Raw genomic sequence first — 57,671 nt, 5'->3', positions numbered from 1 at the left:
TACTGAACAATTAGCGATTGCTTGTTAAAATAGTTCACTTTAAAGGCTGTCTTGATCAAAGTCACGCAGCCATGCAAGAGCTAATGCCTTGTCGCCTAAATGGGTTCCAATGGTTGGTCCAAAATAACTTTGCTCAATTTTCATATCGGGATAAAGTTCGTGAATTTTGGTAGCCCATTCATTTCCTGCCTTGGGGTCGTTACCGTTGATAACCAATGCCCTAAGTGGATAATCGACCTGTTCATGAACCTTGGAAAAGATTTCTTCAACCCGTTTCAAAGCTTTTTTCCGAGAACGAATCTTTTCAAATGCAACAATTTCATTACTTTTATCATCAAATGTGAGTAACGGCTTTATCTTCAACACACCGCCAATAAATGCCGAGGCATTGGAAAGACGTCCACCACGAACCAGGTTTTGAAGGTCATCGACAACAAACACTTCGTTGATCGTCTGGCGAAGCCCATCGAGATATGTAATGATCTGATCGGGTGTCCGGCCAAGTTTAGCCATTTTGCTGGCCTGAATGGCTAAATAGCCCATCAACTTAACCGTAATTTTTGAATCATAAGGAATCACCTTGATGTTTTCAATGGTTGGTGCAATTTGAACCAGTGAATTATAAAATCCAGAAATGGTACTGGCAAGATGAATGCTGATAACAGTATCATAACCCTGGTCTGCCAGTGAGTTGTACACTTCAATCATTTCACCAATTGGCGGTTGAGACGTGCTGGGAAACGCCTGAGAATTCTTCAGCTTGTCGTAAAAGGCTTCGGTTGTAAGATCGACACCTTCTTTATATTCCCGGCCATCGATAATAACAGGAATCGGCACTACCGTAATATGATATTTTTCTCGTTCTTCTTTAGTTAGATAAGCCGTGCTATCAGTCACGATCGCAATTTTCATTTAAATTCACCTGCTCGTTATATTCGATCCAAACTTTGTTCAAGTCGATTAATCAATATCTTCAATAAATTTTTTTCTTCATCTGTCCAATGATTGAATACCCGCTCGGTTAATTTCGCAATTTCTGCTTCAACGTATTCACTGGACTTGGTTCCCTTTTCGGTTACTGTATAAATAAGCTGCCGTTTATCACGTCCAACAGCGGTCTTTTCAATCATTTCTTTTTCCAAGAGTCTCTTTAATTGGCGTGACAAAGTGGAAATATCGAGCTTAGTCGTTTCAGATAACTTTTCTTGAGTTGTATTACCCGCAATCACTTGAGTCAACAATTTCCATTCAGAAATCGTTAATCCGGTTGCCTTGGTAATCGAAAATATTTGGGACCGATGATTTTTGGCGGCAGAATTAAGTGCCACAAGAATATCCTTCATGATGAAAAGACCTCCGAAAAATTAGTATACGCTATTTGATAATTACATACAAATAACATGTGTCTTCCTTAGCATCAGTAAGGAAAGTGCGCTATACTAGTACATGCTACTTATACGAAAGTGAGTGATAAGATGTCATTTGATGGTTCTTTTACCCATTCTATGAAAGAAGAATTAACCGACCTTCTTCAAACCGGAAGGATCAGTAAAATTAATCAACCCTATCCAAATGAGCTCATATTAACTATCCGAGCTCACGGGAAAAATCAGCAGCTTCTGTTATCGGCCAACCCAACGTATGCGCGGGTGCAAATAACGAAGGTGCCCTATGTTAATCCAAGCGTCCCAACAAACTTTACAATGATTATGCGAAAGCATTTGAGTGGTGGTATTCTGGTCGACGTTTCCCAACAAGAAAACGACCGGGTTTTGACTTTAACCTTTACCGCTCGAAATGAACTGGGTGATCAAACAAAACTAGACTTGATCGTTGAAATAATGGCGCGACATAGCAATATTATTTTAGTGGACCAGGCATCCGGCAAAATAATCGACGCAATTAAACACGTTGGCTCAGATGTGAACCGATATCGATTGCTTCTTCCTGGTGCCACTTATGTAAAGCCACCAAAGCAGGATTTGCAAAATCCATTTAAGATGACTGATTTCGACAAGATTAAGAAATTAATTACAGATTTCCCAAATGTCGATATGTTAGCAGACAATTTACGTAAGACTGTCCAAGGATTGGGTAATGACACATCTTTGGCACTTGCAAATAGTTTGCATAAGGATGAGAATGTTGAAAAGAACTTCCAAGATTTCTTCAAGAATTTCGGTTCTCCAAAGCCAACCTTTAGCCATGTTGCAGGTAACAAGATTAATTTTACCGCATTTCCTTACCCAGGTACAACCAAAAATCAATTTTTCCCAACTTTAAGTGAATTATTGGATGCGTTTTATGCCAGCAAAGCACAACGTGACCGCGTTCGGGAACAAGGTTCCGTTTTAATTCAAGTTGTCAAAAAACAATTAAAGAAAAATCGAAATAAGCTAAAAAAGCTCAAACGTGATATGAAAGAAACAGAAAATGCCGATGACTATCGGGTTAAAGGTGAGATTTTAACCACGTACTTGAACAAAGTCGATCGTGGAATGACCTCCATTGAATTGCCAAACTACTACGAGGAAGACAAGCCAATTAAAATCCAGCTGTCGAATCAACAGTCCCCTTCGCAAAATGCGCAGCGTTATTTTAAGAAATACCAAAAATTAAAGAATGCCGTTAAATTTGTCGGTGAACAAATCAAACTCACTCAACAAGAAATTGATTATTTTGAAAATATTCAGTCCCAGATTGAGTTGGCCGATCCGCAAGATCTTGTCGATATTCGTTATGAACTGGAACAAGGTCATTACTTACGTGACCATGAACAGAACAAAAAGAAGAAAAACAAACGTCAAAAGATTGCCAAGCCGGAAAAATTTGTTTCAACTGACGGAACCGAAATTCTGGTTGGAAAGAACAACTTGCAAAACGAAAAGCTGACCATGCACACTGCTGATAAGCGGGACACATGGTTGCATACGAAGAATATTCCAGGCTCCCACGTTATCATTCGAAGCTTTGACCCATCGGAACAAACGTTGGCTGAAGCCGCAAATTTGGCAGCCTACTTCTCAAAAGCACGGGAATCATCCAAGGTACAAGTTGACTATACAAAAGTGAAGAACATTCGTAAGCCAAACGGAACCAAACCAGGATATGTCATCTATGACAGCCAAACAACATTGTTTGTAACGCCGGATGAAGAACTGGTTGATAAATTAAGAAAATAAAAGCATTTCGACATTTTGTCGAAATGCTTTTTGATTATTCAAAATTTTTAAAGGAAAGCGAAGAGCCAACTTCCTGTTTCGTGGTCCCTTCCGAGCGACCAGATTGGAGCTCTCTAAACGGGAAATGAGCGGTCATGATTGCGGACCGCTGATGCTCTGTCGGCTTTAAATCATCCTTGAGAGAATCCAAATCGAGTTTCCCAAGATATTTACGAACCAAAACATTGATCCAGTTAATACCCGTGATTTTAGTCAGAAATGCCGTTTCAGTAATTCGAACTGGCCGAATACCCGTCATCTCATAATTAGAATCGCCAGTTGTATTATACAAGACCTGCACTAATCCTTGCCATTCATGCGTATCAATATTCTTCGAAGCATCAGCAATTAATTTAGCTTCATCCGTCTGCCAATTATCCATCGGCTCTTTATAATCGTTAATAAATCGAAGATCGGTCATTTGGTCTTTACCCACAAACGAAATTGTCGTTACTGGTAAGACTTCATCGCCCTCAATAAACAAGTCCACTGCCGTTGTCGCATGCTTTTGATTGTATGTGGCAACTTTTTGGTCTGGCGGCAAAACAAGAATATTCAAATTTTTAAATTGTTTTAACTGTTTAGACAGATAATGTCGATTACCAGGTAAAATAACCACATCAGGCTGTTCAAGGTCAATGATATTGAGGATGTTTCCAAGCTGAATCGGCTCAATATATTGTTTATCACTCAACTGTGGCGTGAGTGATACCGCATTGGGATTCGTGTTCATGATAATCGTCTTATAGCCGCACTTATGCAAAGATCTGAGGATCTGGGATGTATAGTAATCAGCAGCGGAATTGGGTCCCAGCTGATTACCTCCCCGACCAATGACCAATGCACTTTTTTCTGTAAACGGCCGACTTTCATTTTCCAGTTCGTAACTGCTGTAGAAAATGTTTGTACATTCCAAGAACTCGCCAGCACTGGGTTCAATTGCTTTGTAAGTTACCCGGTTATGGTAATTTTGATTCATTTGCTGAATTTTTGAGATGTTCACTTGCCACAATTCAGCAAGCATTCCGTCTCCAAAACCATACTTATGGCCAATTTCAATTGATTGTGGTGAAAGTGGATTGTTAACGACAAAGTCCTGCGCCCTCAGCAACTGGTTTAACTTGTAGAAATAAAACCGATCAATTTGCGTCAATTCTGAAAGTTCATCAATTGAGAATCCCCGTCGGAGTGCCTCCATCAAAATGAGAATTCGACTTGCCAAAGGATGAATCAACTGGTTGATCACATCATCGTCATCAACCGTTGAGACACTTGGTAAAACATCTCGCGGTGAAAATTGTGAACTATGCATTGATTTGATAATTGCCTCTTCAACCGTGCGGCCAATTCCGATGGTTGAACCAACCGATTTCATTAAAGTATTTAAATGTTGATCAACATCCGTAATGTCTCGGAACGGCCATAACGGAATTTTGACAACCACATGGTCCATGGTTGGCTCCATAAACGCCAAAAACTTGCTGTATTTGCTTGGTAACTTGATTTCCGTAAGATTACACCCCAACTCAAGAAAGCTTGAGACATAGGTTAATGGATAGCCTGTCGCCTTGGCTGCCAAAATGGTGTTCCGGGTGAAGAATGGACTGACCTTTGTGACAAAATAGTTGGAACTGGTTCTTGATTGGGCAAATTGAACGTGACAGGTACCGGTAATATTCAGTGCATCCATGATTCGGAATGTGGCTGTCCGGAGCGCTTGATATTCTTCGTTAATCAACGTTTGGGTGGGCGCAAAAATAATTGAATCCCCTGAATGAATCCCAATTGGATCCATGTCTTCCATTCCTGAAATCAAGATTTTATTACCGTTTGCGTCACGAATTCCAACCATTTCAATTTCTTTGTAACCAACGATACTTTGCTCAATTGAACAGCGCTTAATGTAAGTCCGCTTAAAACTGACATCAAGGGCATCTTCCAATTCATCTGTATTGTTACAAATGAATCGACTGGTATCGTGACTGGATGACATTGGCTTCACAATGACAGGAAATCCTACTTCACGAATAAAGTCCATGGCCTCGTCATCATTTGCAACGATTTTTGACGCGATCACTTTTTCGTTAATCTCGGTTAAGGTATCACGGAGCTTTTGATTATCCATGACCTTTCGTAAATCAGCCGGTTTGATTCCAAGCAAGGTGATATTATTAGACGACAAAATACCACTTTCAGCTAATTGCCAAGCAATTTGCATGCCATTTAAGCCACCAGTGGTTGCCATAACCGCATCCGGCTTTTCTTTTTCAATGATATTGACAGTATTTTGAAAGTTGACTTCTTGTACGTAAACGTTGGCAGGCTGAATCTCATCAGTCGTCACTGAAAAAGCGTTGTTATCGACGTAAATAATCTTGGCACCGGTTTTTTTCAACGCCATTAGTCGTTCAAACGCTGCTGCGTCCAACTCATTTTCATGACCGATATTTGTGGGACCACCGCCGAGTATCAAAACTTTTTTAATATCTATCGTCATTGTTGTCCCTTCTTCTTGCCATAATTTCCATAAAGTCATCAAACAAGCCGACGCTGTCTTTGGGACCTGGTGCGCCATCAGGTGAAAACTGAACGGAGAATGCGGGGTAATCACGATGTCTTAATCCCTGGACAGTTCCGTTGACCAAATCAACGTAAGTGATGAACAGTTGGGCGTGATCAATCGACTTGGGATCGACCGCGTACCCTTGCTCCTGGCCAGCAAAGAAGATTTCATTAGTAATAATTTCTCTGATCGGATGATTACTTCCATGGTGTTCAACATTTAACTGGGAAATTTTTGCACCATTGGCTAATGCGAACAACTCATGACCGAGTCCAATTGCAAACAGCGGTGCCCGTGATTGGACTTCGGTAATCATTTTTAATACGGATGTTGGTAAGTTGGCTGGTGAACCTGGTCCAGTGGATAATACGATTCCATCAGGATCAAGGTCTAAAATTTGAGCCGCTGAAAAGTCCCAGGGAACAACCGTTACGTTACAATCCCGGTGTGACAATTCACGCAAAATCCCACTCTTTAATCCAAAGTCCACCACAACAACATTTGCCCCTTCATCAGGGTTGGGAAATGGCTTGGGTGTGGCTACTTGAGCAACTTGTTGATTGGTTAACACGGTTGCGTGCAGCTGGTCAAAGGCATGGTCGTCAGCGACATCAACAATGCTGGCCTTCATGTTGCCACGTCTTTGTAAATGATGCCGAATCTCTCGGGTGTCCACATCATAAATCCCCGGAATTTTATGTTGTTTTAAATATTTATCCAAAGAAATCCGCTTAAAGTGGTCAGTTGCCAGGTTTTCATATTCCCGGACAATGACACCCTTTGCGGATGGCAAAATAGACTCGTACGCATTTTGGTCGAGCCCGGTATTTCCAATAGATGACTGAGTGAAAACGATGATTTGGTTATGGTAGATCTGATTGGAGATAATTTCTTGATAACCGTTCATTGTCGAATTGGCAACAATTTCACCAGTCGTAGTTGCAAGTGATCCAAATGCTTTTCCAGCATATGCGGATCCATCTTCTAAAATTAAATATCTTTCCGTCATGCTGACTCCTCGTTAATAAGAATTATTTGATGAGTTCAACAGCATCCTTGTCGTCAATCTCTGTTACATAAACCTTAATCTTTTCTTTTTGAGAACTTGGAATGTTTTTGCCGACAAAATCAGCTCTGATTGGTAATTCACGATGACCGCGATCTACCAAAACTGCCAAGTTGATGCTCTTGGGACGTCCGAGGTCCATAACTGCAGAAAGTGCAGCTCGAACAGTTCTTCCGGTATATAAAACATCATCAACCAAAATAACCCGTTTTCCTTCAATGGAAAAGTTAATTTTGTTGTTGGACATTTTGACATCGGTGCTGACTGCATCGTGTTCAATATCATCACGATAATTTGTGATATCTAATTCACCGACGGGAATTGAAACGTTTTCCAATTGTTGGAGCCGATCAGCAATTCGATTTGCTAAAAATATTCCTCGGGTCTTAATGCCGATTAAAACCAAATCTTCGACACCTTTGTTTTTCTCAACGATTTCATAAGTAATTCTTGTTAAGGCCCGCTGCATGGCCATTTTGTCTAATATTATCTTTCCCATTAGTTAAAGCTCCTTAATTGAGTAACATTTGTCCCTGATAATTGCATTAAAATGCTATACCTCTTCAGAATATGAAAACAACGCCGGATTGTCAAGATCCTAGAGCGTTGTTTAATCGTAAATTATTTAGTGTTTTTTCAAATATTGGTGGAATTGGTGCAGAAAAGACCATTAATTCATGAGTTTTCGGATGTTCAAATCCCAGCTCTTGGGCGTGAAGAAACTGCCCGTGGCCTTTGATTGTCTTTCGCGGACCATAAAGCGGATCACCAACAATTGGATGACCGATGTACTTCATGTGCACCCGAATCTGATGGGTTCGGCCGGTTTCCAGTCGGCAGGATACCAACGTGTAATCATCAAACCGTTCCAACACTTCAAAGTGCGTCACTGCACTTCTGCCATCGGCCACAACAGCTTGCTTCTTCCTGTCCTTTGGAGAACGGCCAATCGGCGCATTCACAACTCCAGAGTCCTCATTGATTCTTCCGTGAACCAAAGCAACGTATTTTCGTAAGCTTTTTTGAGCCTTCAGTTGTTGGGATAGGAACTTGTGAGCATCGTCGTTTTTGGCCACCATCAACAATCCTGAAGTGTCCTTATCAATTCGATGGACAATTCCGGGACGAAACTCGCCGTTAATCGTTGAAAGCGGGCTATGATACAGCAGTGCGTTTACCAAAGTGTGGTCGGGATGACCAGGCGATGGATGAACCACCATTCCCTGTGGCTTGTTTACAACGATGACGTCATCATCTTCATAAACAATGTCCAGTGGGATGTTTTCAGGTTCCAAACTAATTGGCTTGGGTTTGACCTCTTCAACAGTAATTTCATCGGCGTGACTGACTTTATACTTTGGCTTGACTGTTTGACCATTCACCAAAATGTGACCATCATCAATTAAATTCTTGGCTCTTGAACGGCTGACTGAAGGATCCAATTCAGAGACAATTTTATCCAATCGGCCAGTCTGTCCATCAATCGTAAATTTTTTCAACGTAGCGCTCAACCTCTTATCAACCTTCCCTGATAATAGCAATTGCTAAAATCAATATTCCAAACGTCAAATACATATCGGCGCAATTAAAAATGGGAAAATTAATAAAATCCAGTTGAAACATGTCAACCACGTGATTATTGACGACTCGATCAATGACATTTCCAAGGGTCCCTGCCAGCAATAAACCGAGTCCAATCCGATAAGGAATATTTGACCAGTATTTAACAATGAAATAAGAAACCAACACCGCAGCGAAAATGGCAATGATGACGAACACAAACTGATGGCCGGATAAGATGCTCCATGCCGCCCCAGTATTGTTAATCCGGGTAATCGAAAGCACCCCGTTAACAACTGAAAAAGATTCACCAAGTGCCAGACTAGCCACCACAAAGTGTTTGACTAATTGGTCAATGACAATTAGTACAATGATTCCTATCGCGTAAATAACTGGCAAATTAATCGCTCCTCTTAGAACAGACCGGTAATCCGTCCCTGCTCATCAATATCCATATCAAGGGCTGCCGGATGAGTTGGCAGACCAGGCATGGTCAAAATTCTTCCCGTCAGGGCAACAATAAATCCTGCTCCCAATTTTAATTGTAGATCTGAAACGTGAATCTTGAAGTTCTCAGGTGCGCCCAACTGTTTGGCATTATCTGTAAATGAATACTGGGTTTTAGCCATGCAGACAGGCAACTTGTCATAGCCAAGCTTTTTGATGCGTTTCAATGCTGTTTTGGCTTTTCCTGAGAATTCGATTCCATCACCACCGTAAATTGTGGTAACAATTTTGTTCATTTTTTCTTCCAAAGGATCATCATCTGAATATAACTCATGGAAATCAGCAGGTTGATCGCAGGCTGCAATAACGTCTTTTGCAAGATCAATTGCACCTTTGCCGCCTTCTGCCCAACTGTTAATAATGGTTCCGGTAACTTTTAATTCGTTTGTGACATAATCTTGAAGATAGCTCAATTCAGCTTCCGTATCGCTGGCAAACTTGTTAATTGCCACAACAACCGGCTTGCCATATTGCTGCATACCTTCAACGTGACGCTTCAAATTAACGATTCCCTTCTTGAGAGCATCCAAATTTTCGTCGTTTAATGCCTTCTTGTCAGCACCACCATTCAGTTTCAGTGCCCGAACAGTCGCAACAACAACGACACAATCAGGAGATTGCTTAAGTCGTGGTGTCACAATGTCCATAAATTTCTCAGCACCAAGGTCTGAACCGAATCCGGCTTCTGTAATGGCATAATCACCAAAATGAAGAGCTGCCTGAGTAGCCAAAATACTGTTACAGCCATGGGCAATGTTGGCAAATGGACCGCCATGAATAAAGGCTGGTGTATGTTCGATGGTTTGAACCAAATTTGGCTTGATTGCATCTTTCAATAATAATGTTAAAGCACCTTGGACGTGCAAATCAGCAACGGTTACCGGCTGACGGTCATAGGTATAGCCGATCAGCATTTTGCTGATGCGTTTCTTAAGATCGGTCAAACTGGTTGCCAAGCATAAGATTGCCATCAATTCACTTGCAACGGTGATATCAAAACCATCCTGACGTGGAACACCAGATGTTCGACCACCTAGGCCGACAACAACTTGACGTAATTCACGATCGTTCACATCCATTACCCGTTTCCAAGTAATTTGGCGAGGATCGATATTCAATTGGTTACCGTGTTGAATGTGGTTATCAATCAAAGCTGCCAATGTATTATTAGCTTCTGTTAATGCATCAAAATCACCGGTAAAGTGTAAATTAATGTCATCCATCGGAACAACTTGGGCGTAACCACCACCGGTAGCGCCGCCTTTCATTCCCATAACAGGGCCAAGTGATGGTTCACGGAGAGCCAAAACAACTTTTTTATGTAATTCGTTTAAGGCATCACCAAGACCAATCGTAACGGTTGTCTTACCTTCACCGGCAGCCGTTGGGTTAATGGAAGTGACCAAAATTAGTTTGCCATTTGACTTTTCAGTTGTTGGGTCGAAATTGATTTTGGCTTTATACTTACCATATTGTTCGATTTGATCATCAGTGATTCCGATTTTATCAGCAATCTTTGTAATTGGTTCCATAGCAGTTTCTTGGGAAATTTCAACATCGCTCTTCATAATGATTCATGACCCTCCTAAAATAACTATCGACAGACAACAACAGCAGAGATTATTCGTTGGAAATCAATTCTTTTATTTCAATGACAGAATTAGCAGGTAAAATGAAACTATAGATTTTCGTATTGGCAACGAATGCCAGCTGATATTTTGACGTGGTGACATGTGAAATTTGATCAAGATCGAGTGTCAGCCAATGAGGATTAGTAATCCGACTGACCACAAATTTATGATCATAAACATTGATGCTGCGAAAATGAATTTCCGCCCATGCAATCACAGCAAATAGTACGAAGAAAAATAAAGTAATCCATTGAAAATGGGTTATTTCAAGCCAAATAATGACACCAATAAAAAAGATGACTAACGTCCAGCTCCAACAAATAATACTGCTTAGTGGGCTTGGCTGATAAAAGAAGTGACGCTTTTGGGTTATCATAATAAAACTCCTTAAAGAAAGTGTAAATAAATGATTAAACTATATACAGACGCTGCCGTCAATCAACACACTGGTCATACCGCAATTGGAATATTAATTGTTCACAATGGCAAGCAGCTCCAATTAAATAAAGTCATTGAACCAACCAACAATCATGAAGCAGAGTTTATCGCCGCAATCGATGGCTTTAAAAAACTCATTGCCCTAAAAATTGATCCATCGGAAATTATCTTTTTTAATACCGACAGTAAAATTGTCTCGGACAGTTTAAATAAGCAATATGCTAAACACTTTGAAAAGTATGTTGATGAACTGTTGGATCTGCAAGGTAAATTTGATACGGTCGTCAATACATGGATTCCCGACAGCCAAAATATGGGTGCTCATACCCTGGCAATTCAGGCACTCCACTCAATTTAACCAATGTACGAACTAACTGGCTTCGTGTAACGGCTCCAATCATCAGAATGATTACCCAGAACTGCTTGAGCCAGAAAGTAACCGATGATTGGACCGGTTGTCAGGCCTGAAGATCCCAAGCCGCCGCCAACCAAAAATGATGACAAGTCCGGTAAGGCACCAAAGAATGGCGCAAAATCACCGGTATAGGCTCGAGTGCCAACCCGCATGTCGGTAATTTGTGATTCTGACAAAGTTGAAATAAACGCTTTTGCGTTTTCGAACAACTGATTGCGAGCGGCTGGCTTTGGTGTTAAGTCAAAGCCTTCGTCATTTTCATGAGTTGCGCCAATAACCAATTTACCACCATTGAAAGGAATAATATCACTCATGCTTTCCGGCATCATAACAGGCATATTGCGCCATTTTGATGGCATGGCCACAGTCAAATCAATCAGTTGACCTTTTTGTGGTCGGACCTTAACATTGAGCCCCAAAGGCGCCAGCGTTTCATGCATCCAGGCACCGGTAGCAACAATCACGTGATCAAACGTTTGAGTGCCTTCCGAGCTGCGAACGTCGCCGTTAGGCAATACTGAAACTCGTTCGTGTTTTACTTGAACATTATTAGCTTCAGCATGTTCCAACAACTCTTTAACAAAATCGGCTCCATCAATTCGTGCCCCACCGCTCACAAAAATTCCTTCTGGAGGATTTGTCAGCAGGGGCATTTTTTTCTGGACGGCATCTGCATCCAACAACTCAACGTGGCCCATTGCCGGCGTCTGCTGTTGCTTAATCTGGGCGTCATGATAGAGACTCAACAGATCTTCGTGATTCTTTCTGGTCACAATCGTTCCGGTCTGTTGATAGGCCTTATCGCTCAGCTGAGCAGCTTTAACCAAATCCGAATATAATTCCGCGCCACGTTTGGCCAACGCATACCAGCGCTTATTTCTGCGCTTTGAAAGCCATGGCGAGATGATCCCCGATGCCGCTTTGGTTGCTTGACCGTGATCGTCATCAAATAATGTCACTTGAACATTTTCGTTACCTTGCAAATAACTCAAATAAAAGGCAGCAGTAGCACCAATAATTCCACCGCCAATGATTGCGACTTGTTTAACCATTTACCCACTTCTTTTCACCAAGTTGTTCTTATTTTAGCATATTTTCGAACTTATTTCGCTTTAATTTGGTCCAAACTGCGCAAATCTCGAACTTTCTTGCCCCAAAATTGAAAATAGTCCGTCCTAATGGATCCGTTATATAATTTCCGGCGTTTTGTTGCTTTGGCACCGTAGTACTTTTCAAAGTCCAAATCTGACGTGAGGAAATACTTCGACCAACTGGTTAGTGGATTAAAGACCTTGCCCATTTGCTTATACAATACATGGGCATGCTCCTCATCACTCATTCGTTGTCCGTATGGTGGATTTCCAACGATTACACCGTTTACCTTATCGGTCTTAAAATCAGCCACTGCCAACTGTTTGAAATGAATATCAGCCAGTAAGCCGGCTTCTTCAGCGTTGCGTTTGGAAATTTCAATCATATTACCATCAATATCACTGGCAGAAATGTCTAATTCAATATCGTAATCAGCTTTTGAATCAGCTTCGTCACGAACTTTTTGAACCATGTCAGCATCAATCCATGGCCATTGTTCACAAATAAAGTCACGATTAAAACCGGGCGCAATATTTCTGCCAATCATCGCAGCTTCAATTGGAATGGTTCCTGAACCACAAAATGGATCCAAAAATGGCATTTCCGGGAACCAGCTGGTAAGCATAACCAATGCCGCAGCCATATTTTCTTTCAGTGGTGCAGAGCCCTTTTCAACCCGGTAGCCCCGTTTGAACAAACTGGAACCCGTGGTATCCAACGTCAACATGACGTGATCTTTGTTAATTGCCACTTCCAAAGGAAATTTGGCACCGGTTTCGGGTAATCTGGTGTGGCGATGATAAGCCATGCTCAATTCATTAACAATCGCCTTTTTAACAATCGCTTGAGAGTCAGGCACACTGTGGAGCTTCGAATTTCTGGAACGGCCTTCAACGGGAAAGGCAGCATCCATGGGCAGCATCTTATCCCAGGCAATTGCAGTTGTCTGTTCAAAGAGCTCATCAAAAGTTTTTGCATCAAATTCATCGACCACAATCTTGATTCGGTCAGCAGTCCGGAGCCAAAGATTAGTTTTAATAATATCCCGCTCATCACCGGTAAATCTTACCCGGCCATTTTCAACTTGAACATCATAGCCCAGGTCACGCATTTCTTTTCCAACGAGTGCCTCAATTCCGGCGGCACATGTAGCGATTAATTTAAATTTCATTTTAGCCATCTCATTTCATTTTCTGGGTAACAAAAAAGTGGGAGCAAGCTCCCACTCAACCTGTTTGGTGTAAATCCCTGTAAGCCATGTTTTGTGCTTCTTACATCCCAGGACGATGCAACAAGTAGTAATCATCTATCTGAGAAATACCGAAGTACTTCTCCCCCACACTTGGTTCATTTACCGTGTGTGAAGCTCCCCTACCAAAAGTTTGGGTTTCCCGCTCGAGGGGTTTACCGCGTTCCATCAGCATAGTTTCCTATGCCATTCGTCACTGTGGCACCTTAGGGAATTAAAGCATAGCAAAGCCTTAGCTTTAATATCCGCCGTAACTCACAAAGAGTCCCCCGGCTTATTTTTTCACCGAGCACGAACACTACGGGCATCTCAGCCCGTGCGAGAATGGACTTTCCTCAGCCGTAATAATACGACCGCAATTACTCAGGATTTACACCATTTAGTTATATGCAAGCTTTAAAGCCTGTGTGAATCATTGGTATTATTATCAAGCTGTGATCCGAAGACTCGTCTTTCAAGATTTGAAAGACGCTTCAAAATATCCATGTTGGTTGCACTTGACATCGGTTGACTTGGAGCAGTCCTGGTTGGGGCTGTGCCGGTTGGTGCCGATGGCATTGGTTGCGAACCTGAAACAGCAAGCTGTTTATTCAATTCGTCAACTTGGACTTTTAAACGTTCATTCTCATCGCTGAGAGACTGGAGTTCTTTGTTGAAGGTTTCATAATCTTTAATGATATCGTCTAAGAAACTGTCAACATCATTAGGATCATAGCCACGCATCTTTTGCTTGAACTCTTTTTGAAGAATGTCCTTCGGAGTATAATTAATGTTTTCCATTTATGGGTTACACCTCACTATTTGCAACAAACCACCTAAAATAATATCATAAATTAGTCATCTTGAACACTATTATTCAAGTTTTCCTGATATTCGTCCGCAGCGCTCTGTAAATCGTCGAAAGTAATTAGCTTATACGGATAGGGATGATTCTCTGCAAATTTTTTAATTTTGTCATAATCATATTGCGATTTGCCTGGATTATCTAAATCATATATCAATAATGCTTGATCTGTATGGCTAAGCATGAATTCTTGGTAATTTCTTAACTGTTGGGGAGATTGATACGGCTTTTGAGAAACTGATGCGGAAAAATCAACCTTGGCTTTTAGGGCCTGCAGCTTTGCCTGATTATTTTCATTCCAATTGCTGCCAAACTGGTCGAATGGTAACATCATGGACGTTTGAAACTCGCCTGGATAATCTTTTTTTAAATTCTGGCCCATTTCAAGTGCCCACTGTTCGATGCCCAATTGGCCACCGGAAATCAGCCAGTCCATCCCGTCGACAATTGCCTGAGTCAGTTCGCTTTTGAGAACTGAATCGATCACCTTTCGCTTTGGCTCATCATCTTTAAAAATTCCTAATTCATAGCTGCGATAGCCGGTTACCCACAAGCGGCTCATGATATCACCCTTACGATAAAATATTTTAAATAGGTTCTCTACTTGGTATAATAACATTATTGTAGTTATTATTAAGTTAAATGAAGTACAATATAACTATTCAGAATAAAGGAAGCCAGAGTTCAATGACGATTAGATACCCGAATGGAAATCAGTTCCACGAACAACCAGCCTCTTCAAATCTGCACAATGACTCGATTGATTTTTCCAATCGTGGAATGACTTTGGAAGATGAGATTAACAAAAGCAATCAGTATTACCTGCGTGAAGGAATTGCGGTTGTCCACAAAAAGCCGACCCCAATTCAAATTGTTTCCGTTGATTATCCCAAGCGAAGTGCTGCCAGAATCAAAGAGGCTTATTTTCGCAGGGCTTCAACGACTGACTACAATGGTGTTTACCGTGGAAAATATATTGACTTTGATGCCAAGGAAACTAAGAATAAGACTTCTTTCCCACTGAAGAACTTCCACAAACATCAGGTTGAACATATGCGTCAATGTCTTGAACAGCAGGGAATCTGTTTTGCAATTATCAAATTTATTTCTGACCAGTCAGTTTATGTATTAAAAGCGACCGACTTGATTAAGTATTGGGACAATCAGGACAAAGGCGGCCGTAAATCCATTCCTCGAAAAGTCATTGAGCAAGACGGCTTTTTAATCAAATATAGGATCAACCCATTACTACCCTATCTTCGTGCAGTTGATTCTATCATCGAATAAGTTACAAAGGAGAACTCTATGTCACAGAACAATCCTAAGAACTCACGTGCTGAAGTCCGGCGCGGACGACAGTTTAGTACTACCCATAAGAAAGGTCCATTTCGGAGAATTCTTAAATGGGCTTTAATCTTAGTTGGCGCCCTTTTTCTTTTTGGTGCCGGCCTGTTTACTTATTACGCTGCAGGTGCTCCTCGGATCACTCATTCCGCACTGACCAGTGATAATTCCACGAAATTTTATGATGCCAACGGAAAAGTTATTTCACGTCTGGGAAGTCAAAATCGTGATTACGTTAAGTCCAACAAAATTCCCAGAACATTGAAACGAGCGGTTGTATCAATTGAAGACCGACGTTTTTACAAACATCATGGTGTTGACCCGATCCGAATTGTCGGTGCCGCGGTTTCAAATTTAACCGGTTCATCGATGGGCCTTCAAGGTGGAAGTACGTTAACCCAACAACTGGTTAAGCTTTCAGTATTTTCAACCGCCGCAAGTGACCGAACTTTAAAGCGAAAAGCGCAGGAAGCCTGGCTGGCAATTAAAGTTGAAAATAAATATACCAAGAGTCAGATTTTGGAATTCTATATTAACAAGGTCTACATGGGTAACGGAGTTTATGGAATGCAAACCGCAGCGGAATTCTACTATAACAAGACACTTGAACATCTAACGCTGCCAGAGTTTGCCTTACTTGCCGGTATGCCGCAATCACCTACGCTCTACAATCCATATAAGTACCCACAATACGCGACAAAGCGCCGAAATGAAGTCCTGGATGCAATGGTCAAGACAAAGGCCATTACCCAACAACAGGCACAGAGCGCGAAGAATACCAGTGTTAAGAGTGGCCTTTCAAAGACCCATTCAAAGGCAACCACGTCGGTTAAGACATCCAGATACATTGATTCTTATTTGAAACAGACAATTGAAGAACTGGAAGAAAAAGGCTACAAGCCAAATCGTGGCTTGAAAGTTTATACCAACTTGGATATGAGTGCCCAAAAGAAACTTTACCAGATCAGCAATAATGATCCAACCATTGCATACCCTAACAATCGATTCCAAGTTGGTGCCACGATTGTCAACGTCAATAACGGTCAAGTTGTCGCCATGCAGGGTGGCCGAAAAACCAAGGTTGCATTCGGACTTAACCGAGCGGTTCAAACCGGACGGTCATCCGGATCAACCGCAAAGCCGATCATGGATTACGGCCCTGCGATTCAGTACCTTAAATACCCTACTTACCAACCTGTAAAAGATACCCCATACGTTTATCCGGGAACCAGCAAGTCGGTTTATGACTTCGATAATAAGTATCAGGGAACCATTACAATGAGAAAGGCTTTGGTCGAATCCCGAAACATTCCGGCAATCAGAACCCTTGAAAATGTCGGGGTTCCAAAAGCCACAACTTTCTTGAAGAATTTGGGAATGTCGTTTAAGAAACCACTCGAAATTCAAAATGGGATTGGCTTATATATTTCATCTGAACAACTGGCTGCTTCATATGCTGCCTTTTCAAATGGCGGAACCTATTACAAACCATATCTTATTAAAAAGATCGTTCAACCAAACGGTGTTGCTCATAAATATCATAAAAAAGGCAAGCGGGCAATGTCCCCTGCGACCGCGTTTATGATTACCAATATGCTGAAGGGTGTTATGACCAATTCAGAGGGTTCAGGGACCGCAGCGAAGGTTTCTGGGCTCTATGAAGCAGGTAAAACCGGAACAACTCAGTATCCAGACGACTATTTGAACAAAGTGCCAGCTATGTCAACCATGGACTCATGGTTCTCCGGTTACACAAAGAACTATTCATTGGCGATCTGGACCGGATATGATCATCAATTTAAAGCTAATTCGTACGTGACATCAGCGCAAACAACGATTGCCCAACAAATTTACAAGAACGTCATGGGCTATATCTCTCAAGACAAACCAAATACTGATTGGACACAACCAAGCGACGTTGTCGCAACAAATCGCGGCGGTCAAACCGAGTATTACGTTGCCGGGTATCCTGGAACGGTTACCGACAACAGTTCCAATCAAACCACCAGCGGTTACACGACTGACAGCAGCTCAAGTTCCAGCTCAGCGGTTGTTACCCAACCAAGAGCAAACGAGAGCTCCAGCAGTGCTGAAAGTTCCAGCGAAACATCAGAGTCGACCCCATCTGAACAAAAACCAAGTGGCGGCGACGGTAACAATGGATCTGGAAGCGATTCTGCTACGTCCAGCTCAACGGATAGCAGCAGTGGTAGCAATACCACTCCGGATAATGGTGGCAACACCAATACCGATGGTAACAATAGCGACAATAACAACACAAAGAATCAATAATCAATCAAAAACAATGATAGGTCTCTTGAACTTTCAGGAGTCCTATCATTTTTTATGTACGAAAAAAGACCGGTAAAATTTTTACCGGTCTTTTATTATTTATCTGGATTCCCCGTTAAATTAATAAACGGAATATCGGGACCATTATATTGATTGGACATGTCGTCCGCACGGCCACTGTTGCGGGTTTTCTTATACGCTTCAATTTGCTGCGGGGATTTCAAATTCTTTTTGTACCAATTACCAATAATGCGATCCATATATTTAAGATTATAAACTTGATTTAAAACGGCTTCTTTTAACGCCATCTGAATTAGCTCAGGTGAATAGTGATCAATATCCAACCATTGGCTGATAGACTCCATCTCAATTGGAGATAAGGTTCTGCCAAATTCTTTTTCGATGCTCTCAAACACCGACTGTCGTTCATGGCTGTCGACGATTTTGGGTGATTGGACCTCGCGCTGTTGAGAAACTTGATCGTTGTTAAGCAACGATAGTTTTTCATACATTGGGGTAAAATCATATGCATCGACTTGTTGGCCTTCAATTGTCACTTGGGTAATTTTTGCTAATTTCTTTTCGATCATCTGATGGAAGAGATTAAAAAGCTGCTGCTCTGAATACCCTGTCTTTTCGTGAAGATCAGCCATTTCAGGCATTGGAATAACCAAGTCATGATTACCCTTAATCAACATGTAAATAAACATTTCCTGATTATTGATCCCGATTTTGTGGTAATTATTTAACAAGTAATTGCTAATGGTTGTTTGACCTTCATCAAGGATGCCATGAGCGTAATCATCCATTCAAATCACCTCGGCTTGTCAAAAATCAATTCACGACATTCATTTTAAGGATAAATTCGGTTAATCAATCTTGGGAATGGAATGGCCTCACGAACATGGTCCTCTCCAGTCAACCAAGTTAATGCACGTTCAAGTCCCAAACCGAATCCGGAATGAGGCACACTACCGTACTTACGAAGATCCAGATACCATGAGTATTCTTTAGGATCCAAGCCGGCCTTGATAATTTGGTCATATAGGTAATCATAATCAGTTGCCCGTTCAGAACCACCGATAATTTCACCATAGCCTTCAGGTGCCAACAAGTCAGCACAAATAACAACGTCATCACGAGTTGGATGTGGCTTCATATAGAATGGCTTAATTGATTTAGGATAGTTGAGAACGAAAACAGGTTGATTGAATTGATCCGCAAGGAAAGTTTCCTCAGGTGAACCAAAATCAACACCCCATTCAAGGTCGAAACCACCCTTTTTGAGCATGTCAATTGCTTCATCGTAACTGATTCGTGGATAAGGCAAGATGGTATATTTCTTAAGAATTTCAGGATCCCGGTCAAGGGTCTTCAATTCCATCTGACAATTTTTAAGCACTCTGGTAACCAGGTAGGCAATGTAACGCTCTTGGATTTCCAAGCTTTGTTCCTGATGCATGAATGCCATTTCTGGTTCAATCATCCAAAATTCAATTAAATGTCGACGAGTCTTGGACTTTTCAGCTCTAAAAGTAGGTCCGAATGAGAAGACCTTACCAAATGCTTCCGCACCGGCTTCTTCGTACAACTGGCCACTTTGTGACAGGTATGCATCCCGGTCAAAGTACTCAGTATGGAACAGTGTCGTTGTTCCTTCTGGTGCACTACCGGTTAAGATAGGTGCATCAATCTTGATAAATCCTTCGTCATTGAAGAAATCATAAGTTGCTTTGATGACTTCATTCCGAATCCGCATAACAGCGTGGGGACGGCTTGAACGTAACCACAAGTGACGGTGATCCATTAAGAAATCAATTCCGTGTTCCTTGGGTGTAATTGGATAATCATGAGATTCGGATACGACATCAATGGTTTCAACTTCAATTTCGTAACCAAATTTGGAACGGGAATCTTCATGAATAATTCCTGTTACCCACATGCTGGTTTCTTGCTTAACTTCTTTTGCAAGTTCAAATGTTTCCGGAGTCACATTGTTTTTAACAACCACTCCCTGGAAAAAAGCTGTGCCATCACGTAATTGCAAAAAGGCAATTTTACCGCTTGATCGTTTGTTGGTTAACCAAACGCCGATTTTTACTTTTTCGTTAACGTATTTTGGCGCGTCAACCATACTAATCTGTTTCAATTCCGATTCCTCCAGATGTTTGTTTTTGTAAAAATTGATTCATAAATTTAGTAATGCGTTCCACGGCTGTCAGTAGGTTCTCCAAACTTGCCGCATAGCTCAATCGCAGATAACCGGACATTCCAAAGGCATCCCCATCAACAACTGCCACATGGGCCTTTTTCAAAAGAACATCCACTAATTCTGCTGAAGAATTGAGCCCCGCAAGCTTAACGGCTTCTTCCACATTTGGGAACAGATAAAAGGCTCCCTGGGGTTTGGCAGCTAATTTAAACCCGGGAATCTCTTGGACCAATGGATAAATTTTATTCAGCCGTTCTTCAAAGGCTTTTCTCATCGTCTCAACTTCGGATTGATCCGATTCAAAAGCCGCAATCGCAGCATATTGACTAACCGTAGCCGGATTCCCGGTTGAGTGGGAAAGAATTGAGTTGACTTTGCTGATTAATTCGGGAGCTCCTGCAACGTAACCGATCCGCCAGCCGGTCATCGAATAGGCTTTGGAAACACCATTGACCAAAACGGTGGAAGCGGCAATTTCATCACCAGCCTGAACCAACGAATAGAAGGCATTTTGATTATAAACCAGCTTGCCGTAAATATCGTCTGCAATCAGGATAATGTTGTGGAAAACGGCCCACTTACCAATGGCCGCCAGTTCATCTTTGGAATAAACCGTTCCGGTTGGATTCTGTGGTGAGTTGATGACCAGTACTTTACAATTTCTGGTAACTGCTGCATCCAGCGTTTCGGGCGTAATTTTAAAATCATCCCCGGTTTCAACAACGACCGGCTTGCCACCAGCCAATAGAACTTGTTGTCTGTAACTGACCCAACTGGGCTTTGGCAACAGAACTTCCGTCCCCTGATCAACCAGTGCCTGCATTAAAACATACAGACCCATTTTGGCACCGCTGGTCACACTGATTTGGTCAGCAGGATAAATTACCCCATAATCCTGCTTAATTCGATTGGCGATGGCTTCCTTTAATTGTGGAAGTCCGCTTGCAGGGGTGTAGAAACTGGTTTTGCCCGCTTGGATCGCTGAAATGGCCGCGTCGGAAATAACCTTTGGTGTTTTAAAATCGGGTTCACCGATTCCAAGGTTAATCACGTCAATTCCCTGGCGGATCATTGCTTTGGCAGTGTTTGAAACCTTTACGGTTGCAGAGGGCGTTACCTGCATTGCCCTTTCAGAAAATTTCATTGAAGTGTCCTTTCATACTTTAAATGTTCTCAATAGATTTATAGATTTGGCCATTCTTAAAACTAATCGTTGTAAAACACAGTCGACCTTTTGAATTCATATAGCTGGCAACCCAATATGGTTTGGATTTAATTAATGTCAGTCCGATTCCGTTAAACTTTGAAGGATGCTTTTGCCGTTGAATGACGTCCTTGGCCTGTTGTTCACTGATACCTGAGCTGCTGTTAATGACGGTTACAGTACCGCCCTTTTTGGCAACGATCACAAAAACGTTTTTATTTTTGTTATCAATTCCGGATACCGAGTAATAGGTCTTCCCCAGATTTGAGGTATAAAAGGAGTTGACATCCCGCAATCCGGCATATTTCTTGGCGATCGTTTCAGTTTGCCCACGGGCAATTGTCATTGGCCGTTCGGCTGTATGAAAAATAATAAAGAACGTAAAGCACAGAATTAAAATGACGGCGATAACGACCCAGGAAATTTTAACATATGATTGTTTTTTAACTCTTCGATGCCGTTGCATGTTATCTTCCTCTCAAATTTCGTTATCTCTAATTATAGCAAATAAACCGGCAGGCAGACGCACATTAATTCCTGCTTTCAAAAAACTTAACCATGTCAAAAACACAGTCATCGATGTTGCCCTTGATCACAGGGATATCATTCCGCAAATTGGCAAGGATCGTACTTCCATATCGCTTGGATAACAGGCGCGGATCCAAAATAAAGATCGTTCCAAAGTCATCCTTAGTCCGCAGCAAACGGCCCATCCCCTGACGCAGCCTTAATGTCGCTTTAGGCAGTGTAATACTGTAAAAGGGATTCTTACCTTTACTGCGCTCAATGGAGTATAAGGCATGGTTATATGGATCAGACGGGGTGTCAAACGGCAATTGAGCCACAATCAGATTTTCCAGCAGATTTCTGGGAAAATCAACCCCCTGCCAAAATGTATTGGCACCCAACAGGATTGCCGGTTCATGGTGAATAAACTGCTTGCTGATTTTAGAAGCAGTTCCGTGAACGCCCTGAGCCAAAACAAAGTGCGTTGCCGTAAAACCACTTTCCTGCAGCAAATGATACGTCCGCTCAATCGCATTCAGCGAATTAAACAAGACCATCGTTTGCCGTGGTTCGTTTTTATAAATTGTTTCAATGTTAGCGGCAACCTTTTGAAGATAACTGTCCGAATTAGTCGCGAACTTTTGATCATTGGTACCGGTGACCAGGTACAAACGGGCTTGGTCTTGCGGATTAAAGTCACTCTTAAGCCGTTTGATAGAAGCATCTTCCCGATTAATCCCAAGCAAATTATAAATAAACTGGGAGCGCCGTGACGAAAAGATTGTCGCCCCTGTAAAGGTAACCGGTTCAAAAGCCGAATAAACATGTTCCTTCAGATAGTCTTCGGTCTTCAAGATTCCGCGGTTCAAAGTCAAGCTGTTGACATCTTTGACACTGTTAACCGTCACCCAGGTAACGTGCTGCTCAATCGATTGATCATCGACATCAATAATTGACACCAGTAACCGCAGCTTATGATTAAACTCATTATAGTTTTCAAAGAAGGAATAAATGCTCAAGAAATCATGGTTGGTATATACATCGGCATTATGGTCAATCTGGGTGTTTAAGGTTGCCAATAAACTGTCCAGCCGTTCATGGAGATCATGTAAAGCATTAATCGACGCTTGGTTGGCATTGGTAACAGTTTTCATCTCACCAATCGGAATCAGTCGTTCAAAAAAGTCATTGTTTCGATGAAGCCGTTTGCCCTTCACAACGAGCGCAAAGAAAGTATCAATCACTGATGATATCAAGTCTTTCCCTTGTCGCAATTCCGAGTCCAACTGGTTGATTGCGTTAGCCAGGATAGCGTCGTCGCCGACGATTTCTTTAATATTATCTTCGTGAGTCCCGTTGATATTCCCCAAAATTTTGTTAATTTCAGTTATTAATGCCAACGGATTAATCTTTTCCTGATTATTTCGAATGGCCGTTTCTGAAAATTGCTGAGTTTCATCAATCAATAAATATGGCTTGGTTGGTAAGCTCTTAAAATACTGCCAGTTTTTGATCAAATAACTGTGGTTGACGATCACAAAATCAGCGCTGTCAGCTTTCTTCAAGTTATAGCGGAGAAAATCGTCGTCATAAAACGGTTCATTTGGATCGAGCCACTTGACACCGGTATGCTGAATCTTCCAAACAAATGGTGTTTGGTCAACGTTTAGATGAAGTTCATCCAAATCACCGGTTGTGGTAACGGTCAGCCATACCAAAATCTGAGCTTTGATAAACGCCGTTTGGCTGGAACTGTCCGGTACAAATAACAGGTTGCGGAATTTATACAAATCAATGTAGTGGCTGGCACCCTTCAAAATAACGCTGTGAACCTTAAACGGCAGTCCTTCGTTCAAAAGCGGCAGGGTTTGGTTTTGCAACTGAAATTGCAGATAAGTCGTCGACGTACTGATAACCGCCGGCTTTTTCTTGGAAACCAAATAGCTTAACGGCAAACAGTACCCCAAGCTCTTGCCGATTCCGGTTGGGGCTTCGATTAATAAGGTCTTGGCAGCATGATGTTCGGGATCAGCGTAATTATTATAAATCAGATTCATCATTTTATTTTGTTCGAGACGGGATTCCAAATTATCCGGCAAAATCTTTTGCTTGGCTTTCTTGGTCTTGGGATATCTGAAAGTGTGTTTATCATTGTCGTCATCCGTATCCATCGGTTCATGTTTACGAAGAACCAATCCCGAAGAAATCCGTAATTGATCAGGCAACTTTGGTGTATGGACCCGTTTGCGGTTCGCCTCGTCAGCATCCAAAAAGACCTGCATCGTGTCTTGAGGCAGGGATGGATTAATGCTGATAATCTGTTCCAAAGTAATTCGGGGCAGCATTTGAATTTGCCGTAGCAGGATCAACAGCAGCTTGGCTGTTGCCAGCGCGTCACTATCGGCAGTGTGCGGATGATCATGCACGATATTAAAGTAGGCACTCAAATCCTGAAGCCGGTAACTGGACAAAGTTGGCAGTAGGATTTGGCTCAACGTAACCGTATCAATTGCTTCAATTTGTAATTCGGGATAGCCGACTCTTTGAAACTCGGCATTTAAAAATGGAAAATCAAAATTGACATTATGGGCAACAAAGACCGTGTTGTTTAATAGGGAATAAAGTTGTGCGGCCACCTGATCAAACGTCTTCGCTTTCTTCAGACGTTCGTTGGTAATCCCGGTCAATTGAACGATCCGGTTGGGAACCTCGCGTTGCGGATTAATGTCGGTCACAAATGTTTTAATTATTTTATTATTAGAAACTAAGCAGCAGCTGAACTGAATCGTCCGGTTGTCAGCGGAGATGTCCGTTCCGGTCGTTTCAATGTCAACAACTGCAAAGGTGGTTTTTGAATTCATGTCATTCACCAATCTGAGCTTATTAGCTGACGTTTATTAAATATTCACTAACTTTAATCATACTACAAGCAAGATGTGATAATCTACCATGGAAAGAAGCCGAATTATTTATGAATCTCTAAAAATATCTTTAAAACGTTCTTGAACCAGTGAACTATGATAAAATTGGAATGTTTGAAAGTGAGCGGATAAAGTTGAAAAATAAAGCAACCGGAAAAAGTTATGCGAAAATAATTTGGTTTGGCGAGCACAATGTGGTTTATGGCAAGCCTGCGATCGCGATTCCAATCTATTCTGTGGATGTTACTGCCACTATCGAGAAAATTCAAAACGGTCAAGAAATTCACTGCCGTTATTTTGATGGCCCGATTAATGAAATGGCCGACAATTTACTTGGCGTAAAAACTTTAACAAATCACCTCATCAGTTTATTCGGCGCACAAAATATTGCTTTTGACCTAAATATCCAAAGCAAACTGCCGGCTGAACGGGGAATGGGTTCTTCTGCCGCAACTGCAATTGCAATTGTACGGGCTTTTTTTGACTTTTTCGAAGTCAATTTAACCCGATCCCAATTATTGAAATTAGCCAACATTGAAGAAAAGATTACCCATGGCAACCCAAGCGGTTTGGACTCGGCAACTGCCAGTTCCAATATGCCAATTTGGTTTGTCAAAAATGAAATTAACGAACAAATCGATTTCAACCTGCCGACCTCTTCTTTGGTCATTGCCGACAGCGGCATCGAGGGAAAGACTTCTGAAGCCGTTTCCCTCGTCCACGATAACGTGGTCGATGAACCGGAAACCGCTCAGCCGTTGATTAACGAGCTTGGCAAGATTGCCGAATCAGCCCGTGAGGCATTGGCAACGACCGACGATGAACTGCTGGGAAAGCTGATGAACCAATCGCAACACGATCTGGCAGAATTGGGGGTCAGCAATCACACTCTGGATACATTCTGCCAAATTGCCTGTGATAATCACGCCCTTGGCGCCAAACTAACCGGTAGCGGTTTGGGAGGCTGTGTCATTGCTTTGGCAAAGAACCAGACAGATGCCCAACAGATTTCAACCGCACTAAGAAAAGCCGGAGCAACCCAGACATGGATTCAATCATTTAAGAACTATCAATTTTCAACAGGAGAAGCACATGACAACCTCGTCAGATAATGCAGTCACAGCCATTGCACATACAAATATTGCTCTGATCAAATATTGGGGCAAACAAAATGCCGACATGATCATCCCATATACCGGCAGTCTTTCATTAACCTTGGATCAGTTTTACACGAAAACAACCGTTTCATTTGATCAAAGCTTAACCCGGGACAACGTTTCAATTGATGATCAGGCAGTGTCCGGCAACAGCTGGCAGCGAGTTCATGATTTTCTGGAGATTGTTCGTCAAAAAGCCGGCATTAAGCTCAATGCCAACGTGGATTCTTACAACCACGTTCCGACAGCAGCTGGATTAGCTTCATCAGCATCCGCGTTTGCCGCCTTGGCTGCGGCAGCCAGCAAAGCTGCCAATATGAATCTTGATAATCAGGAACTTTCACGACTGGCCCGACGAGGATCCGGATCAGCATGCCGGTCAATTTTTGGCGGATTTGTTGAATGGCAAAAAGGCACTGAAGATCGGAATTCATTTGCTGTTCCAATTGAGACACCTAATTTGGATGACATCAGAATCATCGCGTTAACTGTCGAAAAGCAGCAGAAGCCAATCTCCAGTCGTCAGGGAATGGCCCTTTCCGTCACAACCTCCCCTTACTATCCAACCTGGGTGAAAGTCGTTGAGTCGGATCTCCAAAACATTAAAAGTGCCATTCATGATGATGATTTTACGCGATTTGGCACGATTAGCGAGTTGAACGCCATGCGGATGCATGCGTTAACCCTCAGCTCCAATCCCGATTTCCTGTATTTTAACGGGGACACGTTGGATGCAATGAATGAAGTCAAACGGCTGCGACATTCGGGAATCGAATGTTACTATACAATTGACGCAGGTCCCAATGTCAAAGTCATTTGCCAAGCCAAGAACGTCAAAACGATTACCGAAACTTTCAGCAAACTGTTTGGTAATGAAAAAGTCACGGTTGCCCAACCTGGACCGGGCGTTAAATATCTGTAGTAAGAGAAAGGACATGATCCGTTGATTAAGGTTAAAGCTCCGGGAAAATTGTATATTGCGGGTGAATACGCGGTGGTCGAAACCGGCTACCCTTCTATTATTGTGGCTCTTGACCAATTTGTTACCGTTGAAATTTCTCGAAGTAAGTCTTTTGGAAGCATCGTTTCAAAACAATATCGTGAAGATTCTGTTTATTGGCGGCGACGTGGGGATCAGATGATCCTTGACAACCGTGATAATACATTTAACTACATAATTTCAGCCATTCAGCTCACCGAGGAGTATGCTCAATCCCTTGGTCGGGCAATGGAAGTTTACGATTTAAGAATTAATAGTGATTTGGATAGTCCGAATGGCAAAAAGTACGGTTTGGGCTCGTCCGCTGCAGTGACCGTTGCAACGGTCAAAGCACTCTGCCGCTTTTACAAGTTGCCACTGACTAAAAGCAAATTATTCAAGTTATCAGCGATTGCCCATTTGGATGTCCAAGGCAACGGTTCTTTAGGCGATATCGCCGCAAGTGTTTATGGCGGTTGGATTGCCTATCGTTCATTTGACAGAAACTGGCTGATGGCAGCCCGAATGCAGGAAGATTTAACTGATCTGGTTAATAAGCCATGGCCCCACTTGATGATTACTCAACTGACACCACCGGAAGATTTAAAGCTGATTATCGGATGGACCGGTTCACCTGCTTCAACTTCCCATTTAGTCGACAAAGTTGCCATTCAAAAGAGCAACCAACACGAAACTTATGCCAAATTTTTAGCAGACAGTAAAGCCTGTTTGGATGAACTCATTAATGGTTTCAAAGATGGCAGCTTAACCGTTATTAAAGACGGCATTAAGCGGAATCGTGAAATCTTACAACATTTGGCTGCTTTCACTAAAGTGCCAATTGAAACCCCTATTTTGAAAAAAATGTGTGATATTGCTGTGGACCATTCAGCAGCTGCAAAGTCGTCGGGTGCCGGTGGCGGTGACTGTGGAATTGTTGTTGCCGACAGTCACACCGATATTGATTCGATGATTGAAAGTTGGAAGCAAAACGGGATCCAGCAGCTTGCACTTAACGTTCATCCGGTTATCGATCTTGATAAGGAGTAACCTATGATTTCACAACACTCACACCGCAAAGACGAACATGTCTCTTTAGCCGAAAAATTTTATACCGATAACGATATGTTCAACAATCTTCGTTTTGTTAACAATGGTTTGCCAAAATATGCTTTGAATGATATCGATTTTTCGACTAAAATTGGTCCATTGGATTTGAAGACTCCCTTTTATATTGAAGCCATGTCCGGCGGTAGCGAGCATACAAAGAAGATCAATCAACGGTTGGCGGATATCGCCAGAAAAACTGGCTTGGCAATGGCTGTCGGTTCTGAAAGTGTTGGCTTGAGTGATCCCAGCGTGAGAGATTCTTTTAAAATCGTCCGGCAGACAAATCCGAATGGTCTCATTTTCGCCAACATTGGTGCAAATCATTCGCTGGAAGATGCCCAAAAAGCCGTCGATTTAATATCGGCGGATGCCTTAGAATTGCATATCAATGTTGCACAGGAATTGATCATGCCTGAAGGCGATCGTCAATTTCAATTTATTGAAAATATTCAAAAAATTGTTGCCAACATCAAAGTTCCGGTAATTGTCAAAGAAGTCGGTTTTGGAATGAGCAAAGAGACGATTCAAGAGCTTGCCGGCCTTGGTGTTCAATACATTAATGTCAGCGGTCGTGGTGGAACCAATTTTGCGACAATCGAAAATTTCCGCAGGCCGTCTAAAGATATGGACTATTTAAAGAACTGGGGCTTAATTACGGTCGAATCCCTATTGGAATCCCGGGCTTTGGACCAGCCGTTAACAACAATTGCTTCCGGCGGCGTTAAGTCGCCGTTGGATGTTGCCAAATGTTTGGCAATGGGCGCATCCGCAGTGGGCGTTGCCGGATATTTTCTTCATGAAATCATTCATAAAGACGATGACGCAATTGTGGCAGATATTAAAGATTGGCAGTATGGCTTAAAAACAATCATGCTGATGTTGAACTGCCAAACAATTGCGGACTTAAAGCGACAACGATTAATTTTAAATCCTGAGTTAATTTCATATCTTAATCAGAGAAATATTAAATATTAAAAAAAGAGAGTGGGACCAAAGGCGTTTTGATCCCACGTTTTAGCAAAATAACATGAAGTTCCGAAAAAGAAGGCCCAAACAAAGGTATCTGCCGTTGTTTGAGTCTTCTTTTTTAAACTGCAAATCGTAAACCCTTCGGAAAGAAATTCTTGGCGGTACCATTAACCACCTTGACGAATCCAACTGGCTGCTGTTTACAGATCAACAGATACCAGCCTTTCTGCAGCTTTGGATCCACTTTAAAAGTATCTCCGTGAACGTACTTTTTCCAATCGTCGTCATCAATTGTTATTTTTCGGATGACCTGATCGGGATGCAAAGCAAGCGCCAACGCATAACTGGGTTCAAATCGATTCTTCTTGAATTCACCAATCTCCAGACCCAATCGGGAAATCTTAACCCCCGATAAATTAGGCGTTTCTTCAGGAACAGCATACAGATTAGCTTTAAAGACCACTAATTTTTTAAAGTTGGGTTGTTTTAATGTTGCTTTAGCAAACTCATTGAACAACTGATTTTGCTCTTTGGAAGGCATCTCAATATTCTTACTAATTCCACGGAAACGTTTCGGTGCCTTAACATCATCAGTACTTTCCGGCTTTTTCAACTTGGCAATGAAGTGGCCCTCACCGTTAAAATGATGGGGAAAGATTCGGACACATTTGGTCAAATCCTGGTCGTCGTTAGCCCATTGAGGTTTTCCGTTATCCATTCCAGGATACTTTTTGATTGGTTGGATTTCAAAGCCGTACTTGTCAACCAGCCAGGCAATGATCTGTTCATCTTCTTCCGGAGCAAACGTACAGGTTGAATAAATGAGCTCGCCACCAGGCTTTAAGTTTTTGACAGCTTGATCCAAAATGGTTCTTTGACGGGTTGCACACTCTACCGGATAATCCAGACTCCAGTATTGAATGGCGTCAGGATCTTTTCTGAACATCCCTTCACCTGAACAAGGAGCATCAACCAAAATTCGGTCAAAAAATTCCGGCAGTTGAGCAGCCATCCGATCCGGATTGGTGTTGGTGACAATCGTGTTGGTCATCCCAAACCGCTCGACATTTTCCACCAACGCCTTGGCACGCTTGGCGTCAATTTCGTTGGCGATCAATAACCCAGTGTTTTGTAAGTAGCTGCCAAGATGGGTCGTTTTCCCACCGGGAGCAGCACACAAATCAAGCACTTTCTCGTTTAAATTTGGATGGGCAACTTCGCCAACGTACATCGCACTGGGTTCTTGGCTATATACCGCTCCACTTTGATGATCGACAGTCTTCCCGCTGACTTGCCCGTGATAGCCAAACTGGCAGTGCTCGGTTGGCTGGCTGAGGTCTAAATCAGTCGGCTGACTGGCTTTCAATGGATTGATTCGAAATCCTGGAGTTGTCGGCTGATCAAAACTCTTGATAAATTTTTCGGCTTCATCCTTGCCCATTAATTTTTGATATTTATTCACAAAATCAGTTGGTAATTTCATTCTATTCTCCCTTTTGGGTTCTAATAATTGACGTAATATGACTTTTCAGATAGTATGAATGGATATGTTAGTAAGGAGTGATCATAATTACTAAAAAACTAATCGCCCTTGATTTGGACGGAACAACATTAAACAACGACACCCAAATCAGTGCCAAAACAATTGCGACGATTCATGCCGCCGAAAAGCAAGGTTACATAGTCAGTATCGTAACCGGCCGTCCTAACCGGCTTTCTGAAAATTACTATGATGAATTACACTTAAAAACACCCATGATTAATTTCAATGGCAACCTTGGCATTTTACCACACCAAGCCTGGGATCGTGAATACCAGTACACCATTAATAAGGAAATTGTCACTGAACTACTGGAAAAGAGCAAGCCGCTTGGGCTTTCATTGATTGCCGTTGAAGGACGCAACATGTTTCTCGCCAACCGAGGCTTAAACAGCGGATTCGGCTTTTTCCCAAGTACTCTTAAAACCAATCAGGTTTTGAGTTGTCAAAGCTTAAAAGAAAACCCAATCAGTATCACGGTCCAAGTGGAACCAGAGCTTAAAGCCGGACTGATTGACTTTGTTCAAACCCAGTTTGGTGATCAAGTTGAAGTTTCTCCTTGGGGTGGCCCCCATCCAATCGTGGAAATTGCGACCAAAGGAATTCACAAATCCACCGGTTTGAAATTCTTGGCGGACTATTACGGGATCCTGCAAAAGGATATCATTGCCTTTGGGGATGAAGGAAACGACCTGACCATGATGCAATATGCCGGAACCGGCGTTGCAATGAAAAACGCAATTGATCGAATTAAAGATTTGGCTGACGATGTCACCGATTTTACAAATGATGAAGATGGTGTCGCCAACTACTTACAAGACCACATGGATATTGCGGTCGGCCAATAAAGCATGATAAAAGCGACTGGACAAACGTCCAATCGCTTTTTTTGATTTTATTAATCTTCGTTTGGATGATACTGAATGGTTGCTTTAACAGCGCTTTGCCATCCCGAATATAATTGACTGCGAGTCTTTTCATCCATGTGAGGCTCAAAATCATCCCGCGACTTAACGGTTCGTCTAATTTCTTCAATTGAGTCCCAGAATCCAACTGCCAAGCCTGCCAAGTAAGCAGCCCCCAATGCAGTTGTTTCTGAAATTGATGCCCGATGAATTGGGGTTCCCAAAATATCTGCTTGGAATTGCATCAAATAGTTGTTGTTAGCGGCACCGCCGTCAACAGCCAACGATTTCAAATCAATCCCGGTTTCGGCTGCCATCGTGTCAACAACATCTCTGGTTTGATAGGCTAATGATTCCAACGTTGCCCGAACAAACTGATTTTTGGTTGTTCCTCGAGTTAAGCCAAACACGGCGCCCCGAGCGCTTTGGTCCCAATATGGGGCACCCAATCCGGTAAACGCTGGGACAACATATACGCCATCCGTGGTTTTGGCATCAATTGCCATTTGTTCAGAATCCGGCGATGATTTAACCATTTCCATACCGTCACGAAGCCATTGGATGGCTGAACCAGCCACAAAAATACTTCCTTCAAGGGCGTAGTTAACCTTGCCGTTAATGCCATAAGCAATGGTCGTCAATAGACCACGATTGGAAAGCGTTGGTTTTTCACCGGTATTCATCACAATAAAGGCACCGGTTCCGTAAGTATTCTTGATCATCCCACGCTGTAACGCCATCTGGCCAAACAAGGCTGCCTGCTGGTCACCGGCAATTCCGGCAATTGGAACCTGAACACCAGAGAACGAATAACCTGATGTGTATCCGTAAATCTCTGAAGACGAATGGACTTCTGGCAACATGCTTTCCGGAATATTCAACAACTTCAAAATATCTTTGTCCCATGTCAGCGAATGAATGTTGAATAACATCGTCCGGCTGGCATTTGTGTAATCGGTGGCGTGAACCTTGCCGCCGGTGAGCTTCCAAAGAATCCAAGTGTCAATGGTTCCAAATAAAAGGTCGCCATTATCAGCTTTCTCACGGGCACCGGAAACATTATCCAAAATCCACTTGATCTTGGTTGCTGAAAAATACGAATCAATGATCAAGCCAGTCTTTTCGTGGATCATATCATCATAGCCATCGGCAGTCAGTTGATCGGCCAAAGCAGCAGTCTGTTTTGACTGCCAAACAATTGCGTGATAAATTGGCTGGCCGGTATTTTTATCCCAGATCACAGTGGTTTCCCGCTGATTGGTCACACCGATTCCCCGGACCTTATATGGTTGGACGTCAGCGTTAATCAACGCCTCTGAAATCACAGATTGAACGGCATTCCAAATCTCGTTGGCATCATGTTCAACCCAACCGGATTTAGGAAAATACTGATGGAATTCACGTTGGGCTTTGCCGACGATATCCCCATCATTATTAAACAAGATTGCCCGAGTACTTGTTGTCCCTTCATCAATGGACATTATGTATTGCTGATCATTCATGTAAAGGTCTCCATTCTTATTATTCGTGCGTTTAAACGCCTTTTGTCTTTGTTAAGTATACAATATTATTGATTGGCAAACCAACCTTCAGTCAAACTTTATAAAAGTAAAAGAAATTTCTTTATCCAACCGGACCTATAAGCCACAAAAAAGGCCCACAATCATGAAATTGTGGACTCATATTGTGGACTGTTTAATTTTGATCGATTATTTTTCGTCGCTCTTTAAAACACCGCCAACACTGTAACGGTTCTTTTCCATTTCACTCAAAATAACGTGAACGTGTTCTGCTGGAGCACCGGTATTTTTAACGACGGCTGCTGTAACGTCTTCAACCAAACCCTTCAATTGATCTTGTGAACGGCCGGCAATTAAATGAATATCTACGATTGGCATGATAAGTTCCTCCATTTGTTTTTGATGCAAAAAGTATACCTTAAATTTTTTTGTCCTGCAATTAATCATTGTCCCTTAAATATCCTGTAACCGGTTTATCACAAAAAATGATACAATGACTGAAGTAATATTCTTCAATGAATAGGAGACTTTAAAAACATGATACCTTACAAGAACTTTTCTGCATGTACCAGTATGATCGTTGGTAAGAAAGCCAGCATCGATGGGTCAATTATGATTGCCAGAAACGAAGACAGCAAATCCTCATGGCCAAAAAACTATGTCATTCATGAACACAAAGAATTTGATGAAGACCAGACATTTACTTCAAAAGACAACGGCTTTAAGATGCCATTACCCAAAGTTCGATTTAAATACTCCGGAACGCCTGAATGGACCGACAAATTCGGCCTGTTCGAGGAAAACGGCTTTAACGAATACGGCGTTGCAATGAGTGCGACTGAAAGTACCTACACCAATAAATTGGCTCTGGGTGCCGATCCCCTCGTCAAGGATGGCATTGGTGAAGAAGCAATGATAACCGTTGTTCTCCCGTACGTCAAAACTGCTCGTGAAGGCGTCCAACGCTTGGGCCAAATTGTTGAATATTATGGAACAAGCGAATCCAACGGAATTTTATTTGCCGACAAAGATGAAGCCTGGTATATGGAAACCGGTGCCGGCCATAATTGGGTGGCCCAACGAATTCCAGACGACAGTTACGCCGTGATTGCCAACCAAAGCGCCATTCAAGAAGTTGATTTTGATGATCGCGACAACTTCATGTGGTCCACTAATATCCGTCAATTTGTGGCCGATAATCATCTTGATGATAACTTGTACCCTTCCAAAGAAGTATTTAACTTCCGAAAGGTATTTGGGACCGCTGATTTATCAGATACCTATTACAACACCCCTCGGGTTTGGTATGGACTGAAGATGTTTTCACCTGACGATGAATACGAGCCAACCAGCCAAGAAATGCCTTTCATCAATCGTGCCAACCGAAAGCTAAGTATCTTTGATGTTCAAGACTTTTTGAGCTCCCATTACCAAGGAACGCCATACGACCCCATTGGTGAGGGCTCTGAGCACGATAAGCACCTCTTCCGGCCAATTAGTCTAGCCAAGACTCAAGAGGCCCATATCCTGCAAATTCGGCCAAATATGCCAACTGCTGCCGCAGACATTCAGTGGTTGTCAATGGGTGTTGGCGCCCAAAGCAGTTTCGTGCCATTCTATGCCGGTGCCAACGACACCCCCAAGACTTACCAAAACGCTTCTGGAAGCTATTCTCTCAACCAGGCATACTGGACATACAAGTTGGCTGGAGTTCTGGTAGATCCCCACTATGTCAAATTTGGGCCAAAATTAAACAACACTCGCGCAGATTTGCGGGTTCAATTCCAGCAAGCAGTGAAAAAAGCTGATGCTTCAATTGCCGGTCTATCAAGCATTGAGCTTGGCGACTACCTGACAAAAGTTAACTTCAAGAATGCCAAAACCGGATTAGACGCCTACAACAGTCTAATCAGTGACTTGATCACCAATTCAACTGACCTTTCACCCATTAATTTTATTCAAGATATGAATCTTTAGTTGTCGATCATGATTACTAATGTCAACGAAAAGGCGCTTCACAAAACGAATTGTTTTGTGAAGCGTCTTTTTCAATCTTGATTAAATAATTTTGGATTAATAATGTTCACGATTAAATGATCCCGGAACATCTTGACTTGTCTTGATAACCAACGTGGTAAGCAATGCCTCGGTAGCCGTCATAATATGATCGGCTGTCCGGGCATTTGCTTGTCCAAGCGCTCTGACAACGTGCGAACCTGAGGCTTCTTTATCGGCCATCATGGAATCGATCTTGTTGACACGTTCATGGGCATAAGCCATTTCTTTTAGCTGATAATCTTCAACATCCTGCATGACTTCTTGATAATGGTTGGCAGCAATCAGTGAAATCATTCGATTTGCCCAGTATGCATTATGGCTGTCAAAGGTACCGGTTGTGTCACGGTAGCAGTCCGGTGTGTTGACAACATTTGTATAGAATGGTGTCAGCGTGTTAAATGGATTGGAGCCAAAGGCCAACCATTGAATGGCGGAATATGTGGATGGGAGACCTGGACGCAACTGTAAAATTGATAACTCTTGATTTCGGTTGATCCCGATTGGCCGGTAAGGAACCGTCTTATAATCGACACCAGGAGCGAATGGATCGTAAGGCGTATCCTGGTAGTGTGAACCCAAAACAAACTTGATATCCTCAAGGGTAATCTTCCGGTTTGCGTGGCAGATAAATGGCAGATCATTACTCATCGGTGTCTTGTCTTTAACTGATTCCGGATCGAAATAACGTTGTCCATACCAAGCTCGCGGTGTGTTGTAACGATGGTCGAGCTGGGTATCTGATCCAAAGATCTTTCGGAAGTTAAAATGACTGGTTGGGTTTAAATGATGCTCTTGGGCAAACTTGCGTAAGTCCTTTGAGTACATAAAACTATCCGGATCATCAAAGTCGATTTCTTGAATACCGGTTTGGTTTGGCGCAATCACATAGGCGTCGTCAGGAATCCGTTGGGCAACCCAGTGGTGGCCGCCGGCAGTTTCCATGTACCAAATTTCATTCACATCTGAGAACAAAATACCGTTTGATTCATAGGTTCCGTATTTTTCAAGCAGCTTGCCAACTCGTTGAACACCTTCTCGAGCTGAATTGATGTATGGCAAAGTAATTGTTAATAAGTCTTCTTCACCGAGGCCGTCCTTTTCAAATGGATCGGCACCCATCACCCGAGCATTGGTTGTAATCGTCTCTGTGGCACTCATGGCGACGTTGTGGGAATTTATACCAGCCTCGCCCCAAACGCCCTTGTCAGCGACTGCATCGGGTACTGAGGTATATCTTAAAGGATTGTCTGGTAACTTAACCGTAAATTTCGTTAATTTTGCATGATACTCACGTGGCTGATCTTCAGGTTCAACAACCACAAATTTCTTAGGATTAATTGCATCCCCTGCATCCTCATTTCTGGCAATAATGGTTGAACCGTCATAGCTAGCCTTTTTACCGACTAGGATTGTGGTACAACTACTGTGTTTTGATGAAAACATTGTAAAACCTCCCCAAATTCTTCTATCAATTCGATTTTACACCCTTTTTTAATAAGTGGAATAAATGACCACCAAATCAAAATTCAATATTGAAGCTGCCATTCCTAAAGATAACGGACGATTATTGGAAAACAAAAAAAGCTAACGATCACATGCCTGTAATCGTTAGCTTATTTATTTGGTTATTTTAGTATTTGATAGGCATTTACTTTTGTGCAGGTTCCTCGTAATCGCCATTTGGACAAACGACTTGAGTGCCGCCTTTTACCCGTTTTTCAACCAGATAATGACCATCTTTTGGACAGTCTCTTCCGATTGGTTTGTCCCATGAAACGAAGTCACAGTCCGGATATCTTGAACAGCCGTAGAAAATCCGGTTCTTTCTTGATTTCCGTTGAATGACCTGACCCTTATGACAGACTGGGCAAATCACACCGATTTCTTTGATAATTGCCTTCGTATTTCGACAATCTGGGAATCGTGAACAAGCGTAGAACTTACCATAACGGCCCATCTTGACGACCATTGGGGCCCCACAGATTTCACAGTTGATTCCTGCCGGTTCATCTTTGATCTGGACCTTTTCCATATTCTTGGTTGCTGACTCAACCTCATTTGAAAACGGCTTGTAGAATGTATCAACTAACTTGATCCAGTTCTCTTTACCTTCTTCAACTTTATCAAGTTTGCCTTCCAAATTGGCAGTAAAGTCAATGTTAACAACATCAGGGAAATACTCAACGATAATCTTATTGACGATTTCACCTAATTCGGTTGGCTCAAATCTTCGGCCAACTTCCTTAACGTAGTAGCGTCGTTGAATCGTATCGATGGTTGGCGAATATGTTGATGGCCGGCCAACCCCTTTTTCTTCCAGCGCTTTGATCAAAGTAGCTTCACTGTATCGTGCAGGTGGCTGGGTGAAATGTTGATCCGGATTATTTTTAACCAACTTGACAACGTCGCCGGTTTCCAAGTCAGGCAACAGATTATCTTTTTCTTTACTGTCACCATAAACTTTTAAGAAACCATCAAACTTCATCTTTGAACCGTTGGCTTTAAAAGTCACGTTATTTTGTTCGATGGTCACAGCCATCGTATCCATGAGTGCCGGTGTCATTTGACTGGCAACAAATCTTGACCAAACCATTTGGTAAAGTCTGAACTGGTCTCTAGTCAAATATTTCTTAACGCTGGCTGGCGTCCGGAAAACAGATGTTGGTCGAATAGCCTCATGGGCATCCTGAGCACCTTCGGGAAGTTTACCCTTAATCGGCTTGGTAGCTGCATATTCAGCACCGTACTTTTCATGCAGAAACTTGGAAGCTTCATGCTTGGCAATAACAGAGATTCGAGTTGAATCGGTACGCATATAGGTAATCAATCCCTGACTACCCTCTTTGCCAATATTAATTCCTTCATAGAGCTGTTGAGCTGCCATCATCGTCTTTCGAGTCCGATAATTAAGCTTCCGGTTGGCTTCCTGCTGCATCGTACTGGTTGTAAATGGTGGTTGTGGCTGACGCTTCCGTTCACGACGAGTGACTTTGGTAATGTCAAAATCACCTTTGGGATCCAACTGCTTCAAGATATCTTGAACAGCGTCGTTGTTGGGAAGATCCTTCTTCTTGCCGTTTAATCCATAAAAGGCTGCCTTGAATTTACTGCGGCCCTTTTTAAATTCAGAATCAATTGACCAGTACTCTTCAGGTGTAAAGTCTTTAATGGCTTTTTCACGCTGAATAATCAACCATAATGCAATTGACTGAACCCGGCCGGCACTGAGGCCTTTCTTAACTTTTTGCCATAATAATGGCGAAATTGAATATCCGACTAATCGGTCTAAAATTCGGCGGGCTTGTTGGGCGTCAACCAAATTCATATCAATGTTACGGGGATGCTTGAAGGATTCCTTGACAGCATCTTTGGTAATTTCATTGAAGACAACCCGATTGTCCTCATTCGGATCTAAATCGAGAATGTGTTGTAAATGCCAGGCAATGGATTCCCCTTCACGATCGGGATCGGCTGCCAGATATACTTTCTTGGCTTTTTTAGCGGCTGATCGCAATTCTTTAATCGTGTCACCTTTACCACGGATTGAAATGTAGTGCGGTTCATAATCATGATCAATATCGACACCCATTTTACTCTTGGGTAAATCACGAACATGTCCCTTGCTGGCAACCACTTTATATGATCGGCCGAGATATTTTTCAATGGTCTTGGCTTTAGCAGGAGACTCCACAATGACTAAATTTTTCTTTGGTGATTTGCGTTTTGTCTTGCTTTTGGTTTTAGTTGTTTTTGTTTTGGCTGCTTTTCTGGCTCTTGGTTTCGTTGTTGTAGAAGTTGCCATATTTTCTCCCCTCAAAACTGCTTATTTTTAATTATATTATTGTAGGAATTTTTATTACAAATCTACCACATCATATTGCAGGAATTTTGAAGTGTCAACCAATGTCGTTTTATATCGGACCTAAATTGTACTCTTCCAATATATCCAAATCCTGCATGACCGGCTTGGCCCCAGCAGCGATTAGCTCATTGGTACCAACGGAAAGCGGTGCTGAGATAGATCCGGGAACCGCCAAGACATTCCGGTTGTTTTGAAGTGCCAGGTTGGCAGTAATCAAACTTCCCGAATGCTTTTTAGCTTCGGTTACCAAGACGCTTTGCACCAGACCGGCAATAATTCGGTTCCGTTCAGGAAAGTGGCTTCGAAACCCCTTGGTATGATTTGGATATTCACTGATTAACAGATGATTCTTTGAAATGGTAGTTTGTAACTGCTGATTGGAATATGGATAGGAAATATCCAGTCCCGTGCCAATCACACCAATTGTCCTGCCGTTGTTGGCAATTGCACATTGGTGAGCAAGTGTGTCGACACCTTTTGCAAGGCCCGATACAATAGTCATTGTATTGGAAACTCTGCCAGGAATCAAATGTTTCAATATTTCAACGGAGTATGAAGTGCAATCTCGGGCGCCAACAATCCCCAGCAGTGGCCGCTCCAGTAGCTCCAAGTTTCCCCGATAAAATAACACCAATGGCGGTGCGTAGGCCTCTCTAAGCTGGAGTGGGTATTCTGGATCGAAAATACTAATCCAGTGCTCATCTTCTAGAAGATCCGATACCAACTGGTCGTTTTGCATCAACTGCTGATAACTTTTTTCAAAAACCGCGGCATTACGCCGATTCAATTGGGCGATGGCCGCAAGATAGTCCGGCGTTGGGAGCCGTGTGTCCACCCAGTCAAGGTGCTTCAGCCAAATGTACACCCGCGCTTTACCGACAATCCCGATTCCTTTACATAAATGGATTCTTAACAAAAAATCTCTTAAAAGCATTATCTTCATCCTTTTAAGAGTATATACGACAAAATATTTATTTTTTACTAAATTTTTCAACTGGGGCAAAAGTCATTCGATGAATGGGCGTTGGACCATATTCTTTCAAAGCTGCCAAATGTTTGGCCGTGCCGTAACCCGCATTGTGCGGAAAATCATACTGCGGATATTGTTTGGCATACTCATCCATCAAATGGTCCCGGTAAACTTTGGCGACAATGCTGGCCGCAGAAACGCTAATACTTTTCGCATCCCCTTTAATCAACCGGGTTTGCCGAATGGGCACCGGAATCTGCATCGCATCGACAATAATTTCATCGGGTTGTGGATCAAGCTGTTCAACAGCCTGCTTCATCGCCACTCTGGTTGCCTGATAAATATTGAGTTGATCAATCCCTAAATTATCCACCAGCCCAATGCCAATACTTAAGGCTTCGGCTTTGATTTTAGGAGCCAGCTTCGCCCTTAACGTCGGTGTCAATTGTTTGGAATCATTGACCTCAATTAAATCAAAATCATGAGGGAGGATGACGGCAGCCGAAACCACCGGACCAGCCAGTGGGCCGCGGCCAACTTCATCAACCCCAGCAACATATTGCATCCCTTTATGCCAAAATGAGCGCTCATATTTTAACCGGTGCTCAAATTCGGCTACGGCTTGCTGATGCTTGTTGATTCGATGGGCAGCTGTATTGAGAGCCGCTTGAACGCCCTTTCTTGGATCGTCTTTCAAGCTCAGTAAGTGCGGATCGTCGAGGGTATTAATACTCTCCAATAACTGTTTAACGTCTTTAATCGTGAGTTTCGTCATTGCCTGTCACCATCTCGGGATCATCAAGTGTGAATCGCCCAATTTTTCCGGATCTGAAATCTTGAATAATTCGGTTTGACCCGCGTTCGTAATCGTCTCGCATGCCGACCTTCTTAGTGATCTCCAACAAGAGGTCAACATCGGACAATTTAAAATCGTCATCGGTTAAATGATAGCGATTCTTAAGTCCCTCGGGGTTGATTTGTCTAAATTGTTTGAGCCCAAATAAGGCGATATCATCACTGGCAAAAACGCTCTCCTTGATGGCACCGGTCAATGCCAATTTATTGGCGACTTCCTGGCTGGCAAACTTTGGCCAGAGAATTCCGGGAGTGTCCAGCAATTCAAGCTTGTCACTTGATTTAAGCCACTGTTGTCCCTTAGTCACTCCAGGACGATTGCCGACTTGAGCTGCCCGACGGTTAACCAAACGATTTAAGACGGTCGACTTGCCGACATTCGGCACACCAACACTGATGGCTCGAATCGGCCGCTTTTTCATGCCCTTATCAAGTTCACGCTGAATTTTCTCACGTAATAAAGGTGAGATCACCGAAATCACGTTATTAACGCCAAATTTTGTCTTGGCGTCAATCGCAATCGCCGGCTGGTGATGTTCAGAAAAATATTTTAACCATTGATTGGTCACGTTGGGATCAGCCAAATCACGTTTTGTCATGATAAAAAGATGTGGTTTTTGAGCACTAATCCGTTTAATTTCCGGATTTTGTGAGCTCAGCGGGATTCTGGCGTCAATCACTTCAAAAACAACGTCAACTAAAGAAAGGTTTTCCTCGAATTGACGGATTGCTTTGGCCATATGCCCTGGGAACCACTGAATTGTTACTGCCATTATGTCACTTCCTAAAAGCTTTCTTGATATTCCTTCCACACCGAATCAAAGATTTCCATGGTGGGCAGGTATGAAGCATTTTCTTCTAAATATTGTGATATTGTATCAAATTCATCTTCCTGTTTGGGGAATGATTGATCATAAAATGCATTGTTGGCAAACTCCGCCTCGGGATCACTGCTTCCGGGGTTTCGTTTGGTCATTAAAAATTGATAAAACGTTTTGTGCATGCTAATTCTCCTTATCTGCTTGCGGCAATAGGATATCAAAGGCAAATTTACCCTGCCCCTTCATGCTAATCGTCCGAGCACGATAATTGATACCTTTGTCACCATTCATATGAATAATATCGAGTTTAATCGTCTTTTCTTTGGGAATCAATTGAACCCATTTTGGCAGCTTATAATTTTGCTTAACATACATTAACACAAAACTGATCGGTACAGGAAATTTCCCCAAGGCCAGCTTATTGGCATGAAGTTCAATGTTACCGTTGGACATGACTTTGGGATCGAAGGTCAATGAATAGTCGACTTTGGAACCCAACAGTTCAATGGAGCCATAAACAATTCCTTCATCGGCAACCTCAAAGTGGTATTTGGTTGTACTGCCCTTTTGAACTCTGTCCAAATAGTAGTTGGATAACTGATTCAACTGGGCTTTGTTAATGGTTGCAGAGATTGGTTGGGAAGAATTTGTTGACTGCTTATCCACGGTTTTACTGGCAGACGAAGATAACGAAACTGCCAGTAGCATCCCTGCCACTAAAAGAACCAAAAGGCCAATTAGTGAAATAAAAGCAATCTTCCATGGATTGCGACGTCGATTTTCATTGCTTGCGTTTCTCATTAAAGATTACTCCTTTATCCAGGTAATGTGTTGAGCCATTTGTTTGTACAGCAAATTGGTCATAATTTTGTAGCCGGTTAAATTCGGGTGAAAATGGTCGTTATTTGATAAATATTTATTTGATTGTGAAGACTGGCCGTCAAGTAACCGATCAATGTCAGCGGCGGAATGGTTACTGCCTTGGGTAAGACTGTCAGTGGCCTTTTTCTTAAGCACTTTTCGTGAGTGAACCGTCTTAAATTGCCCATCCGTTAATTGTTTGTTAATGGAAACAAAGTACATTCCGTGTTGCTGGTGAATCACCTGATTGGTTATTTGATTGGTTTTGGCCACCGTTTCGTTAATATAAGCCACTTGAGGGAAATAAACGTAGACCGGGTTGTAGATTCCAAATACAAAAATGGGTGCCTGACGATTCAAATGACGAATATTTCTAAATAAACGGGTTACCCGACTCTGGTAGTTCACGGCATACTTCAATGACCGTTGATTCAAGGTCTTTTGATTGGTACTCATCACGTTAGCCTTTAAAAACTTCAATAGATCATTGCCGCCAGTCGTGATGGTGATGACATTTGCAGTTCGTAAACTGTGCTGCAGTCGTTTGGAGTGAACCACCCGATAGTTAATCTGATTGGTTGTCTCACCAGAAATACCATAGTTGACCATGGACATTTTGACGTTGGGATTTTTGTGATTCACTTTTTTGGCAATCAGATGGGTATATCCCCCTTTACCGGTTGGGTCCCCAACTCCCTGAGTCAATGAATCACCAACTGCCGTCAGCTTGACTTCTCTTGGAAGAGCTGGGGTTCGTGTTGAATTAAAGTAATGGTAGCCGCCAAATAAAGCGGCAGCAATCACCAACAACCCAAACAACAACACCCAAATTCCAAAATGCCGTTTTTGTTTGCCATGTTTATTTGTACTCACCGAAAACAACCTCTCAAATCTTTGCAAAATCTAAAAGGGGTGATGACAAAACGCCCGCTTTGTCTCGCCCCTTCAAGCAATATTCATGCTATTTATTATTCTGGATCACTGTAATAAATTAACGCAAAGGCACCCTTTCCAGTATGGGTGGAAATAATTGGTGACGTTACCCGTTCCAATAATGCAGCTTCAGGGAAATCATCCTTCAGCTTCTGGACAGTGTCCTTTAAAACATCGGTCTCGGTAACATATGAAATGCCAATTGCCTTAACAGAAGGCGTTTGTTTCATTTCGTTAATGATACCATTGAAAAACTTTTTAAGTGACTTGTCGCCACGACCTTTAGAAATAACTTTAAGTTTGCCACCGGTTACCTGTAATCCCAACTTGATATTTAAGAAGTTGGTAATTGCACCGGCAATTGGGTGTAAACGGCCGCCCTTAACGATATTATCCAAAGTCATAACACACAAATAAAGCTTCGTGTTACTCCGCACTTTATCGACTCGGGCCAAGATCGTCTTCATATCAGCACCTTGTTGTGCTAATTTAGCTGCCTCGATGACTTGAAATGCCAAGCCGCGATCGGTACTTTGACTGTCAACGACCGTTACATCCGATTTACTGAGGGTTGCGGCTTGTTCAGCAGCATGTACCGTGCCGCTGATTGCTTCCAACATATCCAAGCACAAAACCTGACTGCCGTCTTCGCCCAACTTGTCAAAGGCTTCGACAAACTTACCAACTGGTGGTTGGCTCGTCTTAGGCAGGTCGTGGGCCGCCAACATCTTGGGGACGAAGGTTTCGTTTGTGATCGTGTCACGGTCGACATACAGGGTATCGTCAATCATCACAGTTAATGGAACAATTGTAATATCATATTGTTTGGCTTCTTCATCGGTAATTTGAGCTGATGAATCCGTCACAATCTTTACTTTTGCCATTTACGCCACTCGTTTCTTTACAAAATTGATAATTAATTTATAGTCCACACACAATTATATCAAAGTTTCCGTGAAGATTCATAAGCATTTGTGACTGATTTTACTTTCTATCGAAAACTTCAAAGGTATGGGGATATTTATTTTTCTCATCGACAACGCCGGGAACCGACTTTACCTGCTTGAATAATGAATAATCAATTTTCGGCATGAATGTATCACCTGAAAATTCATGAGCAATCTTTGTTCGATATAAGCGGTCAACTCGTGATAACAGCTGTGAGAACAGGTTGGCACCACCGGTTACGATGTATTGCTTATCGGGGTTTTGATCAACGAGGTCACACAACTTTTCGATTGAAGAAATCACCTGAACACCATCCGGGAAATCCGAATGACTGGAAATAACGATATTGGTCCGGCCAGGTAACGGCTTGTTATAACTTCGAAAAGTCCGTGAACCGGAAATAATGGTATTTCCCATGGTTGTCCGCTTGAAATAATGCATATCATCTGGAAGACGCCATGGTAATTGACCGGCTGCTCCGATCAGACCATTGGCGTCTTCAGCCCAAATAAAAGATAACATCAGCTTCCTCCTAAACAGCAACCGGTGCTTTGATAACCGGATATGGATCATAATTTTTGACCTTGATATCCGACATTTCAAACTCGTCCAAGTGCTTCTTTTCAGGATTCAACCAGAGTTGTGGTGCTTGACGAGGCTGACGAGACAAGAGTTCTTTAATTTGATTAATATGGTTCAGGTAAATGTGGGCATCACCGAAAGTATGAACAAAATCGCCAACTTCAAGACCACATTCTCTGGCAATCATTGAAGTCAACAAAGCGTAACTGGCAATGTTATATGGAACCCCCAGAAAAATATCGCCTGAACGTTGATATAACTGGCAGCTTAATTTGCCGTCGTTCACGTAAAATTGGAAAAGTGTGTGGCAAGGTGGCAATGCCATCGTTGGGACATCCTCAGGATTCCATGCGGAAACAATCATTCGTCTTGAATCGGGATGAGTTTTAATTAAGTCAATCACGTTCTTGATTTGGTCAATCGTGCCGCCCTTGGATGTCTTCCAAGCCCGCCACTGACTGCCATAAACAAGACCGAGGTCACCATATTTCTTGGCAAACTCATCATCTTCAACAACTCGTTTACAGAACAATTTCTTTTGTTCATGATAAACTTTGCTAAATTTCGGATCCTTCTGGGCCCGATGAGAAAAGTCGGTCATATCAGGACCAGTGTAGTCTTTTGAGTTAACAAACTTTTCAAAAGCCCATTCGTCCCAAATATGGTTTTTATGTTTGAGCAGGAATTGAATGTTGGTGTCCCCTTTTAAGAACCACAACAATTCACTTTTGATTAAACCAAAAGGTACTTTTTTAGTGGTTAATAACGGAAATCCTTTAGATAAATCGAATCGCATTTGATAACCGAAAGTGCTAATGGTTCCGGTATGGGTCCGATCGGGTTTCTTGTGGCCATTCTCCAAAACATAACGGGCAAGGTCTAAATATGCATCTTCTAACATGGCAATTCTCCTTTTTAAAAGAACGTTTTAGTGTAATTATTCGGCGTATTCACTTAGATATTCCCAACGCTTCATCTTTTTATCGGCTTCTGCAGATAATTTATCCTTTTTAGCCTGAAGATCAGCGAGTTTATCATAATCTGAGCCGTTGGACTGCATTTGCTTATCAATATCTTCAACCTGAGACTCAAGCTTTTCAATATCGTCTTCGATATGATCGTACTCAATTTTTTCAGAGTAGGTCAGCTTCTTTTTAGTCTTGGTATCGGATGAGTGGGTATCACTTTTGGCAGCCGGCTGGGAATCCGTCTTCTCAACGGAAGCTTTGGCCGGTTTTGCTGTCTGTTTGGGAGCCTTTTTTAATGAAGCTAAATAGTCTGTGAAACGGCCCCGATGCTCTTCAATGACGCCGTTACCTTTAAATATCAACAGTCTATCGGCAACTTTGTCCAAGAAGTAACGGTCATGGGAAACGGTAATAACTGTCCCTTGAAATTTGGAAATATAATCTTCCAAAACCGTCAGTGTGGCAATATCCAAATCATTTGTCGGCTCATCCAGCAGTAAAACATTTGGCTGCTGCATCAACAATTTCAAAAGATACAACCGTCTCTTTTCACCACCGGAAAGTTTCCGGATCAATGTACCGTGCATAAATCTTGGGAACAAAAATTCTTCCAGCAATTCAGCAACACTAATCTTGTTTCCGGTATTATCAGTCACCTGTTGACCAACTTCACTTAAATAGCTGATGACCCGTTTATCTTCGGGAATTGGTTCGGTTAACTGGGTATAATAAGCAATCTTAACGGTTTCACCAACTTTGATGATTCCGGAATCAAGCTTCAACCGGCCGGCAATAACGTTCAGCAGACTGGTCTTTCCGGCACCATTTTCACCGCTGATTCCAATCCGCTCGTTTGGCTGAACCAAAATGTTGAAGTCCTTCAGAATGGTTTTGCCGTCAATCGTCAGATTGGCGTCCTTCATTTTAAGAACTTCTTTTCCAAGTCTGGTTTGACCCAAAGAAATATTCACGTTTTGATCCAATTGAAGATTACCGACGTTATCTTTGAGATCGTTAAATCGATTGATTCGGGCCTGTTGCTTTGTTGAACGAGCTTTGGCACCGGTCTTCATCCATGCCAATTCTTGCTTGTAAAGCTGCTGGGTCTTATGTTCAGCTTGAATTTCGCCCTGAACCCGGGTTGCTTTTTGCTGAACGTATGCTTGGTAATTACCTTCATACTGGTAAAGTTTACCAAACGATAATTCCCAAATCTTGTTGGCAACATGGTCAAGGAAGTATCGATCATGAGTAACAACAATTAAAGACCCCTTGTAACCGGCCAAATAATTTTCCAACCAGTCAATTGAGTTAAAATCAAGATGGTTGGTCGGTTCATCCAGCAACAGTAAGTTTGGCGCCTGAATTAAAACCTGAGCCAAGCCAACCCGCCGACGCTGACCTCCGGATAGTTCGGAAATCTTTTGATTATAGTCGGTAATCTTGAGTTGGTTCAAGATCGTTTTAACATCATTTTGAGCATTCCAGGCATCCTCTTCATTCATTCGAGCTTCAGCCTTGGTATACCGCTTGGTGGCATCCGCATCTTCAGGATGAGCAGAATATTCTTTTAAGGCTGCCTCGTAATTTCGAATGGTCCGGTAAACTGCCTGTGAACCTGAGAAAACGGCATCCATAATGGACAAATTGTTATCCAATTCCGGATCCTGTTTTAAATAACCAATCGTGTAAGATTTTGAAGTAATGATATCACCGGTTGAATCCTGGTCAAGGCCGGAAATAGCATTTAGTAAAGAGGTCTTTCCGGTTCCGTTGGTTCCAATTAACCCGATTCGATCGTGTTCGTTGATGATAAAGTTCAGCTTATCAAATAACGTTTTTTCACCGTACGTTTTTGTTAGATTTTCAACACGCATTGTTTGCATTCAGTTATCAGTCCTCATTTAGAAAGTTAATCGCTGCGTTAACAAGATTCTCGGGTTGATTGAGAATCTTGCCGGCAACGACACTGTGTTCAAGATAATCCAAAACCTTGCCAAGTTGCGGACTGGGTTTTAAGACACCTCGTTTGATCAAATCACCACCAGTTATTCGAAGCTGTTTCTTGTTTTTGATTGGCAGATTATTATATCGCTCTTGCAGTCCAGCAGTTTTTGCCTGATCTGCGGTCACGATTACGGCGTTGTCAACATTGGCAGCGCCCGCGTGATATAAGTCGGCATTTGAAACATCATGCTTAGCAATTGAAAAAAGCAATTCAGTGGTAAGTATAACATCATTAATTATTTTATTGGCAGTCTTCCACTTTTTCAAAAATGAAGAAATCTGTTTGGCAGAAAATCCAAATTTAAATGCCAACAAGGACCAAACTTGGGCCTCATTGGTCAGGTGAAATTTGCTGGCAACAATTTCTTGGAGCTGAGGCAAATAATCTTTTAGAACCGGAACATGCTGATATAAATTGGTCTCAAGCATGATATTCAAGCCATTTTCGGCATCAACTCCGAGCATCATTTTGACAAATTCAGTGTGGGAACGCTCAACCGCAATTTTTTCCAAAAGCGCGCTGTGCTTTTTAATACCGGCCATTGTTGCATCCTCGATGCGAAAATCAAGCTGGCTCGCAAATCGAACTGCCCGCATCATTCTCAATGCATCTTCGTTGAACCGCTCGTTGGGATCGCCGACTGCCCGAATGATTTTTTTCCTAATATCGGCCAAGCCGCCGAACAAGTCGGTAATTTGGCCATCCTCAGCTAATGCCAGGGCATTAATCGTAAAATCACGGCGTTTTAAATCTTCTTTTAATGAACGCACAAACGTTACCTTATCCGGGCGTCGATAATCCTGATAACCTGACTCGGTTCGAAAAGTTGTAACCTCATAACCGGTTCCGTGGTCAAGGATCATCACCGTGCCATGCTCGATTCCGGTATCAACTGTTCGCTTAAATAATGATTTAACTTCGCTTGGATACGCACTGGTTGCGATATCAACGTCGTGAATTGGCCGTTTTAAAATCGTATCTCTGACCGAACCACCAACGAAGTAAGCCTCGTAACCCGCAGCCTCAATTTTTTGTAAAATTGGTAATGCCTCATGAAACTCTTTGGGAATCTCTACCATCCGCACAATAATCGCCATCCATTTAATATTTATCCTTATGTAATTTTAACAGAAATTCGACGTGAAACAAAAAGAACGCAGAAATGATTGCCAATCTTGAACTAGAATTGCTATGATAAGTTGTCAGATCATTCAGGGAGGAAAAACGATGGCTAAAAAAGAAAGCCGCTTTAAACTTGATATTTCATTTGTCGACCTGTTCGTCATTGCGGCAGGAACAGCAATTTATTCGTTCGGAATTGTCTTCTTTAACATTTATAATCATTTAGCTGACGGTGGTGTTACCGGTATTACGCTGATTTTACGGGCATTATTTCATATTGACCCGGCCTATTCAACAATCCTGGTCAACGTGCCATTGTTTGCAATTGGCTATAAATTTCTCGGTAAGAAAGACATGTTTTACACTTTATATGGCACGATTGCCTTGGCAATCTTTTTATGGATTTGGCAGCGGGTGCCAATCGTGATTAATATTGACCACGACCTCCTGCTTTCGGCCATTGGTGCCGGTTTGTTCGGCGGTTTTGGCTGTGGAATTGTTTACCGGTTTGGCGGGACAACGGGTGGTGTGGATATTGTTGCCCGCCTCTTTGAAAGATTCAAAGGGGTTCAAATGGGGCAAACACTTCTAACCATTGATGTGATTGTTTTGCTGTCATCATTGATTTATTTAAATATCCGCCAGATGGCATATACGTTAATTTACGTTTGGATTTTTTCAGTGATTGTCAATTTCACCCAGCGTGGTGCTTACACGGCTCGAGGAATTCTGATCATCAGCAATGAATCTGAGAAAATTTCAAATGCCATTCAAGAAGAACTGCACCGCGGGGTTACCTTTCTCAATGCCGAGGGTGGCTACTCACATAAATCCAAGCAGATTGTCTACTGTGTCGTTTCACCCAGTGAACTGCATACGTTAAAGAAACTGGTTGAATCCATCGATGAAGAAGCCTTTATTTCGATTATCGAAGTCAACGAAGCGATTGGTGAAGGATTTACTTACAAACGACCAAAGCGTTTCAAATTAATATAACTCAATATGTAGTTAAGGGACCGCCGAATGAATCGGTGGTCCCTTTCTTTTGTGTGGATTGTAAAATCAATATTTTAATTTATTCGAACTCGTCCCACATTGCTTCCATTTCAATATCTCCTGGAACAATGTCCAGATACTTCTTAAGGTATTTGCGTTCCTCATCGGGTTTGCCGGCTTCCCGGTAGAATAATGTTGCCCGCTTGAGAAATTCAGGATTATCCGACAATTCATTGGCCGCCAATTCGTAATTCTTGGCAGCTTTTTTGGTATCACCGGTATTTTGATAAGATAATGCCAAATTGTATGCCAAGTGTGCATCGACGACGTGTTCCTCAAATACCCCTTCCAGAAGCGTCAAATTGTCGCTGTAACGCTCGTGGGAAACATACCAGTCAGATAGTAAGGTTAAGATCTCCATGTCGTCAGGGGCGATTTCATGGCCTTTTTTCAAATACTTCAAAGCCAGATCGTCCTCATTGGCCATTAACGCAATTTGACCGGCTTTCTGCCAAATCTTTTCGTTAAATTGGTCAATCGAAATCCCTTCTTGGATAGCCTTTAAGGCTTCATCGACCCGTTTCAAATTAACAAAAGAGTCAGCCAGGTAAGGATACAGTGAACTATATTGCGGATCGGAATCACGCAAATCCTCAAATGCCTTGATGGCCTTTTGGTATTCTTTTAAGTTGAAGTAGGTGAATGCCAGTTCAAACTTAACATCACTGTTCATATTAATCGGTTTGATTTGTTCCAAATAACCGATTGCCTGTTCGAACTTACCGATTTCAGCATAGGATACGCCCAGCCGTTCAACCAGGTTGACGGAAGACATCTCCAATGTTCCGGAAGTAATTAAACTCAAGTATAAATTGATGGCTTTCCGATAGTTTCTGGTCGTAAAATAGAATTCAGCGAGTGCAAACTTGATGACATCCTCATCAGGGGCCAATTTTTGGGCCTCTAAGAGCTTTTGCTCACTGATCTCGAACATTCCCTGGGTCTGGTATAAATCGGCCGCTACCATCAAAGAACGGACGTATTCGTCGGAGTCAGATGAAACCTGTGATAAATAATTAAGGGCTTTATCATCCTTATCGTCATCAATGGCTAATTCAGCCAAATTAATTTTTAATCCATCATCGTCAGGATATTTTTTAAATAGTTTTTCGTAAATAGTATTTGAGTAGTTGGAAAAACCAAGTGAATACAGCTCTTCAGCAAGCGAATACAACAAATCATCCGAATCATTGTCCAATGCCTGCTGAAATGATTTTTTAAAATCATCGATTTGGCCGCCTTCAAGTTGATCAAGTGCCTTTTTTGAATAACTCATGTTTGTCCTCCAAAGTGTATAAAAAAAGCCAGCCCGACAAATGCCGTTCTGGCTTAACAGATGAATACTATTTAACAGCATCCTTGAGCGCCTTACCAGGTTTGAAAGCTGGTACCTTGCTTGCAGGAATTTGAATTTCTTGACCTGTTTGTGGGTTACGGCCCTTACGAGCGGCACGTTGACGTACTTCGAAGTTACCGAAACCGATCAATTGAACTTTGTCACCTTTTGCTAAACTAGCTTGGATTGATTCAAATACTGCATCCACAGCTGATGTAGCATCTTTTTTAGTTAAACCAGTTGCAGTTGCAACGTTGGTTACTAATTCTGCTTTATTTGCCATGAGTGTATTCACCTCCCTCAAAGATAGGTATGTAAAACATTGCAAGTCAAATTCCGAAGAATTTGGAATGCTAAAACAACGCCTTTCGTAGCATCATTTCTTTTTCAAAGATAGCATAAGAATGCCGTCATTGCAATGCTTTTGGCAAATTTAGTGCCGATAAACGCCTAAATATCAAGATTTCGTTAAAAATTGGTCACTTTTCCCTTACTTTCGGCTTCTTTTGATGATTTTGATCGGTGTTCCGGTAAAATCAAAATTATCACGAATTTGATTTTCAAGGAACCTGACATAAGAGAAATGCATCAAATCTGGATTGTTGACAAAAACCACAAAAGTTGGTGGCCCGGATTTGACTTGAGTTGCGTAATAAATCCGCAGCCGTTTACCATTGACGGTTGGGGTTGGATGGACCGCAACGGCATCCATAATGACATCGTTCAAAGCAGAAGATTGAACCCGCTTTTCATGATTGTCATAAGCCCGTTTAATTAATTCCGGCAGCTTTTCCACTCGCTGCTTGGTAACCGCGGACACGAAGATGATTGGGGAATAAGCCATGTATTGAAACTCATTACGAATCAATGTTTCAAAGTCCTGCTGAGTGTGGTTGGTCTTTTTGAGTGTATCCCACTTATTGACAACCGTGATAATCGCTTTCCCGGCTTCATGAGCATATCCGGCAACCTTCTTATCCTGCTCACGGATGCCTTCTTCAGCATTCATAACAAACAAGATAACGTCACTTTGGTCAATGGCTTTCATTGCCCGCATCACGCTATAACGCTCGGTATTTTCGTAAACTTTTCCACGTTTTCGGATTCCGGCAGTATCAACCATCGTGAACTTGATCCCATCAGCCTCAAATCGAGTGTCAATGGCATCCCGAGTCGTTCCCGCGATATCTGAGACAATAACTCGGTCTTCACCCAAAAGGGCGTTAACCAGTGAAGATTTCCCAACGTTTGGGCGACCGATAATACTGAATCGAATGTCGTCGTTGTCAGTTTTTTCATCCGTCTTGGGGAACTTCTCAACAACTTTGTCGAGTAAATCACCTAATCCAAGACCATGGACCCCTGAGATTGGCATCGGATCGCCAAAACCAAGAGAATAAAAGTCGTAAATATCTTCCCGACTTTTTGGATTATCAACTTTGTTGGCTGCCAGAACAACCGGTTTGTCACTTTTGTATAAGATCTTGGCAACTAGTTCATCGTCAGCTGTGACACCTTCTTTACCACTCACGATGAAGACAATGACGTCGGCTTCATCAATGGCAATTTCAGCCTGACTCTTAATCTGAGTTGCAAATGGTGCATCACTAATTTGAATACCACCTGTATCGATCATGGCAAACTTTGTTGCAAGCCATTCACCGTGAGAATAAATTCGGTCACGGGTAACACCAGGTGTATCTTCGACAATTGAAATTCGATCACCGGCAATCCGATTGAAGATTGTCGACTTTCCAACATTAGGACGGCCAATAAATGCAACTGTTGGCAATGCCATATAAATCCCTCCCTTGCTAAGTAAATTCAGAAAGAAAAGAGCTGGGACAAAACTTACGTTTTGTTTCCAGCCCCTTTTCATGATTTAAAAATAATGATTATTTGTTATCATCATCGTCATTGTTGCCGGATTTCTTCAATTCGTCACCAATGATGTCACCCAAAGTAAAGCCGGTTTCTTCTTCCGGAGCATTACTGATTGGACGATTATGAGATTGACGTGATGGTCGTGATGGTCGTTTGTTTGACTTCTTTGGCTTGTCTTCTCCTTCTGGAGCATCAGTCAAAGCTTTAATTGATAATGCCAAACGCTTTCTGTCAGTATCAACGTCAAGAACCTTGACCTTGATCTTCTCGCCGACCTTCAACACATCGGCAGGAGTGTCAATGTGTTCATGAGCGATTTGAGAAATATGAACTAATCCCTCAACACCTGGGAACACTTCAACAAAGGCACCAAAGTCAACAAGGCGCTTAACTGTACCTTCAAGGACACTACCAACAGGTGCTTTTTCTTCGATTCCGTCCCAAGGTTCTGGAAGAGTTTGTTTGATAGAAAGTGAGATTCGGTTACGATCGAAGTCAACTGACAATACCTTAACTTTAACCGTTTGGCCAACTTTAAGGACATCAGAAGGCTTATCAACACGTTCATAAGCGATTTGAGAAACATGAACCAATCCGTCCATGCCGCCAAGGTCAACGAACGCACCAAAGCTGGTAAGACGAGCAACGGTTCCTTCAACAATGTCGCCTTCATGAAGGGTTTGCATTAACTTTTCACGTTCTTCTGCCTTGGCAGCTTGAACGATAGCCTTATGAGATAAGATAAGGCGGTTTTCAATTGGATCAATTTCAATAATCTTTAATTCAAGATCCTGACCCTTAAATTGATTCAAATCATCAACATAGTGGTCTGAAATCATTGATGCAGGAACGAATCCACGGACACCGGCATCGACAACCAAGCCGCCTTTAACAGCTTGACTGACTTTAGCAGTGATGGTTTCACCGTTCTTTGACTTTTCAGCCAATTCATCCCAAACTTTACGAGTTTCGAGACGCTTTGATGAAAGCAGGAAGCTTCCGCCTTCTTTGTCGCTTCCGATACGGGAAGTAACAACCAGCTTGAGCTTGTCGCCCTGCTTAATATCATCAACACTTTGGTCTGATGAAAGTTCACGTGGTGGAACAACACCTTCAACACCTGAACCTTCAATACCAACAATCAATTGTTGGTTGTCATCTTTGGCTAAAACTTCACCAGTAACGACATCGCCAACTTTTACTTCATTAACGCTGTTTAAAGCGTTTAATAAATCATTCTTATCATTATTTGCATTTTCACTCATCAAACAATTCCTCCTTGAAACAACTCTAATCATAATTTTATCTTAAATTGACCAATATTACCAGTCAATTGACTAATTAGTTGCTATTTCAATGTTTTATTTATCACATTTGCGATTTTTTCGACCACTTGATCAATCGAAAGTGACGTCGTATCAATCTCTACAGCGTCAGCTGCTTTTGTAAGCGGTGAAATTTTTCTATGAGAATCTTTATAATCTCTGGCTTCAATTTCCATTTGAAGTTCATCAAGCGGCGTATTGATTCCTTTTTGAATATTTTCTTTGTATCGACGTTGAGCACGTTCTTCAACACTTGCGATCAAAAAGATTTTAACTTCGGCATCCGGCAGGACAGATGTTCCAATATCCCGACCATCCATCACAATGCCACCGTCCTTGGCAATTTCCTGCTGTTGAGCACTCAATTGTTTACGAACTTCGCCAATCGCAGCAACCGCTGAAACTGAATTGGTCACGTCTTCTTGACGAATGGCTTCCGTAATTTCCTTGCCGTCGATGAAAACCTTTTGGCCATCATCGCTGGGTTCAAAAGTCATTTTGGAAGATTTAACAATCTTTGCAATCCCGGCAAGGTCATCAAACGAGACCCCGGTTCGAATTGCCTTTAAAGTAATTGCCCGGTACATTGCACCGGTGTCACAATACACGTAGTGAAATTGTTTGGCAACCAGCTTGGCAACTGTACTCTTGCCAGCGGACGCCGGCCCATCAATTGCTACTTGTAATCCATTTTTTCGCATTCTAACATTCCTTACCTGACATTATTTTTAATGGAACATGATTCCAGTGCCTATTTTACTCTCAATCGCTGTCCTGGGTAAAGCTTGGAACTGGAAGTTAAGCCATTCATCTGCATCAGTTGGGCAGTGGTCAAACCGTTATTGTAAGCAACTCGAAACATCCCCTGGCCCGCCTTAACGGTGGCATACTTATGACTGGAAGACGATTGAGTCTGACTGCTTGCAGAGGTGGCCGTTTGTCCTGACTGCTGTGATTGACTGGTTGAACTTGTCTGGGTACGTTGAGACGTGCTCGTCGTACTGGACTTTGCTGCCGGTTGCGTCTGGGCAGCCTTCTTTGGCTGGGCAGTTGCCTTATGGGCACTGCTCTTTACAGCCGGCTTGGTTTTTGCAGACTTTGTTTGGGCTTTATTCGCTGAAGATGATTTTTTTTTTGCGTTATTTTGCCGAACGACTCTTACGGATGAAGATGCGGCACTCTTTGAATCATTTCCCATGGCACTCTGACGAACCAAACCGTAAACTAACGCGACAACCGCAACAATAATAATCAATGCTGCTAAAATTCCTGTGATCAAATGGTGACTTTGGCTCTGCTTTCTCAGCTTTACTCGAGAAAGATTGCCATTTTCATCACGATCCTCTGAAAATGTTTGGTTCCAAGGCTGGTCTTCCCCAGTCTTTTTATGTTCATCATTCGAATTCATATGAACCCCCCTCTTAATCAGGATATAGACAAACTTATTTTATCATTAAATTCAATAAAGGGACCTTAATTTTTTAATAAAAACAGCTTGTCAATCACTTCCTGCCAACTTTTTGGTTTACTTTTGGCAGATTTGAGTGACTGATTAAGATATTTTTCGTTAAACGACTGCCAGTTGTTCCAAAAATCAATATCATGGTCACAGCAGAATTCCTTGTTCTTTAGAGTTGCGGAAACCCGCTCGTTAAAATACTTCAGCAGGTCATCCCGGCGACAGCCGTCTTGGTAGACGTATTGCACCATGGCACCCAATTCAGTTATCCGCCGCTGTCGTGAATGTTCAAAAATCCCCATCGTCTGATCCAAAGAATAGCCGTTATCATGATAATATTTGACGACTCTAAACTGATCGTCATTCGTTAATGCTTTGGGATGTTGAAATAAGTATTTTAGGATGTTTCTCTCCGGAATCGTGTTGGCAATCAAATTCATTTGAAGATACCGATCATTGGGTTCGTATAAGAGAACCGCCAAACTCGGTTTTTGGTCCCGGCCGCATCTGCCAATCTCTTGGACGTAGCTTTGGATATTGGCCGGTAAATGGTAGTGAATGACAAACCGGATGTCATCCTTATCGATTCCCATACCAAAAGCACTGGTGGCACAGACAATGTCAAGATTGCCATCCATAAACTGCTGCTGGATATGAAAACGCGTCTGGTTGTCCATCCCCCCGTGATAAGCCATCACCTGACGACCGGTCTTGACGGCCAAATTCACCGCAGCTTCCTCAGCTTTGCTTTTACTGGAAAAATAGATAATTCCCGGTCCGTGCAGTTTGGACACCAAATCAATCAGCTCCCGGTCTTTTTCCTGCTGATTTGCCAAAACCTTGGCACTCAGAAAAATGTTGGGCCGGTTTACCGGCAAAACAACCTGCTGGACGTCAGCAGAGTCAAAATTCATGTGGTTGATAATATCTGCTTTAACGACGTCAGTGGCAGTTGCGGTCATCATCAAAGTAAGTGGCCGTCCAAGATTTTGCCTGACCTTGCCCAAATTAAGGTAATCCGGTCGAAAATCCGGGCCCCATTCTGAAATGCAATGGGCTTCATCAACCACAAACAAGCCGATTTTCAAACTCTTAATCTTTTGAAAGACCTGTTCATTCGCCAACATCTCCGGGGAAACATAGATGAATTGATATTGATTTAAGCGACTTAAAATAATAGCCTTTTCTTGAAAATCCAGTGCAGACGTCAATGCCACCACCCGTTTTGAACCCAGGTACTGCAGGCGGCTCACTTGATCAAACATCAGTGAGATCAATGGTGAAACAATGACCACCCGCTGATGGGTAACCGCCCCATACATTTGATAAAGCAGAGTCTTACCGCCACCGGTTGGTAAAATTGCCAAAGTATTTTGA

General features: G+C 42.3%; 52 protein-coding genes and 1 other RNA gene (1 of these 53 cut by a window edge). 11 read left to right on the top strand and 42 right to left on the bottom strand.

The window, feature by feature from the left end; genetic code table 11:
- Positions 1-39: 39 nt before the first annotated feature.
- Both LKE01_RS00855 and LKE01_RS00850 read right to left on the bottom strand, forming a co-directional pair.
- Entirely contained in the window at positions 40-912 is an 873-nt protein-coding gene (locus LKE01_RS00855) for a DegV family protein (RefSeq protein ID WP_057962343.1), read from the bottom strand.
- Between the two features lie 17 nt (positions 913-929).
- Entirely contained in the window at positions 930-1,343 is a 414-nt protein-coding gene (locus LKE01_RS00850; protein ID WP_057962344.1) for a MarR family winged helix-turn-helix transcriptional regulator, read from the bottom strand.
- A 132-nt stretch (positions 1,344-1,475) separates the two neighbouring features.
- Between LKE01_RS00850 and LKE01_RS00845 the strand changes: the two genes are divergently transcribed.
- Positions 1,476-3,182 carry an NFACT RNA binding domain-containing protein gene (locus tag LKE01_RS00845; RefSeq protein WP_057962345.1) on the top strand — a complete coding sequence of 569 codons (1,707 nt, stop codon included), beginning with the start codon at positions 1,476-1,478 and terminating at the stop codon, positions 3,180-3,182.
- 34 nt (positions 3,183-3,216) lie between these two features.
- On the opposite strand, the gene LKE01_RS00840 is transcribed toward LKE01_RS00845, so the two are convergent.
- The 7 genes from LKE01_RS00840 to LKE01_RS00810 form a co-directional block, all read right to left on the bottom strand.
- Positions 3,217-5,718, bottom strand: a complete 2,502-nt coding sequence (locus tag LKE01_RS00840) for a carbamoyl phosphate synthase preATP-grasp domain-containing protein (protein ID WP_057962346.1) — start codon at positions 5,716-5,718, stop codon at positions 3,217-3,219.
- Positions 5,702-6,793, bottom strand: a complete 1,092-nt coding sequence (locus LKE01_RS00835) for a carbamoyl phosphate synthase small subunit (RefSeq protein WP_054768870.1) — start codon at positions 6,791-6,793, stop codon at positions 5,702-5,704. Before LKE01_RS00835 ends, LKE01_RS00840 begins: the two co-directional genes overlap by 17 nt.
- Before the next feature lie 22 nt (positions 6,794-6,815).
- Positions 6,816-7,349: a bifunctional pyr operon transcriptional regulator/uracil phosphoribosyltransferase PyrR gene (pyrR, locus tag LKE01_RS00830; protein ID WP_057962347.1), complete on the bottom strand. Its 534-nt coding sequence runs from the start codon at positions 7,347-7,349 to the stop codon at positions 6,816-6,818.
- A 91-nt stretch (positions 7,350-7,440) separates the two neighbouring features.
- Complete coding sequence (locus LKE01_RS00825) at positions 7,441-8,349, bottom strand: RluA family pseudouridine synthase (protein WP_054768871.1); 909 nt, start codon at positions 8,347-8,349, stop codon at positions 7,441-7,443.
- Positions 8,350-8,368: 19 nt separating this feature from the next.
- A complete protein-coding gene (gene lspA, locus LKE01_RS00820; protein ID WP_057962348.1) occupies positions 8,369-8,809 on the bottom strand; it encodes a signal peptidase II in 441 nt (146 codons plus the stop codon).
- Between the two features lie 14 nt (positions 8,810-8,823).
- Positions 8,824-10,485, bottom strand: a complete 1,662-nt coding sequence (locus LKE01_RS00815; RefSeq protein ID WP_057962349.1) for a formate--tetrahydrofolate ligase — start codon at positions 10,483-10,485, stop codon at positions 8,824-8,826.
- A 52-nt stretch (positions 10,486-10,537) separates the two neighbouring features.
- Positions 10,538-10,924, bottom strand: a complete 387-nt coding sequence (locus LKE01_RS00810) for an EbsA family protein (protein ID WP_057962350.1) — start codon at positions 10,922-10,924, stop codon at positions 10,538-10,540.
- Between the two features lie 30 nt (positions 10,925-10,954).
- On the opposite strand from LKE01_RS00810, the gene LKE01_RS00805 reads away from it, so the two are divergent.
- Entirely contained in the window at positions 10,955-11,344 is a 390-nt protein-coding gene (locus LKE01_RS00805; protein WP_054768872.1) for a ribonuclease HI family protein, read from the top strand.
- On the opposite strand, the gene LKE01_RS00800 is transcribed toward LKE01_RS00805, so the two are convergent.
- The 5 genes from LKE01_RS00800 to LKE01_RS00780 all read right to left on the bottom strand — a co-directional run bounded on the left by LKE01_RS00800 (position 11,341) and on the right by LKE01_RS00780 (position 15,148).
- Positions 11,341-12,453, bottom strand: a complete 1,113-nt coding sequence (locus LKE01_RS00800; RefSeq protein ID WP_054768873.1) for an NAD(P)/FAD-dependent oxidoreductase — start codon at positions 12,451-12,453, stop codon at positions 11,341-11,343. The two genes, LKE01_RS00805 and LKE01_RS00800, sit on opposite strands and share 4 nt — an antisense overlap.
- A gap of 50 nt (positions 12,454-12,503) precedes the next feature.
- A complete protein-coding gene (locus LKE01_RS00795) occupies positions 12,504-13,673 on the bottom strand; it encodes a THUMP domain-containing class I SAM-dependent RNA methyltransferase (protein ID WP_057962351.1) in 1,170 nt (389 codons plus the stop codon).
- Between the two features lie 66 nt (positions 13,674-13,739).
- An RNA gene (gene rnpB / locus LKE01_RS00790) (RNase P RNA component class B) lies at positions 13,740-14,113 on the bottom strand.
- 25 nt (positions 14,114-14,138) lie between these two features.
- On the bottom strand, positions 14,139-14,522 hold the full coding sequence (gpsB, locus tag LKE01_RS00785; protein ID WP_054768874.1) for a cell division regulator GpsB: 384 nt from the start codon (positions 14,520-14,522) through the stop codon (positions 14,139-14,141).
- A 53-nt stretch (positions 14,523-14,575) separates the two neighbouring features.
- Entirely contained in the window at positions 14,576-15,148 is a 573-nt protein-coding gene (locus tag LKE01_RS00780) for an SLOG family protein (RefSeq protein ID WP_057962352.1), read from the bottom strand.
- 125 nt (positions 15,149-15,273) lie between these two features.
- Here LKE01_RS00780 and recU point away from each other — a divergent pair, with 125 nt between their 5' ends.
- Positions 15,274-15,873 carry a Holliday junction resolvase RecU gene (gene recU / locus LKE01_RS00775; protein WP_054768875.1) on the top strand — a complete coding sequence of 200 codons (600 nt, stop codon included), beginning with the start codon at positions 15,274-15,276 and terminating at the stop codon, positions 15,871-15,873.
- Between the two features lie 18 nt (positions 15,874-15,891).
- Positions 15,892-18,222, top strand: coding sequence for a PBP1A family penicillin-binding protein (locus LKE01_RS00770; RefSeq protein WP_057962353.1), 2,331 nt, complete (start codon positions 15,892-15,894; stop codon positions 18,220-18,222).
- A 95-nt stretch (positions 18,223-18,317) separates the two neighbouring features.
- On the opposite strand, the gene LKE01_RS00765 is transcribed toward LKE01_RS00770, so the two are convergent.
- From LKE01_RS00765 to LKE01_RS00745, 5 genes are all read right to left on the bottom strand, one after another.
- On the bottom strand, positions 18,318-19,031 hold the full coding sequence (locus LKE01_RS00765; protein WP_054768876.1) for a DnaD domain-containing protein: 714 nt from the start codon (positions 19,029-19,031) through the stop codon (positions 18,318-18,320).
- Positions 19,032-19,075: 44 nt separating this feature from the next.
- Entirely contained in the window at positions 19,076-20,371 is a 1,296-nt protein-coding gene (gene asnS, locus LKE01_RS00760; protein WP_054768877.1) for an asparagine--tRNA ligase, read from the bottom strand.
- The gene (locus LKE01_RS00755; protein WP_057962354.1) at positions 20,358-21,578 is read right to left on the bottom strand and encodes a pyridoxal phosphate-dependent aminotransferase; all 1,221 of its coding nucleotides are present in this window, start codon (positions 21,576-21,578) and stop codon (positions 20,358-20,360) included. Before LKE01_RS00755 ends, asnS begins: the two co-directional genes overlap by 14 nt.
- Before the next feature lie 19 nt (positions 21,579-21,597).
- Complete coding sequence (locus tag LKE01_RS00750; RefSeq protein WP_057962355.1) at positions 21,598-22,104, bottom strand: cell wall elongation regulator TseB-like domain-containing protein; 507 nt, start codon at positions 22,102-22,104, stop codon at positions 21,598-21,600.
- A gap of 64 nt (positions 22,105-22,168) precedes the next feature.
- The gene (locus tag LKE01_RS00745; RefSeq protein WP_057962356.1) at positions 22,169-25,006 is read right to left on the bottom strand and encodes a helicase C-terminal domain-containing protein; all 2,838 of its coding nucleotides are present in this window, start codon (positions 25,004-25,006) and stop codon (positions 22,169-22,171) included.
- A gap of 194 nt (positions 25,007-25,200) precedes the next feature.
- Between LKE01_RS00745 and mvk the strand changes: the two genes are divergently transcribed.
- Genes mvk through fni form a run of 4 tightly spaced genes read left to right on the top strand, consistent with a single transcriptional unit; the run spans position 25,201 to position 29,287 of the window.
- Positions 25,201-26,178 (top strand): mevalonate kinase, encoded by a 978-nt coding sequence (mvk, locus tag LKE01_RS00740; protein ID WP_057962374.1) that lies wholly within the window; start codon positions 25,201-25,203, stop codon positions 26,176-26,178.
- Positions 26,159-27,145: a diphosphomevalonate decarboxylase gene (gene mvaD, locus LKE01_RS00735; RefSeq protein WP_057962357.1), complete on the top strand. Its 987-nt coding sequence runs from the start codon at positions 26,159-26,161 to the stop codon at positions 27,143-27,145. The genes mvk and mvaD overlap by 20 nt, the downstream gene beginning before the upstream one ends.
- A 21-nt stretch (positions 27,146-27,166) precedes the next feature.
- Positions 27,167-28,252, top strand: coding sequence for a phosphomevalonate kinase (locus LKE01_RS00730; protein ID WP_057962358.1), 1,086 nt, complete (start codon positions 27,167-27,169; stop codon positions 28,250-28,252).
- 3 nt (positions 28,253-28,255) lie between these two features.
- The gene (fni, locus tag LKE01_RS00725) at positions 28,256-29,287 is read left to right on the top strand and encodes a type 2 isopentenyl-diphosphate Delta-isomerase (protein WP_054768879.1); all 1,032 of its coding nucleotides are present in this window, start codon (positions 28,256-28,258) and stop codon (positions 29,285-29,287) included.
- Positions 29,288-29,399: 112 nt separating this feature from the next.
- On the opposite strand, the gene LKE01_RS00720 is transcribed toward fni, so the two are convergent.
- Positions 29,400-30,764: an RsmB/NOP family class I SAM-dependent RNA methyltransferase gene (locus tag LKE01_RS00720; RefSeq protein WP_057962359.1), complete on the bottom strand. Its 1,365-nt coding sequence runs from the start codon at positions 30,762-30,764 to the stop codon at positions 29,400-29,402.
- A 77-nt stretch (positions 30,765-30,841) separates the two neighbouring features.
- Here LKE01_RS00720 and LKE01_RS00715 point away from each other — a divergent pair, with 77 nt between their 5' ends.
- Entirely contained in the window at positions 30,842-31,669 is an 828-nt protein-coding gene (locus tag LKE01_RS00715) for a Cof-type HAD-IIB family hydrolase (RefSeq protein WP_054768880.1), read from the top strand.
- Between the two features lie 50 nt (positions 31,670-31,719).
- Here the strand turns inward: LKE01_RS00715 and glpK are convergent, their stop codons facing one another.
- Positions 31,720-33,228, bottom strand: coding sequence for a glycerol kinase GlpK (gene glpK, locus LKE01_RS00710; RefSeq protein WP_057962360.1), 1,509 nt, complete (start codon positions 33,226-33,228; stop codon positions 31,720-31,722).
- Positions 33,229-33,435: 207 nt separating this feature from the next.
- Positions 33,436-33,624, bottom strand: coding sequence for a 2-hydroxymuconate tautomerase (thmT, locus tag LKE01_RS00705; protein WP_013727873.1), 189 nt, complete (start codon positions 33,622-33,624; stop codon positions 33,436-33,438).
- Positions 33,625-33,783: 159 nt separating this feature from the next.
- Between thmT and LKE01_RS00700 the strand changes: the two genes are divergently transcribed.
- On the top strand, positions 33,784-35,223 hold the full coding sequence (locus LKE01_RS00700) for a C69 family dipeptidase (protein WP_057962361.1): 1,440 nt from the start codon (positions 33,784-33,786) through the stop codon (positions 35,221-35,223).
- A gap of 96 nt (positions 35,224-35,319) precedes the next feature.
- Here LKE01_RS00700 and LKE01_RS00695 read toward each other — a convergent pair whose 3' ends face one another.
- From LKE01_RS00695 to LKE01_RS00635, 13 genes are all read right to left on the bottom strand, one after another.
- Positions 35,320-36,747 carry a C69 family dipeptidase gene (locus LKE01_RS00695; protein WP_054768882.1) on the bottom strand — a complete coding sequence of 476 codons (1,428 nt, stop codon included), beginning with the start codon at positions 36,745-36,747 and terminating at the stop codon, positions 35,320-35,322.
- A gap of 205 nt (positions 36,748-36,952) precedes the next feature.
- Positions 36,953-39,106 (bottom strand): type I DNA topoisomerase, encoded by a 2,154-nt coding sequence (gene topA, locus LKE01_RS00690; RefSeq protein ID WP_057962362.1) that lies wholly within the window; start codon positions 39,104-39,106, stop codon positions 36,953-36,955.
- A 109-nt stretch (positions 39,107-39,215) separates the two neighbouring features.
- Positions 39,216-40,100 carry a DNA-processing protein DprA gene (gene dprA, locus LKE01_RS00685; protein WP_057962363.1) on the bottom strand — a complete coding sequence of 295 codons (885 nt, stop codon included), beginning with the start codon at positions 40,098-40,100 and terminating at the stop codon, positions 39,216-39,218.
- Positions 40,101-40,137: 37 nt separating this feature from the next.
- Positions 40,138-40,911 (bottom strand): ribonuclease HII, encoded by a 774-nt coding sequence (gene rnhB / locus LKE01_RS00680; RefSeq protein WP_057962364.1) that lies wholly within the window; start codon positions 40,909-40,911, stop codon positions 40,138-40,140.
- The gene (gene ylqF, locus LKE01_RS00675) at positions 40,892-41,764 is read right to left on the bottom strand and encodes a ribosome biogenesis GTPase YlqF (RefSeq protein WP_057962365.1); all 873 of its coding nucleotides are present in this window, start codon (positions 41,762-41,764) and stop codon (positions 40,892-40,894) included. The genes rnhB and ylqF overlap by 20 nt, the downstream gene beginning before the upstream one ends.
- Positions 41,765-41,775: 11 nt before the next feature.
- Positions 41,776-41,994, bottom strand: a complete 219-nt coding sequence (locus LKE01_RS00670) for a YozE family protein (protein WP_057962366.1) — start codon at positions 41,992-41,994, stop codon at positions 41,776-41,778.
- 1 nt (position 41,995) lies between these two features.
- Positions 41,996-42,613, bottom strand: coding sequence for a YpmS family protein (locus tag LKE01_RS00665; RefSeq protein WP_054768885.1), 618 nt, complete (start codon positions 42,611-42,613; stop codon positions 41,996-41,998).
- A gap of 6 nt (positions 42,614-42,619) precedes the next feature.
- Entirely contained in the window at positions 42,620-43,546 is a 927-nt protein-coding gene (locus LKE01_RS00660) for a GDSL-type esterase/lipase family protein (RefSeq protein WP_057962367.1), read from the bottom strand.
- 95 nt (positions 43,547-43,641) lie between these two features.
- The gene (locus LKE01_RS00655) at positions 43,642-44,490 is read right to left on the bottom strand and encodes a DegV family protein (RefSeq protein ID WP_057962368.1); all 849 of its coding nucleotides are present in this window, start codon (positions 44,488-44,490) and stop codon (positions 43,642-43,644) included.
- Positions 44,491-44,590: 100 nt separating this feature from the next.
- On the bottom strand, positions 44,591-45,076 hold the full coding sequence (locus tag LKE01_RS00650; protein WP_057962369.1) for a dihydrofolate reductase: 486 nt from the start codon (positions 45,074-45,076) through the stop codon (positions 44,591-44,593).
- A 10-nt stretch (positions 45,077-45,086) separates the two neighbouring features.
- A complete protein-coding gene (locus tag LKE01_RS00645; RefSeq protein ID WP_057962370.1) occupies positions 45,087-46,037 on the bottom strand; it encodes a thymidylate synthase in 951 nt (316 codons plus the stop codon).
- Positions 46,038-46,073: 36 nt separating this feature from the next.
- Positions 46,074-47,990 (bottom strand): ABC-F family ATP-binding cassette domain-containing protein, encoded by a 1,917-nt coding sequence (locus tag LKE01_RS00640; protein WP_057962371.1) that lies wholly within the window; start codon positions 47,988-47,990, stop codon positions 46,074-46,076.
- A gap of 7 nt (positions 47,991-47,997) precedes the next feature.
- The gene (locus LKE01_RS00635) at positions 47,998-49,209 is read right to left on the bottom strand and encodes a CCA tRNA nucleotidyltransferase (RefSeq protein WP_057962372.1); all 1,212 of its coding nucleotides are present in this window, start codon (positions 49,207-49,209) and stop codon (positions 47,998-48,000) included.
- Positions 49,210-49,339: 130 nt separating this feature from the next.
- On the opposite strand from LKE01_RS00635, the gene LKE01_RS00630 reads away from it, so the two are divergent.
- The gene (locus LKE01_RS00630; RefSeq protein WP_057962373.1) at positions 49,340-50,230 is read left to right on the top strand and encodes a YitT family protein; all 891 of its coding nucleotides are present in this window, start codon (positions 49,340-49,342) and stop codon (positions 50,228-50,230) included.
- Positions 50,231-50,309: 79 nt separating this feature from the next.
- Here the strand turns inward: LKE01_RS00630 and LKE01_RS00625 are convergent, their stop codons facing one another.
- From LKE01_RS00625 to LKE01_RS00595, 7 genes are all read right to left on the bottom strand, one after another.
- On the bottom strand, positions 50,310-51,566 hold the full coding sequence (locus tag LKE01_RS00625; protein ID WP_095344833.1) for a tetratricopeptide repeat protein: 1,257 nt from the start codon (positions 51,564-51,566) through the stop codon (positions 50,310-50,312).
- Between the two features lie 67 nt (positions 51,567-51,633).
- Positions 51,634-51,909, bottom strand: a complete 276-nt coding sequence (hbs, locus tag LKE01_RS00620; protein ID WP_020280300.1) for a non-specific DNA-binding protein Hbs — start codon at positions 51,907-51,909, stop codon at positions 51,634-51,636.
- Between the two features lie 207 nt (positions 51,910-52,116).
- Positions 52,117-53,424: a ribosome biogenesis GTPase Der gene (gene der / locus LKE01_RS00615; protein WP_057962832.1), complete on the bottom strand. Its 1,308-nt coding sequence runs from the start codon at positions 53,422-53,424 to the stop codon at positions 52,117-52,119.
- A 97-nt stretch (positions 53,425-53,521) separates the two neighbouring features.
- Entirely contained in the window at positions 53,522-54,775 is a 1,254-nt protein-coding gene (gene rpsA, locus LKE01_RS00610; protein WP_054768886.1) for a 30S ribosomal protein S1, read from the bottom strand.
- An 83-nt stretch (positions 54,776-54,858) separates the two neighbouring features.
- Positions 54,859-55,536: a (d)CMP kinase gene (cmk, locus tag LKE01_RS00605; RefSeq protein ID WP_057962833.1), complete on the bottom strand. Its 678-nt coding sequence runs from the start codon at positions 55,534-55,536 to the stop codon at positions 54,859-54,861.
- A 50-nt stretch (positions 55,537-55,586) separates the two neighbouring features.
- The gene (locus LKE01_RS00600; RefSeq protein ID WP_057962834.1) at positions 55,587-56,243 is read right to left on the bottom strand and encodes a LysM peptidoglycan-binding domain-containing protein; all 657 of its coding nucleotides are present in this window, start codon (positions 56,241-56,243) and stop codon (positions 55,587-55,589) included.
- 65 nt (positions 56,244-56,308) lie between these two features.
- Positions 56,309-57,671, bottom strand: partial view of a RecQ family ATP-dependent DNA helicase gene (locus LKE01_RS00595; protein WP_057962835.1) — the 3' portion only. The gene runs 95 nt beyond the window's last position; only the last 1,363 of its 1,458 coding nucleotides appear in the window; its start codon lies off the right edge, out of view; its stop codon occupies positions 56,309-56,311.

Origin of the sequence: Lentilactobacillus kefiri, assembly GCF_007989105.1 — a bacterium.
GTDB classification, from domain to species: Bacteria; Bacillota; Bacilli; order Lactobacillales; family Lactobacillaceae; genus Lentilactobacillus; species Lentilactobacillus kefiri.
This window is presented reverse-complemented; position numbering and strand designations above follow the sequence as displayed.

Bases quoted from the DNA above. Each gene is read 5' to 3' on its own strand.
- fni (WP_054768879.1), top strand. From the start codon at position 28,256: ATGATTTCACAACACTCACACCGCAAAGACGAACATGTCTCTTTAGCC.
- recU (WP_054768875.1), top strand. From the start codon at position 15,274: ATGACGATTAGATACCCGAATGGAAATCAGTTCCACGAACAACCAGCC.
- LKE01_RS00600 (WP_057962834.1), bottom strand. From the start codon at position 56,243: ATGAATTCGAATGATGAACATAAAAAGACTGGGGAAGACCAGCCTTGG.
- LKE01_RS00845 (WP_057962345.1), top strand. From the start codon at position 1,476: ATGTCATTTGATGGTTCTTTTACCCATTCTATGAAAGAAGAATTAACC.
- LKE01_RS00815 (WP_057962349.1), bottom strand. From the start codon at position 10,485: ATGAAGAGCGATGTTGAAATTTCCCAAGAAACTGCTATGGAACCAATT.
- gpsB (WP_054768874.1), bottom strand. From the start codon at position 14,522: ATGGAAAACATTAATTATACTCCGAAGGACATTCTTCAAAAAGAGTTC.
- pyrR (WP_057962347.1), bottom strand. From the start codon at position 7,349: ATGGGAAAGATAATATTAGACAAAATGGCCATGCAGCGGGCCTTAACA.
- LKE01_RS00805 (WP_054768872.1), top strand. From the start codon at position 10,955: ATGATTAAACTATATACAGACGCTGCCGTCAATCAACACACTGGTCAT.
- LKE01_RS00635 (WP_057962372.1), bottom strand. From the start codon at position 49,209: ATGGCGATTATTGTGCGGATGGTAGAGATTCCCAAAGAGTTTCATGAG.
- LKE01_RS00695 (WP_054768882.1), bottom strand. From the start codon at position 36,747: ATGTTTTCATCAAAACACAGTAGTTGTACCACAATCCTAGTCGGTAAA.
- LKE01_RS00765 (WP_054768876.1), bottom strand. From the start codon at position 19,031: ATGGATGATTACGCTCATGGCATCCTTGATGAAGGTCAAACAACCATT.
- LKE01_RS00745 (WP_057962356.1), bottom strand. From the start codon at position 25,006: ATGAATTCAAAAACCACCTTTGCAGTTGTTGACATTGAAACGACCGGA.
- LKE01_RS00855 (WP_057962343.1), bottom strand. From the start codon at position 912: ATGAAAATTGCGATCGTGACTGATAGCACGGCTTATCTAACTAAAGAA.
- LKE01_RS00655 (WP_057962368.1), bottom strand. From the start codon at position 44,490: ATGGCAAAAGTAAAGATTGTGACGGATTCATCAGCTCAAATTACCGAT.
- mvaD (WP_057962357.1), top strand. From the start codon at position 26,159: ATGACAACCTCGTCAGATAATGCAGTCACAGCCATTGCACATACAAAT.
- cmk (WP_057962833.1), bottom strand. From the start codon at position 55,536: ATGCGAAAAAATGGATTACAAGTAGCAATTGATGGGCCGGCGTCCGCT.
- LKE01_RS00800 (WP_054768873.1), bottom strand. From the start codon at position 12,453: ATGGTTAAACAAGTCGCAATCATTGGCGGTGGAATTATTGGTGCTACT.
- LKE01_RS00670 (WP_057962366.1), bottom strand. From the start codon at position 41,994: ATGCACAAAACGTTTTATCAATTTTTAATGACCAAACGAAACCCCGGA.
- LKE01_RS00810 (WP_057962350.1), bottom strand. From the start codon at position 10,924: ATGATAACCCAAAAGCGTCACTTCTTTTATCAGCCAAGCCCACTAAGC.
- LKE01_RS00625 (WP_095344833.1), bottom strand. From the start codon at position 51,566: ATGAGTTATTCAAAAAAGGCACTTGATCAACTTGAAGGCGGCCAAATC.
- LKE01_RS00835 (WP_054768870.1), bottom strand. From the start codon at position 6,793: ATGACGGAAAGATATTTAATTTTAGAAGATGGATCCGCATATGCTGGA.
- ylqF (WP_057962365.1), bottom strand. From the start codon at position 41,764: ATGGCAGTAACAATTCAGTGGTTCCCAGGGCATATGGCCAAAGCAATC.
- der (WP_057962832.1), bottom strand. From the start codon at position 53,424: ATGGCATTGCCAACAGTTGCATTTATTGGCCGTCCTAATGTTGGAAAG.
- rpsA (WP_054768886.1), bottom strand. From the start codon at position 54,775: ATGAGTGAAAATGCAAATAATGATAAGAATGATTTATTAAACGCTTTA.
- LKE01_RS00665 (WP_054768885.1), bottom strand. From the start codon at position 42,613: ATGAGAAACGCAAGCAATGAAAATCGACGTCGCAATCCATGGAAGATT.
- topA (WP_057962362.1), bottom strand. From the start codon at position 39,106: ATGGCAACTTCTACAACAACGAAACCAAGAGCCAGAAAAGCAGCCAAA.
- LKE01_RS00630 (WP_057962373.1), top strand. From the start codon at position 49,340: ATGGCTAAAAAAGAAAGCCGCTTTAAACTTGATATTTCATTTGTCGAC.
- LKE01_RS00650 (WP_057962369.1), bottom strand. From the start codon at position 45,076: ATGTTATCTTTTATTTGGGCTGAAGACGCCAATGGTCTGATCGGAGCA.
- hbs (WP_020280300.1), bottom strand. From the start codon at position 51,909: ATGGCAAATAAAGCAGAATTAGTAACCAACGTTGCAACTGCAACTGGT.
- thmT (WP_013727873.1), bottom strand. From the start codon at position 33,624: ATGCCAATCGTAGATATTCATTTAATTGCCGGCCGTTCACAAGATCAA.
- glpK (WP_057962360.1), bottom strand. From the start codon at position 33,228: ATGAATGATCAGCAATACATAATGTCCATTGATGAAGGGACAACAAGT.
- LKE01_RS00700 (WP_057962361.1), top strand. From the start codon at position 33,784: ATGATACCTTACAAGAACTTTTCTGCATGTACCAGTATGATCGTTGGT.
- LKE01_RS00770 (WP_057962353.1), top strand. From the start codon at position 15,892: ATGTCACAGAACAATCCTAAGAACTCACGTGCTGAAGTCCGGCGCGGA.
- LKE01_RS00795 (WP_057962351.1), bottom strand. From the start codon at position 13,673: ATGGCTAAAATGAAATTTAAATTAATCGCTACATGTGCCGCCGGAATT.
- LKE01_RS00755 (WP_057962354.1), bottom strand. From the start codon at position 21,578: ATGAAATTTTCTGAAAGGGCAATGCAGGTAACGCCCTCTGCAACCGTA.
- LKE01_RS00780 (WP_057962352.1), bottom strand. From the start codon at position 15,148: ATGAGCCGCTTGTGGGTAACCGGCTATCGCAGCTATGAATTAGGAATT.
- LKE01_RS00840 (WP_057962346.1), bottom strand. From the start codon at position 5,718: ATGACGATAGATATTAAAAAAGTTTTGATACTCGGCGGTGGTCCCACA.
- LKE01_RS00645 (WP_057962370.1), bottom strand. From the start codon at position 46,037: ATGTTAGAAGATGCATATTTAGACCTTGCCCGTTATGTTTTGGAGAAT.
- dprA (WP_057962363.1), bottom strand. From the start codon at position 40,100: ATGCTTTTAAGAGATTTTTTGTTAAGAATCCATTTATGTAAAGGAATC.
- LKE01_RS00720 (WP_057962359.1), bottom strand. From the start codon at position 30,764: ATGAAATTACCAACTGATTTTGTGAATAAATATCAAAAATTAATGGGC.
- LKE01_RS00640 (WP_057962371.1), bottom strand. From the start codon at position 47,990: ATGCAAACAATGCGTGTTGAAAATCTAACAAAAACGTACGGTGAAAAA.
- rnhB (WP_057962364.1), bottom strand. From the start codon at position 40,911: ATGACGAAACTCACGATTAAAGACGTTAAACAGTTATTGGAGAGTATT.
- LKE01_RS00850 (WP_057962344.1), bottom strand. From the start codon at position 1,343: ATGAAGGATATTCTTGTGGCACTTAATTCTGCCGCCAAAAATCATCGG.
- LKE01_RS00750 (WP_057962355.1), bottom strand. From the start codon at position 22,104: ATGCAACGGCATCGAAGAGTTAAAAAACAATCATATGTTAAAATTTCC.